Annotated in this window: 51 protein-coding genes, 1 tRNA gene and 2 pseudogenes (2 of these 54 running past the window's edge); 26 read left to right on the forward strand and 28 right to left on the reverse strand. The window is 55.1% G+C overall.

Annotated elements, in window-relative coordinates; translation table 11 throughout:
- Window positions 1–981: the 5' portion of an AbgT family transporter gene (locus AC0V6O_RS04660; protein ID WP_486141955.1), read on the reverse strand. It extends 660 nt beyond the left edge of the window; 981 of the gene's 1641 nt are visible here — the first part of the coding sequence; the start codon lies at window positions 979–981; its stop codon lies off the left edge, out of view.
- A 162-nt stretch (window positions 982–1143) separates the two neighbouring features.
- Here AC0V6O_RS04660 and AC0V6O_RS04665 point away from each other — a divergent pair, with 162 nt between their 5' ends.
- Both AC0V6O_RS04665 and AC0V6O_RS04670 read left to right on the forward strand, forming a co-directional pair.
- A complete protein-coding gene (locus AC0V6O_RS04665; protein WP_486141957.1) occupies window positions 1144–1722 on the forward strand; it encodes a thymidine kinase in 579 nt (192 codons plus the stop codon).
- A gap of 24 nt (window positions 1723–1746) precedes the next feature.
- Window positions 1747–2430 carry a site-2 protease family protein gene (locus tag AC0V6O_RS04670; protein ID WP_486141959.1) on the forward strand — a complete coding sequence of 228 codons (684 nt, stop codon included), beginning with the start codon at window positions 1747–1749 and terminating at the stop codon, window positions 2428–2430.
- A 1-nt stretch (window position 2431) separates the two neighbouring features.
- Here AC0V6O_RS04670 and galK read toward each other — a convergent pair whose 3' ends face one another.
- The 4 genes and pseudogenes from galK to AC0V6O_RS04690 all read right to left on the reverse strand — a co-directional run bounded on the left by galK (window position 2432) and on the right by AC0V6O_RS04690 (window position 8375).
- Window positions 2432–3472 (reverse strand): galactokinase, encoded by a 1041-nt coding sequence (galK, locus tag AC0V6O_RS04675; RefSeq protein ID WP_486141961.1) that lies wholly within the window; start codon window positions 3470–3472, stop codon window positions 2432–2434.
- Window positions 3465–4556 (reverse strand): galactose-1-phosphate uridylyltransferase, encoded by a 1092-nt coding sequence (locus AC0V6O_RS04680; RefSeq protein WP_486141963.1) that lies wholly within the window; start codon window positions 4554–4556, stop codon window positions 3465–3467. Before AC0V6O_RS04680 ends, galK begins: the two co-directional genes overlap by 8 nt.
- A pseudogene (glpD, locus tag AC0V6O_RS04685) lies at window positions 4553–6089 on the reverse strand (glycerol-3-phosphate dehydrogenase). The gene AC0V6O_RS04680 and the pseudogene glpD overlap by 4 nt, the downstream one beginning before the upstream one ends.
- Window positions 6090–6092: 3 nt before the next feature.
- Entirely contained in the window at window positions 6093–8375 is a 2283-nt protein-coding gene (locus AC0V6O_RS04690; RefSeq protein ID WP_486141965.1) for an alpha-galactosidase, read from the reverse strand.
- Between the two features lie 150 nt (window positions 8376–8525).
- Here AC0V6O_RS04690 and AC0V6O_RS04695 point away from each other — a divergent pair, with 150 nt between their 5' ends.
- The 10 genes from AC0V6O_RS04695 to AC0V6O_RS04740 all read left to right on the forward strand — a co-directional run bounded on the left by AC0V6O_RS04695 (window position 8526) and on the right by AC0V6O_RS04740 (window position 21516).
- A complete protein-coding gene (locus AC0V6O_RS04695) occupies window positions 8526–9344 on the forward strand; it encodes a helix-turn-helix domain-containing protein (RefSeq protein ID WP_472638190.1) in 819 nt (272 codons plus the stop codon).
- A 456-nt stretch (window positions 9345–9800) separates the two neighbouring features.
- Complete coding sequence (locus tag AC0V6O_RS04700; protein WP_486141967.1) at window positions 9801–9974, forward strand: hypothetical protein; 174 nt, start codon at window positions 9801–9803, stop codon at window positions 9972–9974.
- The gene (locus AC0V6O_RS04705) at window positions 9925–12738 is read left to right on the forward strand and encodes a TonB-dependent receptor (RefSeq protein ID WP_486141969.1); all 2814 of its coding nucleotides are present in this window, start codon (window positions 9925–9927) and stop codon (window positions 12736–12738) included. Before AC0V6O_RS04700 ends, AC0V6O_RS04705 begins: the two co-directional genes overlap by 50 nt.
- A 204-nt stretch (window positions 12739–12942) precedes the next feature.
- The gene (locus AC0V6O_RS04710; protein WP_486141971.1) at window positions 12943–14406 is read left to right on the forward strand and encodes an SLC5 family protein; all 1464 of its coding nucleotides are present in this window, start codon (window positions 12943–12945) and stop codon (window positions 14404–14406) included.
- A gap of 31 nt (window positions 14407–14437) precedes the next feature.
- Window positions 14438–15451 (forward strand): tRNA pseudouridine(55) synthase TruB, encoded by a 1014-nt coding sequence (gene truB, locus AC0V6O_RS04715; RefSeq protein WP_486141973.1) that lies wholly within the window; start codon window positions 14438–14440, stop codon window positions 15449–15451.
- 11 nt (window positions 15452–15462) lie between these two features.
- Window positions 15463–15732 (forward strand): 30S ribosomal protein S15, encoded by a 270-nt coding sequence (gene rpsO, locus AC0V6O_RS04720; protein WP_298468140.1) that lies wholly within the window; start codon window positions 15463–15465, stop codon window positions 15730–15732.
- A gap of 212 nt (window positions 15733–15944) precedes the next feature.
- Window positions 15945–18230 (forward strand): polyribonucleotide nucleotidyltransferase, encoded by a 2286-nt coding sequence (gene pnp / locus AC0V6O_RS04725; protein ID WP_486141975.1) that lies wholly within the window; start codon window positions 15945–15947, stop codon window positions 18228–18230.
- Window positions 18231–18401: 171 nt separating this feature from the next.
- Window positions 18402–19460 carry a class I SAM-dependent methyltransferase gene (locus AC0V6O_RS04730; RefSeq protein ID WP_486141977.1) on the forward strand — a complete coding sequence of 353 codons (1059 nt, stop codon included), beginning with the start codon at window positions 18402–18404 and terminating at the stop codon, window positions 19458–19460.
- Between the two features lie 63 nt (window positions 19461–19523).
- A complete protein-coding gene (locus tag AC0V6O_RS04735) occupies window positions 19524–20201 on the forward strand; it encodes a spermidine synthase (RefSeq protein ID WP_486141979.1) in 678 nt (225 codons plus the stop codon).
- Window positions 20202–20265: 64 nt separating this feature from the next.
- A complete protein-coding gene (locus tag AC0V6O_RS04740; protein WP_486141981.1) occupies window positions 20266–21516 on the forward strand; it encodes a WD40 repeat domain-containing protein in 1251 nt (416 codons plus the stop codon).
- A 67-nt stretch (window positions 21517–21583) separates the two neighbouring features.
- Here AC0V6O_RS04740 and AC0V6O_RS04745 read toward each other — a convergent pair whose 3' ends face one another.
- From AC0V6O_RS04745 to AC0V6O_RS04760, 4 genes are all read right to left on the reverse strand, one after another.
- Window positions 21584–22525, reverse strand: coding sequence for a DUF481 domain-containing protein (locus tag AC0V6O_RS04745; RefSeq protein WP_486141983.1), 942 nt, complete (start codon window positions 22523–22525; stop codon window positions 21584–21586).
- 126 nt (window positions 22526–22651) lie between these two features.
- Window positions 22652–23179 carry a DUF1993 domain-containing protein gene (locus AC0V6O_RS04750; RefSeq protein ID WP_486141985.1) on the reverse strand — a complete coding sequence of 176 codons (528 nt, stop codon included), beginning with the start codon at window positions 23177–23179 and terminating at the stop codon, window positions 22652–22654.
- A gap of 535 nt (window positions 23180–23714) precedes the next feature.
- Entirely contained in the window at window positions 23715–24413 is a 699-nt protein-coding gene (locus AC0V6O_RS04755; RefSeq protein WP_486141987.1) for a GcrA family cell cycle regulator, read from the reverse strand.
- Window positions 24397–24531: a hypothetical protein gene (locus tag AC0V6O_RS04760; RefSeq protein WP_486141989.1), complete on the reverse strand. Its 135-nt coding sequence runs from the start codon at window positions 24529–24531 to the stop codon at window positions 24397–24399. The genes AC0V6O_RS04755 and AC0V6O_RS04760 overlap by 17 nt, the downstream gene beginning before the upstream one ends.
- 31 nt (window positions 24532–24562) lie before the next feature.
- On the opposite strand from AC0V6O_RS04760, the gene AC0V6O_RS04765 reads away from it, so the two are divergent.
- Complete coding sequence (locus AC0V6O_RS04765; RefSeq protein ID WP_486141991.1) at window positions 24563–25465, forward strand: ABC transporter permease; 903 nt, start codon at window positions 24563–24565, stop codon at window positions 25463–25465.
- A 16-nt stretch (window positions 25466–25481) separates the two neighbouring features.
- Here AC0V6O_RS04765 and hspQ read toward each other — a convergent pair whose 3' ends face one another.
- Entirely contained in the window at window positions 25482–25862 is a 381-nt protein-coding gene (gene hspQ / locus AC0V6O_RS04770) for a heat shock protein HspQ (RefSeq protein WP_472640881.1), read from the reverse strand.
- A gap of 236 nt (window positions 25863–26098) precedes the next feature.
- On the opposite strand from hspQ, the gene AC0V6O_RS04775 reads away from it, so the two are divergent.
- Window positions 26099–26187 (forward strand) — tRNA-Ser (locus AC0V6O_RS04775).
- A gap of 336 nt (window positions 26188–26523) precedes the next feature.
- On the opposite strand, the gene AC0V6O_RS04780 is transcribed toward AC0V6O_RS04775, so the two are convergent.
- The 3 genes from AC0V6O_RS04780 to AC0V6O_RS04790 form a co-directional block, all read right to left on the reverse strand.
- On the reverse strand, window positions 26524–26814 hold the full coding sequence (locus AC0V6O_RS04780) for a DUF5681 domain-containing protein (RefSeq protein WP_486141993.1): 291 nt from the start codon (window positions 26812–26814) through the stop codon (window positions 26524–26526).
- Window positions 26807–28123 (reverse strand): site-specific DNA-methyltransferase, encoded by a 1317-nt coding sequence (locus tag AC0V6O_RS04785; RefSeq protein ID WP_486141995.1) that lies wholly within the window; start codon window positions 28121–28123, stop codon window positions 26807–26809. The genes AC0V6O_RS04780 and AC0V6O_RS04785 overlap by 8 nt, the downstream gene beginning before the upstream one ends.
- Window positions 28124–28473: 350 nt before the next feature.
- The gene (locus AC0V6O_RS04790; RefSeq protein ID WP_486141997.1) at window positions 28474–28944 is read right to left on the reverse strand and encodes a hypothetical protein; all 471 of its coding nucleotides are present in this window, start codon (window positions 28942–28944) and stop codon (window positions 28474–28476) included.
- 89 nt (window positions 28945–29033) lie between these two features.
- On the opposite strand from AC0V6O_RS04790, the gene AC0V6O_RS04795 reads away from it, so the two are divergent.
- The 4 genes from AC0V6O_RS04795 to AC0V6O_RS04810 all read left to right on the forward strand — a co-directional run bounded on the left by AC0V6O_RS04795 (window position 29034) and on the right by AC0V6O_RS04810 (window position 31148).
- On the forward strand, window positions 29034–29240 hold the full coding sequence (locus AC0V6O_RS04795) for a helix-turn-helix domain-containing protein (RefSeq protein ID WP_486141999.1): 207 nt from the start codon (window positions 29034–29036) through the stop codon (window positions 29238–29240).
- Between the two features lie 49 nt (window positions 29241–29289).
- A complete protein-coding gene (locus tag AC0V6O_RS04800) occupies window positions 29290–29484 on the forward strand; it encodes a hypothetical protein (protein ID WP_486142001.1) in 195 nt (64 codons plus the stop codon).
- Window positions 29485–29685: 201 nt separating this feature from the next.
- Complete coding sequence (locus tag AC0V6O_RS04805; protein ID WP_486142002.1) at window positions 29686–30423, forward strand: hypothetical protein; 738 nt, start codon at window positions 29686–29688, stop codon at window positions 30421–30423.
- Between the two features lie 92 nt (window positions 30424–30515).
- Window positions 30516–31148: a tyrosine-type recombinase/integrase gene (locus AC0V6O_RS04810; protein WP_486142004.1), complete on the forward strand. Its 633-nt coding sequence runs from the start codon at window positions 30516–30518 to the stop codon at window positions 31146–31148.
- 293 nt (window positions 31149–31441) lie between these two features.
- Here the strand turns inward: AC0V6O_RS04810 and AC0V6O_RS04815 are convergent, their stop codons facing one another.
- The 5 genes from AC0V6O_RS04815 to AC0V6O_RS04835 all read right to left on the reverse strand — a co-directional run bounded on the left by AC0V6O_RS04815 (window position 31442) and on the right by AC0V6O_RS04835 (window position 38883).
- Window positions 31442–33586, reverse strand: coding sequence for a TonB-dependent receptor (locus tag AC0V6O_RS04815; RefSeq protein WP_486142006.1), 2145 nt, complete (start codon window positions 33584–33586; stop codon window positions 31442–31444).
- Between the two features lie 46 nt (window positions 33587–33632).
- Window positions 33633–34733 carry an S-methyl thiohydantoin desulfurase family protein gene (locus AC0V6O_RS04820; protein WP_486142008.1) on the reverse strand — a complete coding sequence of 367 codons (1101 nt, stop codon included), beginning with the start codon at window positions 34731–34733 and terminating at the stop codon, window positions 33633–33635.
- Window positions 34726–35163: a hypothetical protein gene (locus AC0V6O_RS04825; protein WP_486142010.1), complete on the reverse strand. Its 438-nt coding sequence runs from the start codon at window positions 35161–35163 to the stop codon at window positions 34726–34728. The genes AC0V6O_RS04820 and AC0V6O_RS04825 overlap by 8 nt, the downstream gene beginning before the upstream one ends.
- 8 nt (window positions 35164–35171) lie before the next feature.
- Window positions 35172–36290 carry a hydantoinase/oxoprolinase N-terminal domain-containing protein gene (locus AC0V6O_RS04830; protein ID WP_486142012.1) on the reverse strand — a complete coding sequence of 373 codons (1119 nt, stop codon included), beginning with the start codon at window positions 36288–36290 and terminating at the stop codon, window positions 35172–35174.
- A 145-nt stretch (window positions 36291–36435) separates the two neighbouring features.
- Window positions 36436–38883 (reverse strand): helix-turn-helix transcriptional regulator, encoded by a 2448-nt coding sequence (locus AC0V6O_RS04835; protein WP_486142014.1) that lies wholly within the window; start codon window positions 38881–38883, stop codon window positions 36436–36438.
- Between the two features lie 497 nt (window positions 38884–39380).
- Here AC0V6O_RS04835 and AC0V6O_RS04840 point away from each other — a divergent pair, with 497 nt between their 5' ends.
- Window positions 39381–39878 carry a hypothetical protein gene (locus tag AC0V6O_RS04840; protein ID WP_486142016.1) on the forward strand — a complete coding sequence of 166 codons (498 nt, stop codon included), beginning with the start codon at window positions 39381–39383 and terminating at the stop codon, window positions 39876–39878.
- Window positions 39879–39958: 80 nt separating this feature from the next.
- Here the strand turns inward: AC0V6O_RS04840 and AC0V6O_RS04845 are convergent, their stop codons facing one another.
- The 3 genes from AC0V6O_RS04845 to AC0V6O_RS04855 form a co-directional block, all read right to left on the reverse strand.
- The gene (locus AC0V6O_RS04845) at window positions 39959–40651 is read right to left on the reverse strand and encodes a LamG domain-containing protein (protein ID WP_486142018.1); all 693 of its coding nucleotides are present in this window, start codon (window positions 40649–40651) and stop codon (window positions 39959–39961) included.
- 23 nt (window positions 40652–40674) lie between these two features.
- Window positions 40675–42855, reverse strand: a complete 2181-nt coding sequence (locus AC0V6O_RS04850) for an MAC/perforin domain-containing protein (RefSeq protein ID WP_486142020.1) — start codon at window positions 42853–42855, stop codon at window positions 40675–40677.
- A gap of 350 nt (window positions 42856–43205) precedes the next feature.
- Window positions 43206–43673, reverse strand: coding sequence for a hypothetical protein (locus tag AC0V6O_RS04855; RefSeq protein ID WP_486142022.1), 468 nt, complete (start codon window positions 43671–43673; stop codon window positions 43206–43208).
- A 214-nt stretch (window positions 43674–43887) separates the two neighbouring features.
- On the opposite strand from AC0V6O_RS04855, the pseudogene AC0V6O_RS04860 reads away from it, so the two are divergent.
- Window positions 43888–44373 (forward strand): annotated as a pseudogene (locus AC0V6O_RS04860) (IS6 family transposase); the annotation flags it as partial.
- Window positions 44374–44420: 47 nt separating this feature from the next.
- Window positions 44421–45137: an IS6 family transposase gene (locus AC0V6O_RS04865; protein WP_486142024.1), complete on the forward strand. Its 717-nt coding sequence runs from the start codon at window positions 44421–44423 to the stop codon at window positions 45135–45137.
- Window positions 45138–45544: 407 nt separating this feature from the next.
- Here AC0V6O_RS04865 and AC0V6O_RS04870 read toward each other — a convergent pair whose 3' ends face one another.
- From AC0V6O_RS04870 to AC0V6O_RS04890, 5 genes are all read right to left on the reverse strand, one after another.
- A complete protein-coding gene (locus tag AC0V6O_RS04870; protein WP_486142026.1) occupies window positions 45545–46459 on the reverse strand; it encodes a metal-dependent hydrolase in 915 nt (304 codons plus the stop codon).
- A gap of 117 nt (window positions 46460–46576) precedes the next feature.
- Window positions 46577–49357, reverse strand: coding sequence for a winged helix-turn-helix domain-containing protein (locus AC0V6O_RS04875; RefSeq protein WP_486142028.1), 2781 nt, complete (start codon window positions 49355–49357; stop codon window positions 46577–46579).
- A gap of 52 nt (window positions 49358–49409) precedes the next feature.
- Complete coding sequence (locus AC0V6O_RS04880; protein ID WP_486142030.1) at window positions 49410–49895, reverse strand: styrene oxide isomerase; 486 nt, start codon at window positions 49893–49895, stop codon at window positions 49410–49412.
- Between the two features lie 23 nt (window positions 49896–49918).
- A complete protein-coding gene (locus AC0V6O_RS04885; RefSeq protein ID WP_486145505.1) occupies window positions 49919–50251 on the reverse strand; it encodes a 2Fe-2S iron-sulfur cluster-binding protein in 333 nt (110 codons plus the stop codon).
- Between the two features lie 25 nt (window positions 50252–50276).
- Complete coding sequence (locus AC0V6O_RS04890; RefSeq protein ID WP_486142032.1) at window positions 50277–50927, reverse strand: OmpW/AlkL family protein; 651 nt, start codon at window positions 50925–50927, stop codon at window positions 50277–50279.
- A gap of 278 nt (window positions 50928–51205) precedes the next feature.
- Here AC0V6O_RS04890 and AC0V6O_RS04895 point away from each other — a divergent pair, with 278 nt between their 5' ends.
- From AC0V6O_RS04895 to AC0V6O_RS04905, 3 genes are read left to right on the forward strand one after another with little or no spacing between them, the layout of a single operon-like run.
- Window positions 51206–52813, forward strand: a complete 1608-nt coding sequence (locus AC0V6O_RS04895; protein WP_486142034.1) for a class I adenylate-forming enzyme family protein — start codon at window positions 51206–51208, stop codon at window positions 52811–52813.
- Window positions 52813–53505 carry a glutathione binding-like protein gene (locus AC0V6O_RS04900; protein ID WP_486142036.1) on the forward strand — a complete coding sequence of 231 codons (693 nt, stop codon included), beginning with the start codon at window positions 52813–52815 and terminating at the stop codon, window positions 53503–53505. The genes AC0V6O_RS04895 and AC0V6O_RS04900 overlap by 1 nt, the downstream gene beginning before the upstream one ends.
- Window position 53506: 1 nt before the next feature.
- Window positions 53507–54118, forward strand: a complete 612-nt coding sequence (locus AC0V6O_RS04905) for a DsbA family protein (RefSeq protein WP_486145507.1) — start codon at window positions 53507–53509, stop codon at window positions 54116–54118.
- On the opposite strand, the gene AC0V6O_RS04910 is transcribed toward AC0V6O_RS04905, so the two are convergent.
- Window positions 54032–54340, reverse strand: a complete 309-nt coding sequence (locus AC0V6O_RS04910; RefSeq protein ID WP_486145509.1) for a hypothetical protein — start codon at window positions 54338–54340, stop codon at window positions 54032–54034. The genes AC0V6O_RS04905 and AC0V6O_RS04910 overlap by 87 nt on opposite strands.
- 29 nt (window positions 54341–54369) lie before the next feature.
- Window positions 54370–54531, reverse strand: coding sequence for a DDE-type integrase/transposase/recombinase (locus tag AC0V6O_RS04915; RefSeq protein ID WP_486142038.1), 162 nt, complete (start codon window positions 54529–54531; stop codon window positions 54370–54372).
- A gap of 697 nt (window positions 54532–55228) precedes the next feature.
- Here AC0V6O_RS04915 and AC0V6O_RS04920 point away from each other — a divergent pair.
- Window positions 55229–56242, forward strand: a complete 1014-nt coding sequence (locus AC0V6O_RS04920) for a DUF6923 family protein (RefSeq protein WP_486142040.1) — start codon at window positions 55229–55231, stop codon at window positions 56240–56242.
- On the forward strand, window positions 56239–56773 hold the 5' portion of the coding sequence (locus AC0V6O_RS04925) for an IS6 family transposase (RefSeq protein ID WP_486142042.1). Its footprint extends 188 nt past the window's final position; only the first 535 of its 723 coding nucleotides appear in the window; it begins with the start codon at window positions 56239–56241; the stop codon falls past the right edge of the window. The genes AC0V6O_RS04920 and AC0V6O_RS04925 overlap by 4 nt, the downstream gene beginning before the upstream one ends.

Here is a 56773-nt window from a genome sequence, read left to right on the forward strand (position 1 = left end):
GTGGATTGAGCAATCGGCGATGGCCGTGCCGGTTTCTGTGAGGCAGGCAGCCTCATTGATTAGCGGGGTTCCCGGCGCAAACACCATGAGCAGCCACAGGGCGATAACAAACAGCACGGCCAGCCCAGCATGGCGTAGGCCCTTTGCAGCAAGCTCTCCGTCCTGAGTAGACGGGTCCGGGCTCTGGCCATCCTCTAAACCGGCCTGCGCCCCGCCTGTCCACGCACCAAGGCGAGGCTCGATGATTTTGTCCGTCACATACCAAATGATTGGCAGAAACAAGAAGGTCATAACGCTGATGAAATACCAATTGCCCGCGATATTGGCCGTCCATGTTGGATCAAGCGCGCTGGCACCAACCGCTTCTTCCGTGATCCCAAATAGCAATGCGTCCAATTGACCAGGTGAGACATTCGCGGAAAATCCCCCTGATACACCGGCGAATGCTGCTGCGATGCCTGCCAGCGGGTGTCTTCCAGCGGCGGCGAAGAGTATGCCTGCCAGCGGAATAAGTACGACATAACCGGCGTCAGCGGCATGGTTGCCGATCATTGCGACCAGAGCAACGACTGGGGTCAAAAGTGCCTTTGGTGCGCCCTTAACTGCCTTCGCCATGCCCGCCGCAAAAAAGCCAGATCGCTCTGCAACACCAGCGCCCAGCATGACGACGAGCACATATCCGAGAGGATGGAAATGTGTGAAGGTCTTGGGCATTTCGACCCACAAACGCTGGATATTTTCTGGCGATAATAGGCTTATCGCTTCGATTCTCATCGCGCCGCCGCTTGCCTCATCGATTTCGGTCGGGTGCAAGGCGGAAACGCCAACAAGCGAAGAGATGATAGAAATGATCACCAATGCGAGGATCAGATAGAAGAATATGAACACCGGATCGGGCAGTTTATTGCCGCTGCGTTCAATCCAGCCCAGAAATCCGCCCATGCCTTGGCTTTGATCGGGTGTCGGCGCTGCGCTTGCCATAGGAGAATGCCCCTCAACTCATGCTGTGTATCTAGACCGGATGCTAACATTGCGTGCGGCCCCTGTCTGCCCTGTGAATGGCGCTGCGCACAAGTAAAGCCTGTGCATGGCTGCCTGTTCCTGGCTGGCTCAAATGCAAGCGCTGGCTTAGGCTGCGCCGCCATGGCCAAGCTCTATTTCTATTTTGCGAGCATGAATGCAGGCAAGAGCACTACGCTGCTGCAAACCGCGTTCAACTACCGCGAGCAGGGGATGCGGGTGTGTCTGTGGACGGCGGCGATTGATGATCGGCCCGGATTTGGCGCGATCAGCAGCCGGATTGGCCTATCCAGCGATGCTCGGCGATTTGATCCCGCGACGGACATAGAACGATTTGTGCTTGATGATCATGCAGAGGCGCCGATTGATTGCGTGCTGCTGGATGAGGCGCAATTCCTGACCAAGGATCAGGTGTGGCAGCTGGCGCGGTTGGCCGATGTGCACGGCATTCCGGTGCTGTGTTACGGGCTGCGAACGGATTTTCAGGGAGAGCTGTTTCCCGGGTCGGCGGCGCTGCTGGGCATTGCCGATGCGCTGATCGAGCAAAAGGCGGTATGCCATTGCGGGCGCAAGGCGACGATGAACCTGCGGGTCGATGAAAGCGGCGCTGCGGTGAAGGAAGGCGCGCAAACCGAGATCGGAGGGAATGATCGCTATCTCGCGCTGTGCCGGAAGCATTTCAGCGAAGCTCTGGCGGGTTAGGGCGTACGCGCCTACCTATCCGACATGTCCGAGACAATTTCCCTTGCCCTCATCCTGATCCCGTGCCTGATCGTCGCGATCGTGTTTCACGAGGTTGCGCATGGCTATGCTGCGAAATTGCTCGGTGATCCTACCGCGCAAGAGCAAAAGCGGCTGAGTCTCAACCCGATCCGCCATGTCGATCCGGTGGGCACTTTGCTGGTGCCCGGAGCGCTGGCTCTGGCGGGCGCGCCAGTGTTTGGGTGGGCAAAGCCGGTTCCGGTTCAGCCATGGCGGCTCAACAATCCGCGCTATGGAATGATGGCTGTGGCGGCGGCGGGGCCGGGCACGAATTTTGTGCTCGCTCTGCTCGGCGCCATTGCGTTGGGCATTATCGCGGGCAATTTGGACCTGTCCGCAAACTCCGATGATCCCAGCATGCTGGTGCAGGGGTTGGGATATTTCATATTGATCAATGTGTTTCTGGGCGTGTTCAACCTGCTCCCGATCCCGCCATTTGACGGCTCGCATATCGTCGAAGGATTGCTGCCGCGAAGTATGGTCAAATATTATGCGAAGCTGCGGCCGTTTGGGATGCTGCTGTTCTTTGGCCTGGTCGCGCTCACATGGTTCGCTCCGCAATGGGGCGTGCTGGAAAACACCATCGGCCCGGCGGTCGGCTGGGTGATGGATCAGTATCGCTCGATTGCGGTGGCTGTCGCGGGCTGAGCTAAGCCCCGACCGCGTCGATAAAGCGGGCCTGCGGATGGCGATCAAGCAATTGCTCTAGCCACGCCTCGCGGGTGTCCTTTGCAACGCAGGCGACGATGCAGCCTCCGAATCCGCCGCCAGTCAATCGCGCACCGGCCGCGCCGAGTTCTTGCGCGCTCGCAACCAGAGCATCGATTTCCGGTAGGGACATTTCAAACATGTCGCGCATGGAAACATGGCTGTCGTTCATTGCCTGGCCCAGCGCGGCGATGTCACTTGCCTTCAGCGCATCAATCGCGGCCCAGACGCGCGCCTGCTCTGTTGCACAGTGTAGAGTGCGGCGTTTGGCGACCGGGTCTAGTTCTGCCTGCTCGATTTGCTCCACCGGTAACAGGCACAGATCATTGGTGTCGAAATGGGCCTTGGCGGTGTCGCATTCGACTTTGCGCGCGGCGTAGCGGCCATCGGTCAGCTTACGCGTTAGGCCGGAGTGGATGACCACCATCTCGTGGCTGTCGGGCAGCGTGACGAGGTCATACTCCAAATGCTTAGTGTCCAGCGCCATGGCGGTGCCGGGGGTGGCGAGCGCCACGGCCATCTGATCCATGATACCGCAGGGCACGCCCATATATTCGTTCTCGACCCGGCGCGCAGCGACGGCCAGTTCGACGTCGCTTTGCGTCCCGGTACCGGCGGCGCGTGCTGCCTTCAGGATCGCGACGATCAATGCTGCACTGGAGGACAGGCCGGAGCCCTCTGGAATAGTCGATTGCACCGACAAAGTTGCGCCGCCGCTTAGCAACCCCAGATCATTGGCGATCCGGACCGCGCCTACGCATGGGTCAGACCATTCGCCCACCGCATCGTCGGACAGGTTGCGGATTTCCGGCGCGCTATAGTCGCCAGAGCTGGCCGCGACGGTTTGATCCTCGCGCGGGGCCAGCGTTACCTCCAGGCCTATCGAGAGCGCGGCGGGCAGCACCATGCCGCCATTGTAATCGGTGTGCTCCCCGATCAGATTGACCCGGCCGGGTGCGGCGGCGGTGAAAGTATCAGTCATTGCGGCCCACTTTTCTAAGCGCTTCCACTGCGCTTTCGGGCATCACATCGACGGTGAATGTCCCGGTGTGTTGTTCAACCGAGGCGAGATATTTGACCCGCCCTTTGGCGCGCAGCAGCGGGTAGAATTGCACAGTGAAGTGATAGCCTTCGCCGCCAGATTTGGGCGCAGCGTGGAACGCCATCATGGTCGCCGCAGGCCCATCAAACAACACGTCATAGCGGCGGGTTAACTCGCCCAGCCAGTATGCCAAGGCGTCTAGCTCCACGTCGCTGCATTCCCATGGGGCAGCGCGGCGCGCGGTGGGCGCGATCCATGCCTCATAGGGGAAGCGGGCAAAGCGCGGCACGAATGCGGCGATCCCGTCCTTCTCGCCAAGCCCGTAGTCTGGCATTGCGGCCTGTATCTCGGCGGCGAGGTCATAGCCGCCCGCAAAGGCGTCTATTGCGCGCTGCTGTATCTCCGGCACGCGCTCAAATCCGTAAATCTGCCCGTGCGGGTGGTGCAAAGTCACGCCGACTTCATCGCCGCGGTTTTCAAACGGCAGCACATATTCACAGCCTGCATCAAACATCGCCTGATAGCGGTCGAGCAGAGCGGCGATCAGGACGCGCCGGCGTTCTTGACCGATGGTGTGCAGGCTGCCGCTGGCCTCTGGTGAATAGACCACCACTTCGCATGCGCCCTTGGCCGGTTCGGCGGCAATGCCATCCAGCGCACTTACATCAGAGGCGCTGGGGTGGAAGGCGGCAAATTTGTTCTCAAACACCGCGAGTTCAAAATCCTCAAACGGGATTTCTGTTTCTGGCCCGCTTGCGTGGGTTGGCGCCAAGGGATCATCGGAGGCGGCAGGCTTGAACGTGCGGTCTTGCCGGTGCGCGGCATAGACATTCCATTCGTCCCGCAGAGGATGATGGCGGATCTCGCCACCTTGCGCAATTGGGTCCGCGTTTTCAGATTGCAGCGCCAGATCGTGCGGCGCGTGGCCGTACAATTGCAGCATCCGCCCATCGGCCTTGCGATGCTCGCGGCGATAGACAGTCTTGCCACCAATAGCGCGGTCTAGCGGCATGTTCTCGCTCATAGGGCAGCGGCTTTCGCGGCCGCTTGCTCGCCTGCGAACCAATCATGCACGCGTGCGCGCTCTTCTTCGGTCAGGTGCAGGGCCAGCTTGCTACGCCGCCACAGAGCGTCATCGGCGCTGCGAACGAATTCTTGCTCGATCAGATATTCGAGCTCTCGGGCGAACAGATCGCCGCCCAAATGCGTTCCCATATCGTTCAGGCCCTGCGCCCCGCCGATCAGTGCCTCGACCCGTGTGCCGTAAGCGCGGGCAAGCCGCAGCGCGGCACCGTTGGGCAGCCATGGATAGCGCAGCTCAAGGTCATTGACGAACGCGTCAAAGCGCATCGGATCAATCTCGCCGCCGGGCAGGTGGGCATCAATCGTCCAGCTGGTGTCGCCTTGACCCAGGCGTTTCAGCGCATGTTCGGCCAGCTTGCGATAGGTTGTGATCTTGCCTCCAAAGATCGACAGGATTGGCGCGGCCTTCGCGCCGTTTTCGTCGGTGTCTTCCAACTCAAACACATAGTCGCGCGTTACCGTGGAATTGCTGGCGGCTTTGTCATCGTAGAGAGGCCGCACGCCAGCATAGCTGGAGACCGCCTGATCCGGTGAGATATCCGTGCGCAGATATTCATTGGCCGCATCGCAGATATAGGTCGCCTCTTCTGGCGAGATATCGATGCCCGATGGGTCGCCTTCAAACCCTTGGTCGGTGGTGCCAACCAGTGTGAAGTCCCGCTCATAGGGAATCGCAAAGATGATCCGGTCATCCTTGTTTTGAAAGATGTAGCAGTGTGTCCCGTCAAACAGCTTGGGGAAGATCAGGTGACTGCCTTTGACTAGCCGCAGGTTCTCATGGCTTTCGCGCGGGATCGCGCGGCCCAGGACTTTGTCGACCCATGGTCCAGCGGCGTTAACGACTTGGCGGGCCTGCACATGAGCCTCGCCATCGGGACCGTTCAGTACTGCGTTCCAGTGCTGGCCATTACGGGATAGGCTGGTGCATTCGGTCCGCGTGCGAATGTCCGCGCCGCGTTCCTTCGCATCCATGCAATTGAGCGCAACCAGGCGCGAGATCCTCGACCCAGCAGTCTGAATATTCAAACCCTTTGACCAGCCGGTCTTCGAGGAAGCCTCCATGCGGAGCCTCGCGCAGGTTCACCGTGCGGGTCGGGGGCAGCAGTTTGCGCCCGCCCAGATGATCATACATGAACAGGCCAAGCCGCAGCAGCCAGCTGGGCCGCAAACCCTTGTCATGCGGCAGCACAAATCTCAGCGGCCACACGATGTGCGGTGCAATTTTGAGCAGGCGCTCTCGCTCAATCAGGCTTTCGCGCACCAAGCGGAATTCCAAATGCTCCAGATAACGCAGGCCGCCGTGGACAAGCTTGGTTGAAGCGCTGGAGGTGTGACTGGCGAGATCATCTTTCTCCACCAAGCACACTTTAAGGCCGCGTCCGGCCGCATCGCGGGCAATCCCGGCGCCATTGATGCCGCCGCCAATCACCAAGAGATCAAACATCTCTTCGCTGTGCTGTGCATTCTGGCTCATGGGTTAGTCGGTCGCTTCCAAATGATAGATCAGGCAGGTGTCGGGGAATGTCAGCGGCGGCTGGATCCCGTGGCCCATTAACGCGGCGCCTGAGAATGTCGTTCCGCCTTCAAGCAGCTTGGCCGCCTCAATGATAGAGGGCGTGCTGAGCGAAGGGTTCGCCAATGGCCAGACCATTTGCACCCGGTAGTGGCGTGCTGGATCGAGTCCGCCGAACATGATCCGGTCGGGCAGGGTGTTAAGTTCACTTTCGAGCTTGGCGTAGGAAAACAGCCCCTCGCTTTGATCGCGCGCGGTGCAGCCAATCATATTGGTGGTCGCGGTTGATTTAAGGCGCAGGAAACGTCCGCCATGGATCAGACTGCGGTGCTTCTTATGCAAAGCGATCCCAGCTTTGAGCGTTTCTAGATCCGCCTCGCTCTCATCGCGCAGGTCCAGCTCCATGCCCATATGGCCGAATATCGCGCTGGCGACGCGGAAATGCATGCTGAATTGGCGGCCAGTGATGTGGCATTTCTTCGGCCCGACATGATTGCCCAGCACCCGCAACGGCAGGAAGTGGCTGCCGCCGCGCATAATGTGTTGACGCGTGCGCGCGTCATTGTTGTCCGAGGTCCAAATCCGGTCGGAATAGCGCAAGATGCCAAAGTCGGCGCGCCCGCCGCCGGATGAGCAACTCTCTATTTCCAGATCAGGATGGGCAGCGCGCAGGCTCTCCATCAGCTTATAGACCGCCTGCGTTTGTGCATGCATCGCCCCGCGCCCGCCGCTGCCCGGATAATTTGTGTCGCGGTTCATGTCCCACTTGATGTAGGCGATGCCATATTCGGTCACCAGATTGGTGATCTTGTCGAACAGATAATCGAACACCTCGCGGCGCGTCAGATCGAGCGTGAATTGCCCGCGGAATGGAACTGCATCAACGCCGTCTGCGCCCAGCACCCAGTCGGGATGCGCGCGGAACAGGTCACTGTCCGGATTGACCATTTCTGGCTCAAACCAAAGGCCGAACTCCATGCCGAGTTCTTTGACCCGGTTGACGATGGCGTGAAGCCCGCCGGGATAGACCGCGTCTGAGACCCACCAATCACCGAGGCCAGCGTCCTCGTGGCGGCGTCCGCCGAACCAGCCATCGTCGAGCACATAGCGTTCTGCGCCCACAGCGGCGGCGTGTTCAGCGAGCGCGATCAGCGTCGCCTCGTCGTGGTCGAAATAGACCGCTTCCCAGGTGTTGTAATGCACCGGGCGCGGCTTTGCGAAGCTGCGCTTGTCGAGCACTTCATCGCAGAGGTGGTCGTGCAGACGCTGTGATACGTCGTTGAAGCCTTGCTGCGACCACGCAGCGATCAGATCGGGCGTGCGATAGGTTTCATCGCGGCCCAGGCTGATCTCGCCGGGGAAGGACATTTCACCGATTTGAATGAGGGACCGGCCATCGTTGTGACGGTCGACGCGCAAGCGGCTGTTCCCGCTCCAGGCGAGGTGAAAGCCCGCAGCCAGACCGCTGTCCTCAGATGTTGCATGCGTGCCGGCGAATGCTCCGGGATAGACATCGTGGCTGGTCCGCCCAGCCTTGTTTTCGCGCACGATGCTGCCTTGGAAAGGGGCGATCTCTTCTATCGCAAACTCGCCCGACCAGCGGCCAGTGAAGCTGAAAATGCGCTCCAACCTTTGGTCAAGCGGTAGGCATAGCGCCGCCGCCCAATCCAGTCCGAGCTCGCTATCCGCGCGGTTCTCGATCTCGGTGCTGCTCGTGAGTACACCAGTGCCGGGATCGAGTGTTAGCGTGTGGCATACGGCGACCGCGGTATTGGTGTCTTCGCAGCACAGGGTGACTTCATGCTCACCGCGTTGCTCAATCATGACGAGGCGCAAATCAATCGCCCAATCTTGTCCGCCGCGATGCGCGATCAGGCCGGATGGCCCGGAAATCCCGGTGCCCACCTCGTTGATCATAGAGCCGCGTAGCGGAACCGCCGCGGTGCCCGGTGCGTGCTGACGCACCGCGAGCGTGGCCAGTTCAGATGGCTCAACACCCGGCATATCGGGACCGGCATAAAGGATGATTGGGCGGGCGCCTTTGGTCGCCTCAATCGCGACAAACGTGCCGCCACCGCGAAGCGCAATAAATTGGTGCTCGCCCTCTGCCTCATCAACTGGATCGCCAGCAGGCGCAGGGCCATGATGATGCACGGCAAGTTCGCTGCTCACGGCGCTATCTCCGCCATGTTCAAAATCGAACCCTTGGTTCGGCAATGCGTCTTCTGATGTGGCATTATTTGCCATCCAACCTATCCATCCTCTCTCGCAATACGTTTACGCAACGTAATGCCCCGGCGAACCTTCACGCTAGATACGCACATTTGTGAAGTGGGTTTTTGGACAAGCATGAATTTTTTGGTATCCGAACAGGGAAACGAAGTCTGAGGAAAAGTGATGTGGGAAGAAAAGGTATATAAACAGAACCTGCATCTGTCGCCTATTGGTGGGATAAAGCTGGCCTGTTTCCTCAATAAAGGTGTGGGTGTTTTGACCGCCCGGCGCACCTTGCCTCATTTTACCTTGGTTTATGTGACCCGGGGTGAAGGTTCTTACCGCGATGAGAACGGGCTCAACCTGCCCGTGCGCGCAGGCGATGCCATCCTGATCTTTCCAGGGGTCGAGCATTGGTACGGGCCGAAGCGCGGTGAGACCTGGGACGAATTCTATCTCGTGTTTGAAGGGCCAGTGTTCGACATGTGGCGCGAGGGTGGATGTTTCGACCGCGATCGCCCGGTCATCCCTCTGCGTCCGATGGATTTTTGGCGTGATCGGATACTATCGATAATCAACCAGTCTGATGCGCACACAGAGAACGAGTTGCTGCGCGAGTCCATCCGTTTGCAGGAACTGCTTGCGGACATCACCCAGGCCGGTGAAGAGGATTTGGGCGGCGATATTGCCTGGCTCGAACGGGCCAAGGCAGCGATTGCAGCAACGATGGATGTGCGCCAGGCGGCGCAGCAAGTGGATCAGTCCTATGAGGCGTTTCGCAAGCGGTTTCGCAAGCTTTCCGGGCGTTCTCCTGGGCGCTATCGCACTGGTCTCTTAATGGAGCGAGCTTGCCAAATGCTCAGCGAACCAGGCGTATTGCTGCGCGATATTTCTGATGAGCTAGGCTTTTGTGACGAATATCACTTTAGCCGCCAATTCAGCAAAACGGTTGGGTGGTCGCCATCTGAATATCGTTCCCGAATTGGCCGTGATCCTATGTGATTTGATGATTTGGGATCGCGATTTGACTAACAGGTTAGTTTGCTAAGGGCGTGCCGTAGCCTTGCGTTGCAAATTTATGACACTTGGGAAAGCACGCGCAAATTGACTGTGTGAAACTCCCAAAAAGTTCATGCCAGTCCAATCTGCCTATGGCTTTCGTTGGTCTGTGCGCCATTTTCACGTCTACGTCAGATTAACGCAACAACGCGTTAGCTGCCGCAACCGAAACGCCTCAGGTCGCAGATGCTATCATGTCAATTGGGTGTTCGGTGGGAAGAGGAGGATGCCACTCGCGTGACGAGAAAGGTTTGCACGTGTGCCCTTGGGGGCCTGAATGCTCTGCGCATGATCTGCGAACCTCTTGCATTTTCAAACAGTTTTTCGACGAATTGTGTCGTTCGATTGTTCGCATTCCCTATGCGTCCGTCGGCGGGGCAGGGCTAAGGGAGATAAGCCATGAGAATTTCGAAGCGGGCCGTGTTGGCTCAATCAGCTGCATTCGCAGCAATTGCCATTTCGGCACCAGCCTATGCGCAGGATGAAGCTGCGCCAGCGACGGCGGAAGCGGAAGGTGAAGGCAATGCCATCATCGTTACCGGTTTTCGTAAGAGTTTGCAGGATCTCGATTGATCTGAAGCGCGACAGCTCTGTTGTCGTTGATGCAATCTCTGCCGAAGACGTTGGCAAGTTCCCCGATCAAAACGTTGCTGAGGCGCTCCAACGCATCACCGGTGTGGCGATTGACCGGTCTGGCGGCGAAGGCCAGTCCATCACTGTTCGCGGCCTTGGCCCAGAATTTAACGCCGTTCTTTTGAATGGTCGGACGTTAGCGACGGATAATCCGGGGCGTCAGTTTTCTTTTGACGTATTGTCTGCGGACATCATTCAAACAGCCGAAGTTTATAAGTCGTCGCAACCGGGAATTCAGTCGGGCGGTATTGGCGCTGTTGTTAACATTGCGACTGCAAAACCATTGGATAGGCCTGGTTTCAACGTTTCGCTGTCTGCTGCCGCGATTTATGAAAATTTGAGTGAGGATCTCGGCGCTGACGTTTCTGGCGTCATATCGTGGTCAAACGATACATTTGGCGTGCTCCTGGGTGGCTCATACCAACGTCGTAACTCGCAGTTTGACCGAAGTCTCACCAATGGGTTTACGCTGCGTGATAACCCAGATGGCAATCCGGACGATCCCGACGTGGTCGTTCTTGCTCCTGAAAACTCAACTGGACTGACGGATGCATCTTTCGGCTTCCTTCCAGACGGATCGCGCGTCCAGCAGCAGGTGATTTTTAGCCGTGACGAACAAGATCGTGAACGCATAACTTTAAACGGAGCTGTGCAATTCGCGCCGTCGGATCGTTTTACAGCTACGTTCGATGGTCTCTATTCGCGGCTGGATATCGAGTCATTCGATCAGCAATTCTCAGGCTTTTTCAGTCCTCCATTCATCGATCCGCAGGTTGACGCCAATGGCACAGTGACATCGTTCAGCCGTCCAAGCATCGATTTTGGCGTGCGGAACCCTGACATTGCGGATGCCGTTGGCCTCTCGCAAAACGATAACGTGCTCACCTCCAACAATCGTTTGGCTGAGACATTTGCATTTGGCGGTAACTTCGAATTTGAAGCCACCGATAGTCTGACGTTTGTAGCTGACGTGGCATGGTCACGGGCGACACGTGATGGTACGAACCCATTCGTGGTTCTGGGGGCGCTAGCGCCGACATCACCGTTGATCGAATCCACAAGTACAAGCGGGATTTCGACCATTACTAACATCGAAACCGCTGATTTCGTCAACCGCGACATTCAACGGCTCCACTTTGTGAACGTAAACCGCACACGGATTGAAGACGAAGTCTTCGAAGCGCGTTTTGACGGCGAGTGGGACGTCGATGCCGGGCCGCTTAGTAAGGTTATATTTGGCGGTATCTACACCGACCGTGAGAAAAATCAGGACCTGTTTGACAACTTTACCGCTCCGGGTTTCGGTTCATTGGGTGCTGGAGATATCTTCTGCGCTTTCTGTGGCTACAACGTCGCATTCGACACTGGCATTTTGAGTGATTTCTCGTTTGATGGCTTTCTAAGCGGTGTTGAAGGCGCAGACACGGTGCCTACCAATATTCTCACTTCAACATTCGCGCAGGCATTCGCCGTACTCAACGATCCAACGAACCTAAGTGATCCTAATCGCAACGATGATGTTGGTACACCAGACGACACCACGGCAGATTTGCTTGCTTATCTCAATTCACCTGGAATTGATCCGTTGTTTGGAATTTACACACCAACGTTCAATCCAGGCGGCAGCTTTGCGGTTGAAGAGCAAATCTATTCTGCATATTTTGGCACTGAATGGGGCGGTGATTTGGGAGGTGAGCTGCCATGGTCTGCAAGTATTGGCTTCCGTATCGCGTTCACGGATGTTGTTTCGAGTGGTATTGATCGGCCGGTGATCGAATTCCGCGAGACACCGGGAGACACCCAGCTTGATGTGACATTTGCCGACGCCGCGAGCACTTCCGTTCCAAACGATTATGTCAACTTTCTGCCTTCGGTGAGTTTCAAGTTTGAACCGACCGCTGATACTGTTTTGCGCCTTGGCTACGCTCGGACGGTGACGCGTCCAACTTTGACTGCACTTGGCGTTGCGAATACCTTCGGTGGTCGCTCTGATGCTCCGCTCAGCGGCGGTGGTAACCCGTTGCTCGAGGCCTTCGAGGCAGATAATTTCGATGTTTCATTTGAATGGTACTTCGAATCGCTAAGTTACTTTAGCGTTGCTGGATTCCATAAGGAGCTGGGCGGTTTCCTCGAGGAATCAACTCTTCCCGTCCCAGGTGTTGTGATTGTGCCAGCTGGCAATGCACTCGCGGGTGGAATTGCAGCCGTCGACACACCAATTGATGTGACCTTCCAAGACACCCGTGAGCGCAATGGCCTTTCCGGCAGCATTAGCGGGGCGGAAATTGCTTTCCAAAAGACGTTCGACAACGGCTTTGGCGGTATCATCAACTACACTTATGTGAACTCAAGCCAGGACAATGCGCCGATCGGCGATCTCGGCTTTAACGGGTTCACACCGCACACCGTCAACCTCACTGGTTTTTATGAGAGCGGCCCATTCTCGGCGCGCGTTTCGTACAACTATCGTGACGGCTTCCTGGTGCAAGAAAACGCTGATCAGAGTGAACCACGTCAACGTGAGAGCTTTGGCCAAGTCGACTTCTCGGCCAGCTATGAGATCACTGATCAGTTCCAGGTCTTTATCGAGGGCCTCAACGTCCTCAATGAGGATACACGCGACTTCTCACGTTTCCGTAACCGGATCCTGACCTATGAGCGTACTGGCGCACGTTACACCGCAGGTGTTCGGGCGAAGTTCTAAGCGTGTGAGGGTCGCACTTCATCGTGTCACGCGATGAGCGGGGAGGGCGGGTGTTCCGGATGACGGAATACCCGCCTTCGCTGTATTTGAAGACAGTTTATTCGGGCAAGAGAGCAAACGCAGGCTTGCCGGTGGCGCAGGAACTTGTGACAGTGAGGCATAAGGCGAGGCACCGGTGAAGTGCTCGCAGGGAGAGAGTTTTCGATGAGTACTATCCAAATTGCGGTTTTTGTGACCATCACCGCATTGATCGCCTTTGCTACCTACATGCATTGCCGCGGCAAGCTGGGTGAAGGTCACCAAAGCGAGAAGGACTACTTCCTCGCCAGCGGGGGCCTCAAGTGGTATTTCATCGCTGGCTCGATCACGCTGACGAACCTCTCCACTGATCAGTTGATCGGAATGAATGGCAACCAGATGGCACTGCTGGCGTGGTGGGAATTTGCCGCGGTAGCGGGCCTGCTGATCCTGACGTTTGTGTTCCTGCCGGTCTATTACAAAAACAATTGCACCACGACGACCGAGCTGCTGCAGAAGAAGTACAACGATAAGCACATTCGCGCGCTGATCAGCGTGTTGTTCCTGTTCGGAAATTTGTTCATTTTCCTCCCCGCGATCCTCTATGGCGGGTCGCTGTTCCTGCTCTCGATGGTGGGGCTGGATACGGGACTTGAGAACATCCTGATCGTCGCGGTTGTCTTGGCGGTTGTGGGCGCGTGCTATGCGATTTTCGGCGGATTGCGCGCGGTTGCTGTGTCCGACACCTATTCCGGCGTGTTGATCCTGGGGCTTGCGCTGCTGGTCGTTTATCTCGCGCTGCAAGCGATCGACTTTGATCTCACAGGCATTCCGGCGGACCGGCTCACTTTGATTGGTAGCAATGATAGCCCGATCCCGTGGCACACGCTGCTGACGGGGATGATCTTTATTCAGACCTTTTACTGGTCGACCAATCAGACGATCACTCAGCGCGCGATGGCTGCGCCCAATATCAAAGAAGCGCAAAAGGGTGTGATGACGGCGGCGGGTATTCGCCTGCTGATCGTGCCAGCGATTGTCGTGATCCCGGGCATCGTGTCCTACAAGCTCTACGGCGATGTGGGCGATGCGGCTTACGGGCGGATTGTTGGCGACGTTCTGCCGTTGTGGCTGTCCGGCGCTTTTGCTGCGGCTCTGGCGGCGGCGGTGCTCACCACCTTTAACTCCATCCTCAACGCGTCGGCGGCGCTCTATGTCTGCGACATTCACGAGGCCTATGTTGACCGGCCAACCTCGGTCGCGAAGCTGAGCGCGATTGTGTCGATCGCAATGTCGGTGCTGGCGCTGCTCTTGGTGCCATTTTTTGCCAGTCGGGAAAGCCTGATCAACACGGTGCAGGAGCTTTACGGATTGCTATCCATGCCAATCCTCAGCGCCTTCGTGGTGTGCCTATTGTTCAAGAATGTGAAGGCAGGCGCGGCGATGATCGGCGTGGTCACCGGCGTTGCGTTCTATGGCTTCTGGAGCATGGTGTGGGAGCCGGCGCATTACATTCACGGCATGGCGGTCACATTGCTGCTGTCGATCGTGACGGCACTGGTGATGAACAAGCTGGTCTATGGCGAAACACCAGAGTTTTCGCTTGGTGGCGCAGATCCGGAAGAACCGATGAAGCAGACATTTGCTTGAGGTAGCACGCATGTCGCTCTAGCGGGGCGGCATGAGCAATCGTCCCGCCCCGATCCATCCGGTCCCGCACGGCTGGATAATCCTTGATAAGCCGCGCGGGCTTGGCTCGACGCAGGCTGTCGGCGCGGTGAAGCGCGTGTTGCGCGAAGGCGGCTATGCCAAGACCAAGGTTGGGCATGGCGGCACGCTCGACCCGCTGGCCGAGGGAGTGTTGCCGATTGCGCTAGGCGAGGCGACGAAGCTGGCGGGGCGGATGTTGGATGCCAGCAAGATCTACGATTTCACGATCCTCTTTGGCGAGGAGACGGACACGCTCGATACTGAGGGCGAGGTGATTGAGCGCAGCGATGTCATGCCGACCTTGGATGAGGTCATGACCGTGCTGCCTGATTTCACCGGAGCGATTGAGCAGGTGCCGCCGGCCTATTCCGCGCTGAAAGTGGACGGCAAGCGCGCCTATGATCTGGCGCGGGCGGGCGAGCAGGTGGAGCTGAAGAGACGGGCGGTGACGATCCACGCTCTCACGCCGCGTCATGCTGAACTTGTTTCAGCATCCACCGCCAGCTCAGACTTTGAGGAGCATTCTGAGGGATGGACCCTGAACCAAGTTCAGGGTGACGAGAGGCTAACGAAAATCACCCTCTCAGCCCATGTTTCCAAAGGCACCTACATCCGCTCGCTTGCCCGCGATATCGCCCACGCGCTGGGGACTTGCGGTCATGTTACCTATCTCAGGCGCACAAAGGCGGGGCCATTCACTGAAAACCAGTCGATTTCGCTGGACAAACTCAATGAAATCGCTAGTGGCGCGCCATTGAAAGACCTACTCCTGCCGCTTGAGGCGGGGCTGGACGACATCCCGGCCTTAATCCTCGATCAGACTAGCGCGCAGGCGGTCCGCCAGGGCCGGGTCCTGTCTGAACTGCCCCAAAGCGATGGGCTCTATTGCGCGATGCTGGACAATGTTCCGGTGGCGTTGGTTGAGTTGATCGAAGGTACGAGCAAAATCGTGCGGGGCTTTAACCTTCCCGATGTCGCTGAGTAAGAGAGAATATTATGTCGGTAACCGCCGAAGAAAAAGCCAAGATCATCAAGGACAACGCCCAAGGTAAGGGTGACACCGGAAGTCCTGAGGTGCAGGTCGCGATCCTGACCCAGCGTATCCGCAACCTGACCGATCACTTTAAAGGCAACCACAAAGACAACCATTCGCGCCGCGGCCTTCTGATGATGGTCAACAAGCGCCGTAACCTGCTCGCCTATCTCAAAAAGAAAGATGTTGAGCGGTACAACGCCCTGATCCAGAAACTGGGTCTGCGGAAATAAGAGTTTTGCAGGCGGCTCCCACAACGGGGGCCGTTTTGCTTTGGGCTGTAGGGCGATGATGCGCTACAGCTGACAAATCGGCACTGGCTGCAATTCGGCGGCAGAGCCTTTGGGGGATAGAAAAAGCCCCCGCACCGGACCGGGACGGTATCCCCGGCACATGTAGGCCCCGCCGCGCAATAAGGCGCCATGCGGGTTCAAAAGGAAAATCAATGTTCGACACGAAAACCGTATCGCTGGAGTGGGGCGGGAAAACCCTCACTCTGGAAACCGGCCGTATTGCCCGTCAAGCCGACGGCGCTGTTCTGGCCACCTATGGCGAAACCGTGGTGCTGTGCGCAGTCACCGCCGCCAAATCTGTGAAGGAAGGCCAGGATTTCTTCCCGCTGACCGTTCACTATCAAGAAAAATTCTCTGCCGCTGGACGGATCCCAGGCGGCTTCTTTAAGCGCGAAGGCCGCGCGACCGAAAAGGAAACGCTGACCAGCCGTCTGATCGACCGCCCATGTCGTCCGCTATTCCCAGAAGGTTTCTACAACGAGATCAACGTAATCTGTCAGGTCCTGTCATATGACGGCGAAACTGAGCCAGATATTCTTGCGATGATCGCAGCCTCCGCTGCTCTGACGATTTCCGGTCTGCCATTCATGGGCCCAATCGGCGCGGCGCGCGTTGGCTTCAACAATGAAGGGGAATACGTCCTCAACCCAACCATCACCGATGCGCTGGGCGAAGAAGGCAATCTCGACCTCGTGGTCGCTGCGACGCAAGATGCGGTGATGATGGTCGAATCCGAAGCGAAAGAACTGACCGAAGAGCAAATGCTCGGTGCGGTGATGTTCGCACACGAGGAAAGCCGCAAGGTTATTGGCGCGATCATCGATCTGGCTGAACAAGCTGCGAAAGATCCGTGGGAACTCGCTCCGGTTGAAGACAAATCGGCCGCACTTGAGCAGCTGCGCGGCGCCATCGGCGACGACATGGCGGCGGCTTACAAACTGACCGAGAAGAGCGCCCGTCAGGACGCCGTCAACGCAGCCCGTGCCAAAGCGCGCGAGCACTTTGCCGATCTCGAAGAGAGCGATCCAGCACAATACATGGGCATCCTGAAGCTCGTGAAGAAGCTGGAAAGCGACATCGTTCGCAAGGCGATCCTCAAGGATGGCCAGCGCATCGATGGCCGTAAGACCGACGAAGTTCGCCCGATTGAGGCGATGGTCGGCCTGCTGCCGCGTACCCACGGTTCGGCGCTGTTCACCCGCGGTGAAACGCAGGCGATCTGCACCACCACTCTGGGCACCAAAGATGCTGAGCAAATGATCGACGGGCTGGAAGGCCTCTCTTACAGCAACTTCATGCTGCACTATAACTTCCCGCCCTATTCAGTCGGCGAAGTGGGCCGCTTCGGCTTTACCAGCCGCCGCGAAACCGGCCACGGCAAGCTCGCATTCCGCGCGCTGCACCCGGTTCTGCCAAGTGTTGAGGATTTCCCTTATACGATCCGCGTTCTGTCAGACATCACCGAGTCCAACGGCTCGTCTTCGATGGCGACCGTTTGTGGCGGCTCGCTTTCGATGATGGACGCAGGCGTTCCATTGAAGCGTCCGGTTTCCGGGATTGCGATGGGCCTGATCCTTGAGGGCGAAGACTTCACCGTTCTGTCCGACATTCTGGGTGATGAAGATCACCTGGGCGACATGGACTTTAAGGTCGCCGGCTCGGAAGAAGGCATCACCAGCCTTCAGATGGACATCAAGGTCGCCGGCATCACGCAGGAAATCATGACCCAAGCGCTGGAGCAGGCAAAAGCTGGCCGCGCGCACATCCTGGGCAAGATGACCGAAGCACTCGGCGCATCACGCGGCGAAGTTTCCAAGCACGCACCGCGCATCGAAACCATGCAGATCGACAAGTCGAAGATCCGCGACATCATCGGCACGGGCGGCAAGGTCATCCGTGAGATCGTCGCTGAAACCGGTGCGAAGGTCGACATTGACGATGAAGGCACGATCAAAATCAGCTCTTCAAACGCTGATGAGATCGCTGCTGCTAAGGCATGGATCGAAGGCATCGTTGAAGAGGCCGAAGTTGGCAAAATCTACAACGGCAAGGTCGTCAACATCGTTGATTTCGGCGCATTCGTGAACTTCATGGGCGGCAAGGACGGTCTCGTCCACGTGTCAGAAATGAAGAACGAGCGGGTTGAGAAAGTCACCGACGTTGTTTCCGAAGGCCAAGAAGTGAAGGTCAAAGTTCTCGAGATCGATCAGCGCGGCAAGGTCCGCCTGTCGATGCGCGTTGTTGACCAGGAGACCGGTGAAGAGCTGGAAGACACCCGCCCACCACGCGAAAACAAGCCGCGCGGTGACCGCGGTGGCCGCGGTGGCGGTGATCGTCGTCCACGCGGCGGCGGTGGTCGAGGCCCACGTGGCGGCGGCGGCGACAAAGGTGGGGACAGCGATGGCCCAGCCGCAATGCCGGACTTCCTGAAAGACTAAGTCTTTCAATTAGCCAGTAAAAGGGCCGCTTGGAGTTGATCCAGGCGGCCTTTTTTGTGCCCATGAGGGAATGCCGCAGATTTCGTGGTACCATTGCGTCATCTGGCGAGTCGTTTCGCCAAGCAAAAAACTGACCGGGTCGCACGTTTTAACCGCATAGGAGAACGTGGGATGAGTGACGTAGATTTGGAAAAGCTGGAAGCGCTGGCCGGTAAGACTATCGGTGATGTGGCCGGGGCGCTCAGCCTCTACATGGCGTATCTCGGCGATCAATCGGGGCTATTCGATGCCTTGGACGGTCAAGGTCGCCTAACTCTTGATCAATTCGCAGAGCGGACGGGGCACAACCCCAAATATCTGCGTGAATGGCTCGGGTCGGTATGCGCCGCTGGCTATGTCACACATCATGCTGAGGATAACAGTTTCTCACTTACTGAAGAACAAGCGTTGGTGTTCGGCCGGGAAGGACAACCGGCATGCTTGCAAGGCTTTATTCAAGCCGTCGTCTCGCAATATGAAGGGCATGAAAAAGCCACCAAGATTTTTCGTAGCGGAGAAGGCCGCCCATGGGGCGATCACACACAATGCTTGTTCTGCGGTACGGATCGCTTTTTCCGACCAGGCTATGCCGCACACTTGATTGAAAACTGGATACCGGCGCTGTCGGGCGTTGAGGATAAACTGAAAAGCGGGGCAAAAGTCGCCGATGTTGGCTGTGGGCACGGATCCTCAACCATTCTGATGGCGCAGGCTTATCCCAACTCGCATTTCGTTGGCATTGATTATCATGCGCCCTCGATTGAGGAGGCGCAGCGAAAAGCCGATGAAGCGGGTGTGAGTAATATCGAGTTCGCTGTGGCAACCGCGCAGGATTATCCCGGGAACGGCTTTGACTTCGCCTGCATCTTTGATGCTCTGCACGATATGGGTGACCCCGTTGGCGCTGCAAAGCATGTGCGCGAAAGCCTTAAGGACGATGGCACTTTCATGTTGGTCGAACCGATGGCCGGTGACAGCATGGCGGAAAATATGAACCCGCTGGGGCAAATTTTCTACGCCTTTTCGACCACGGTTTGCACGCCCAATTCGCTATCGCAGGATGTGGCTCTGGGCCTTGGCGCGCAGGCCGGTCAGAAGCGGCTGGCTGAGGTTCTGGGCCAAGCCGGCTTCGGAAATGTGAAACGCGCTGCTGAAACACCCACGAACATGGTCTTGGAAGCAACTGTGTGAGCGGAGGGCATGGCTAAGGCGCGCAGGCTGGTGTTGTGCACGCCACAAGACTAAAGCGCCACCATGCTAAAACGTGAACTGATCGACACCGTTGAAATTCCCGATGGGGAAGTGCTTGAGCTGTACAGCCACGGGCGCGATTTCATGATCGTGCTGGGCTATAATGAGCTGATGAGCACGCGCATGCGCTTCTCAGAGGAGCGGCTGGCCGAGCTTACGTTTGACCGGATGGAGAAGGAAAACCCGCGCATTCTGATCGGCGGATATGGGATGGGCTTCACCTACCGTGCGGCGCTTGCGCGGATGGGGGACAAGGGAGAGGCGGTGGTCGCCGAAATCTCCGACAAGATCATCGAATGGGCAAAGGGCCCAATGGCAGAGCTGACCGGCGATGCGCTGGACGATCCGCGCCTGGACCTCAAGATTTGCGATGTCGCCGCGCTGATCGATGATGCGAATGATGGCACCTGCGAGAAGTTCGATGCGATCCTGCTCGACGTCGACAATGGACCAGATGGCATGGTGCGGGCGGATAACAACCGCATTTATTCGCGCACCGGCCTGGCCAAAGCGCGCGATGCTCTCACCCCTGACGGCGTGCTGGCGGTATGGTCCGCCGCGCCCGACCATGGCTTTAGACGCCGCCTGCAAGATGCCCGCTTGGACGTAGAAGAACGACGCGTGCGCTCCCGCCCGAACAACAAAGGCGCACACCACGTGATCTGGTTTGCGCGGAAGTAAGCTAGCCGCAGACGAACGTGAGCGCATCTGCGCTCTTAATAACAGCAATAGGAACACTCATAAAATGAATTGGAGGTTGGCGACCGGCATTGTGCTTTTGTCACTCATATTGGGCGCCTCCTTTATTTCTGTCTTGAACGCGAATGTGTCCGAAGCATTGGCAAAGCAAGCGTCAGAAAACAAAGCAGTTTCCGCACCGAATTCGCTTCCAGAAGTCTCGAAAGCGGATAATGATCTGCCCACCGCAATAACTCTCAATAACGATCAAGCCGCAGTTGGCGCGAGCCTCAGTCCAGACGGCTTAAAGGTCGCGACAGCTGATAGTGACGCAAAGATCCGAATTTGGGATGCATTGTCCGGTGAGCATTTAGCGACCTTGGCAGGCCACGCGACTGGCACGAACGAAGCCTTCGAAACAATCAATACTGTGGAGTTCAGCCCCGACAATTCTAAGATCGTAACCGCAAGTCAGGATGGGACAGCGCGCATTTGGGATGTGAGTACGGGCAGAAGGTTAGCAACACTGTCTGGTCATTCCGATTGGGTTTACTCGGCATCCTTTAGCACAGATGGTTCGCGAGTTGTCACAGCTAGTCTGGATAGTACCGCGCGAGTGTGGGCTGTTTCTACAGGCGAACATCTCACCACATTGGTTGGACATGCCTATGGTGTAAGCGCTGCCCATTTTGGCATGGATGGAACCAGCATCTTGACGGTTGGCGGCGATAACACCGCGCGTGTCTGGAGCGGGTCGACTGGTGAACCTCTAAGAACTATGAAGGTTCATGATAAAGGTGTCGGCTATGTAAGTTTCGCACGCTTTAGCCCCACTGCCACTCGATTAGTAACCTCTGGTGGCGATGAATCAGCACGTGTTTGGGACGTGCGGTCTGGCAATCTCTTGACGACACTGTCGGGCCATTCTGGGACTGTCCTAGATCAACACTTTAGTCCGGATGGGAAATTGATCGCGACAGCAGCCACTGATGGAACTGCGCGTATCTGGGATGCGATAACGGGTGAACATCTGTCTACGCTATCGGGACATGATCATTGGATAGTCGATTTAAGCTTCAGCCGAGATGGTCAGAGCATTCTGACGGCAAGCTATGACGAGACAGCGCGTCTATGGGATGTCGACAATGGCGAACATCTGGCAACCCTTTCTGCCAACAAAGGCATCCTTCAAAGTGCGCAGTTTAGCCAGTCCGGCTGCCGGGTGATGACCGCAAGCTTTGATGGGGTGGTCCAGATCTGGGATGTCTCAAAGATTGTCAGTCAATCGCGCTGCGATTCATCAACGGGAGGGAGGTGACAATACGATCGGATTTGCTGCTCATGGCTCGCAAACCGACCCTCCGCCCTAGCTCCTAAGCCCTGCTTCAAAAATCGTAGATCAGCGTAATCCGGCTCAGCGTGTCGGTTTGCACCGCGCCGAGCGGCGGGTTCGTGTCATGCTCCACCGCATAGGAAATGCGCGCGGACAGATTGTCGCTGAGCGACGCCTGCAGGCCGGTTGTGCTGGTGTAGGTGCTGTTGCCCGATTGGATAAAGGCGCTCGCATCCTGAGTGAGTTTTAGGGATTCTGCGATCTCCCAATCGAAATCGAGCGCGGCGAGCCCGGCGATATCGCGTGACACATCACCAGTGGTGCTGCGCGTAACGCGGTATGCGGGGCCAGCCTGTACGGTCAGTGTCGGGTTCTCAGTCAGCACACGGTAGCCAAGGCCGCCCGAGGCTGAGACGCGCGCTGAAAAGCCCTGAAACCGGTCACGTTCCCATTGACCAAGGCCATAAGCGAACAGGCGGTCGCTGATGTCGACATCGGCCTGATAGGCGGCGAGGAATTGCTCGCGCGTGGTCACGCCATTGCTGCGCTGGAAATCGGCGAGGAATTTAAAATTCTGTTGCCAGCCCAATTCTTGGCGGCCCAGCTCAATCCCGGCGGTTACCCCGGTGTTGGATGAATTACCGGTGGACCGGAACGCGCCAAATTCGCCCTTGCCAGACCAGTTTTGAAAGATGCCAGCATTGCGGATGGCTTCCTTTTCGGCCTCTGCCTCAGCCGCCTGTGCGGCCGCGGTTTTTACGGCGACACGCTCTTTAAAGCTCGCCATTATCGTGTTCAGTTCGTCGGCATTGCCCGGAAATGTCTCATCCGCGAGGTCGATCAAAACCTGCATCGCCTCCACATCATCGCTTTCCTCAGCCTTTTCGATCATCGCGCGCACGGACGCGGGAATTTCTGCTTGCGCGGCGCTGGGCAAAGCCAGTGTGGTACCAGCGAGGAGGAGGGAGGCGGTGAGTTTTGAAAGGGTCATCATTGGGGCTCCAAGTGGCGGTGCGTGCATTGTCGCCGCCTGCTTACCAAGCTAGCGGCGCGTGGAGGCGTAAACACTCGTAAAATCATGAAGCTGCGGAGAACCCTCGCTGGTCGCCGCTGGCCGACATTATGATGGCATTTTGATCCGGACAGCGCCGGTAAAGTCGCGCTTGCCAACCTCAACTCCGAGCATCCGCAAAATGTCATAGGCGGTTGCCGCGTGAAAATAGAAATTGGGTTGAGCAAAGCTGAGGAGGAAGTTCTCCGCAGTGAAATCCATCGCCATATCTTTGAATTCAAATCGCATTGGCTGACCAATCCAGCTTTCCATTTGCTCCTCGGTCAGGGCGCCCAACGCTGCCTCTGCGCCGTCGAGCTTTGCATGCAGATCTGCAAAGGTACTCGGAGGTGGGTTCAGGTCAGGGCTGTAAACGCCAACTTGAATGGCGGCGAGTGAGCCTGCGGTGTGCTCTGCAATGCATTTCACCTGATAGGTGAAGGGCAACATATCCTCGATAATCCGCGCGCCAAGAACGTCACTATGGTCTTTGCCCTGCGCATCGCACCATGCCTCACCCTTTTTGAGCAGATGGCGTCCGGTGCCGATCATTTGGAGCCCGCTGGGGACGAAGGCGGCGTGAAGTGAAATGGGCATGGGGTTCTCCGTTCTGTCGGCATGACTAGGCGTGTTTTACAGGCCGTGTTGCCGGGCGAGCGGTGAGAACACAAGGCATGGGCGGCGTCCTATGGACAGGTGCGTTGGGGCGTGGGGGCTGGTGTCTGGGCGAGCGGAGGGGAGGGCGCGCAAAGGGCGGAGCGCAAAACACTTTCCTACTGCCGGTTTGCACGGGCAGGGTTGGGGAATGATCCTTTGGCGAATCCTTTTGCGTATTTTGCGGTTGTGTTGGTGCCTGTCCGGGCGGTTAAGCTGGCAGGCTGTTTGGCGCTTAAGCGGGATCGGTCCGGAAGGCTTTGACAGATGGGCTGATTTTCGGACGCGTGTGATCGCTTTTTCCGATCAATTGCGACGGCTTCAATCGATTGGATTTTTGACCCTGTACTGTGTTCCAGTCGTTCCAAGCGTGCCTGATGCACGACAAGGCGAGCCGCGCAGTATGGCAGCTCGCTTGTTGCATCAGGGGCGTGGGCGCACCGCGAAGGATGCGCGGCCAATGCTGGTAGTGCGCGCCTTAGCGGACCCGTGGGCCACCAAACGGCAAGGGTGGTGGGGGTCGGCGGGCACCGCGCGGCAATTGCGCCTGATAGGCCCGGCCGCAATGCTCGACGCAATACGGAAAGCCTGGGTTCACGGCCTCTCCGCAAAAGTGGAAGTCCGCTTCGCCAGGATGCCCCATGGGCCAGCGGCACACCTTCTCAGACAGGTCGAGCAGGCTTGTCTTGTCCGCAATCTCGGGGCTTGGCTTGGCCGGCACCAGACGGCGCGGCGGCGCAGGCGGGATCGGCGGTTGCTGATCACCGGGACCTTGCCTCAGGAAGCCGCCGGGGCCAACCGAGACGATCTTGGGCAGATCAGGGCGCGGGTCGGGCAGAGGCTGCGACGGGATACCGTTCGCCGCGGGGCCGCTTGGCGCAGCAGTAGGCGCGCCAGCGCTTGGCCTCGCCGCAGGCTTTGCCGCAGCAGCGGGAGCCTTTGCGGCGGTCTTTGGCGGCGCTCTCTTGGCGGCTGGTTTGGCCGCAGCCTTCTTGGCCGCCTTCTTCTTCTCATTGGCCTTCACAGGGGAAGGGCGGGACTTCAGGCCCAGCCGGTGCGCCTTGCCGATCACTGCATTGCGGCTGACACCGCCCAGTTCCTCAGCAATCTGGCTGGCGGTCGAGCCGCCTTCCCACATCTTCTTGAGCGTACCAATTCGCTCATCGGTCCAAGCCATTGAAACTCCATTCCATCTCTATCGCGCCAAATGCGCGCACGGCCCGCGCAGTGGTGCGAAGGTCGCTATCAATCTCATCCCCAGTCATACCGGCCCGGCGAACCCGCCGCACTTGCATGCCATTCCCCTTCGCCCTAACCGCACCTTCTATGGCCGATCAAGCACAATCCAGCGCAAACCAAGACGCTGTCCTAAATGAAGTGTCGCCTAGCAGTGCAGGCGCGCCAAGCACCGTTCAGTTTCCGCCGCGTGGAACCCCGCTCATCACCGGGATCAACCGCGTTGGGTTATGGAGCCTCTATATTAAGGAGGTTCGACGGTTTCTCAAGGTGCAGACGCAGACTGTCTGGGCCCCGGCGGTCACAACTCTGCTGTTTCTGGTGATATTCACGGTCGCATTGGGTCGTGGGGGGCGCGAGGTTCTGGGTGTGCCATTCGCCAGCTTCGTCGCGCCTGGCTTGATTGTGATGGGCATGATGCAAAATGCCTTTGCCAATTCGTCCTTCTCGCTGCTGTCGGGCAAGATTCAGGGGACGATCATCGACCTCTTGATGCCGCCATTGTCTCCGGGAGAGCTGATGAGCGGGATCGTTATGGCTGCGGTGACGCGTGGGATCGCAGTGGGCGGCGCGGTGTCGCTCGCGATGCTGCTGTGGCCAGGTGTGTCCTTGGCGCCTCAGCATTGGTGGGCGGTGATCTGGTTCGCTCTAATGGGGACGGTGATGTTGGCGCTGCTCGGCCTTGCGACCTCAATCTGGGCGGAGAAGTTCGACCACAACGCCGCGATCAGCAACTTCGTGATTGCACCGCTATCGCTGCTATCCGGCACGTTCTACGTGATCGACAATTTGGCGGAGATGTTCCAGGCGATCAGCCGTTTCAATCCGTTCTTCTATGTGATTTCAGGCTTCCGCTATGGCTTCCTCGGCCGCAGCGATATCGGCTCTGACGGTGCAGTTATGGGCGCAGCGGTTGGCTTGCTGGTGCTCAATCTGGTGATGGCAGGTGCAGTCTATGCAGTGCTGAAATCAGGATGGAAGCTGAAGAGTTAGGAGACTGTTGTAGCGCTTAGTGCGTTAAGGAACGGCGCATCTGATACCGGCCGTCCTTAAAGCCATCAAACAATTGCGGAACGGTTGGATGGTCGACCGGCCCGCCTGTCGCATCATCCAGCAGGTTTTGCTGGCTGACATAGGCAACATAGCTCGCATCGTCATTTTCGGCGAGCAGATGGTAGAAAGGTTGATCACGGCGAGGGCGGATGTCCTCCGGGATCGACTCGTACCATTCCTCGCTATTGGCGAAGACCGGGTCGATATCGAACACGACGCCGCGAAAATCGAACAGACGGTGGCAGACCACGTCGCCAATACCGAAACGAGCCTTAAGCTGGCGTGGCGCAATCAACTTACGGCCCGCTTGGCTGGAGAAGAACTCTGCACTTTCCATATTCACAAATATGGACCTTCGCAGGTGCAAAACAAGCGTAGGCACGGATCACTCCCCAGTTTTGGTCAGCTTTCGACGCGAATTGCGGCCTTGTGTGGCCCAAATGCGAAGGTACGGGGCACATTCTACCCTTGGCAAGCCATGGGGCCTGCGCTAACGGCGCTCCCGACCGGAATGCGGCGCGTACGCCTGCCCATTCAATGCAGCGCTTTTCAACAAATGCGCGCACCCAATACGGAGAGGTGCCGGAGTGGTCGAACGGGGCAGTCTCGAAAACTGTTGTGCCTTCTGGGTACCGTGGGTTCGAATCCCACCCTCTCCGCCACCTAGTCCTGCCTGTGTGAGGTTCTCCAGAAACACCGCCCGAATGCCCCACGTTCCGCGGGCTTTGCGCTAGCACTCAGCACCTCGGAGACTCCGAATTCCTGTCTCAAAACGAAGAATTCTGCGATAGTCTCAGAACGAAATTTGGCGGGTGCTGAGAGGCCATTAACAGGGAATTTTGCAAATTTTCATCGCCCTTGTCGGTCTATGTGCCATTAAAGTCCCGCAAACACGACAGAATTTACCGATAGTCAGGCTTCAAAACAGGGAATTCACTTTTGGATATCAGGGAATTTATCCCTGCAAAACAGGGTAATTCGCTCGCAAAACAGGGAATTCAAATTCCCTGTTCGAGAAGGAGCTTTTCTTGGGCTTTCAGTAATTTACGGGTGGATGTGGTCTTTGCAGCCTCCTCAGTCTTCTTGCGCAGCCCAACTTCCAGGGCTGACATTTCCTGCACCTTGCCGTTGGATCGCACCATGACCGGTTTGGTCAGGATCGAGCTTGGATCGTACCCGGTATTGCCTTTGGGCTTCGGTGGTCGTCCAGCCGGATTACCGCTCTTGCCCTTGGAAAACTGATGCTCCTTGGGCGGTTTGCAATAGCCGGTTTCATAGCCGTCAGACATGAGCCATCTCCTTTTCAGAGCGGGCCTCTGCGATTTGGTCAAAGGTGGCATCCGAGCCAGCAAGTATGGCCATGAGCCCCGTCTCGGCTTCCAGCCGCTTGATGATGACATCGCAATAGGCAGGATCGAGCTCAAGACCGTATCCAATGCGGCCAGTGCGATGCGCGGCGATCAGGGTCGTGCCGCTGCCAGCGAATGTATCGAGGGTTATGCCGCCACGCTTCGAACAATCGAGGATCGCATCCTCGACCAGTTTGACCGGCTTGACGGTAGGATGCGTTGCTAGATCCTCATCGCGGCTTTCGCCAAAGCTGTTGATGCCCGCATATTCCCAGATATTGGTCCGATAGCGACCATGCTTCCCGAGTTTCACATTGTTGATGTGCGGCTTTGTGCCGTGCTTGAACACAAACACCAGCTCGTGCTGCGAGCGATAGAGAGAACCCATACCGCCATTGGTCTTGGCCCAGACACAGAGGTTCTTGAGCTCATCATAGGCAGTTTCGCCGGCGGCCAGCACCTCAGCCATATGGCGCCAGTCCATGCAGATATAGTGAATTGCACCATCGACTGAGTTTGATGCGAGGTTCTCGAACACCGATCGAAGGAACTCCTCGAACTGCTCATTGGTCATCTCACCGGCTGCCATTTCGAACTCGCGATGCTGCACTACTCCAAGGCCGCAGACATGTCCTGAGATTGGAACGTTGTACGGTGGATCCGTGAAGACCATCTGCGCAGGCTTCGAGCCATCGAACAGGGCCTTATAGGACTCAGGCTTGGTGGCATCGCCGCAATAGAGACGGTGCTTGCCGATGAGCCATAGATCGCCGGGCTGCGTGACGGCAGGGTCGGTAGACGCTGCCGGTATGTCGTCCGCCTTTTCCTCTGGATCAATGACCAGAAAGCCATCGATCTCCGCCATTTCGAAGCCTGTGATGGTAAGGTCGAAGTCCAGATCAAGACTATCGAGATACTGGAACTCGAGTGATAGCAGCTCGTCGTCCCAGCCTGCGTTCTCGGCCAGCTTGTTGTCGGCGATGATGTAGGCCTGAACCTGAGCCTCGCTTAGATGGTCGAGGCAAAGGGTAGGGACAGTTTCGAGGCCTAGCTGCTTAGCGGCCTCAACGCGGCCATGACCGGCTATAAGCCGTCTGTCAGCGTCAATCAGAACAGGGTTGGTAAAACCGAACTGCTCAATGCTTGCAGCGATTTGCTTGATCTGCTCGGGCGAATGCGTCCTTGCATTGCGCTTGGCGGGCTTGAGGTCAGCGACCTTCCTTGTTGTCACGTCCAGTTTCGTATTCATGGCAAAGATCCTAATTGAATAAGGGTATGCGATGCCCGCCCGCACAGATGCAGGCGAACGGTTTGCTGCAGTGAAGCGCATCACGCGCGGCACATGCTTGTGTTTCAGGTTTTCGATGCTTCTGACGCCAGCCACAGAAAGGCATCAGTTGTTCAGCCACAGGAAGAACAATGCATAGGACTGATTGTGATCAGATCAGGCCTCCATTGGCCGAGATCTCAATCAGATGTGCTATGAATAGTAAGCAAGAATAACCTACGCAAACATTTTGACTTTACATCTGTGTCACTCTGTTCTTAACATGTTGTACAAGAAAGATTATTTGTTCCAATCCCGACTGGGATAGCCAGCTATTGAGCCTTAGTTTCAGGGCGCCCACTTTGAGCCGGCTTTGAAGCGCACATTGTCGACCACACTTTTCGAAACTGCGCTGGCTTCAGATCGCTCTGGATGATCACCAGATTGGAGGCAACGAAAGCCCTCCGGCCGGACATACCGCCAAAGCCATTCCGTGAATTGACATATCCGCACACGGTGGCCGATTGACCATCTTCTGCCCAAAAGACCCTCATATCTGAGAACTCAGCTGAATCTGGATCGCGCAATCGCTCTTTGACCACAGTCTCAGCATAGATCTTCATGCTGATGTCGTCTGTGAAACGCGCTTCTGACTTGGGCTCAGGCGTCTGCTTGACCTGCTCGCCTTGCGGCTTCTGGGGAGCAAGCGCCGCCCCAATAATGGCCAGGAAAACAACAACTCCAGTGATCGGTCCGCAGCCCAACCTGTTCGTACTTTCTTGCTCTTCTTTGTCTTTGCCCACGATATTTCCCTTACGCTCAAATCGCATTCAACATATTATAGTTGATAAACAGACTTGCCGTGCTTCGCCAATGGTTTCTGGCGATGGATATGCGGAAACTTGTTGGCGAGAACTGTGCTCGCATCCGTAGGGAGAAGGGGCTGACCCAAGAAGGGTTGTCAGAGCTTTGTGGGCTGTCGCAGCAATATCTGAGCGGTCTTGAGCGAGGGAAGCGCAATCCAACGATCGTCACGATCTATGAGATCGCGCAAGCGCTTGAAGTGAGCCACGTCGATCTGATCACTCCCGCTGAATAGTCGCAGGATGCCGGTGGACTTGTGAACCACGCCATGGCTTCGTGGAGCCATGGACGACGACCAGTCACACAACCTCGGATCGATCTACACTCAGATCGGGATGATCATGGAAGATTCTGCGGTCGTTGCGCTCAAGTTGGGCGGTGCGAGCACCGAAGTTGATCCAGCGAAAGTTGAAGAGCTCGAAAACGCGGTGCTTGAGATCGTTGACTTGATGGAAGCGGCTCAGTCTATCGCGGAATGACTGCAATGCGCCCTAGAACAAGACATAGCCATCCGAATATTCAGTGCCTGAAAGCAGACATTCACAACTACATATGCGTTCGTCCGAATGAGTTGATGTAGAAGCCACTGAAACCTAAAAAGCGACATGGATTGGAACTTATTCGCACAACTCTTGGTCACTGTCTTGGTTGCTATTGCCGGAGGTTGGCTGGGCCATCGTATGGCGGCCCGCCGCGATTTATTGAACGAGCGACGCAAGATGCGAGTGGCATACCTGCTTGAGGCCTATCGCAAGCTCGAAGGTGCTGGTCATCGGGGCGACCCGGAAACAGTTTGGCCTCTGCTCGAAAGTGCCATCGCTGACATTCAACTGCTTGGCTCACCCCAGCAAGCGGACTTAGCAAGACAGTTCGCTGTTGATATGGCGCAAAATCATACGGCGCCTTTGGATCCGCTGGTGAATGATCTTCGCAACTCTCTTCGGGAGGAACTAGAACTTAGCGCGGTGCGCGAGAGTGTTACTTATCTGCGTTTCGGCGGAAGTGAGCCGGTAACTTTTGATGAAACATTGCAAGCGACCATTCAAAGCGTGAGCCAAACAAGAATAACGCAGGCGGCATTGGCATCCCCGAGCGCACGGCTTGAGCTAGAGCGCGAAGCGAATGAGAATGGCCATGCCGCCGAGATCATAGAAGCGTGGCGAGATATTGAAGTACTAGTCCAAGGCAAGCTCAGGCGATCGGGCCAGAACGATGTCACAAAATTGGGAGCAGCAATTCTCTTGGAGACGGCACTCAATGTCGGCGCGCTAACTGTAGACCAGCATCGATCTTTGCGAGGCCTAAACACTATGCGAAACCTTGCGGTCCACGGCCCAATATCTGAGCTGGACGACAAACGCGTTTCCGAGTTTCTCGAACTGGCGGGCGCAATGAAGGTCGTTCTTGAAATCACTTAGTTGTATCGTAGGCAGGTGCTTGAATTGAAGGCGAACTACTTAACGTTCGCATCCGACTTTTCCTTTGGCCATTCCGGCCAAGGAGAAAGCAAATGACATACTCACAATTTGACCCAGCTGCTCAGCATCGAGTGCCTTGGAACTTTGGAGCGAAGATCGGTCCCAAGCGACCCTTCAATCAAAAGCAGATCTGGGCGATCCGGTTCTTCCTCGATCGTGAGCAACGCGTTCGTGATCGAGCGCTCTTCGATCTGGCGATCGATAGCAAGCTAAGAGGTTGTGATCTCGTTGAGCTCAAGATCGGTGACTTGGTAAGCGGACCAGAGATCAGAACGCGCGCGACGATCACGCAACGAAAGACTGGACGACCTGTTCAATTCGAGATCGCAAAAGACGCGAGAGATAGCCTGTTTGCTTGGCTAAAGCTCAGGGGCGGAGCGGTTGAGGACTTTGTCTTCCCGAGCCGAGTTGACGTCACGCGCCATCTGAGCACGCGCCAATACGCTCGGCTAGTTGATGAGTGGGTCGAAGCGATTGGACTGCGGGCGGAGGAGTATGGAACGCATTCGCTTCGCCGAACTAAGGCTTCGATCATCTACAAGGCCACAGGCAACATTCGGGCAATCCAGATCTTGCTTGGCCATTCGAAGATCGAGAACACCGTGCGCTATCTAGGCGTCGACATTGAAGACGCTTTAACGCTTGCTGAGAAGACCGAAATCTGACTGGAGTTGGACGCTGGCCTCGAAAGACCCGGCGTCCGCTTCTGGAGATTATTCTGTTGAAAAACTCCGCGAGCCATTTTGGTGCGCAATTTTTGAACGCCGTCGGGTGCGGGCTGGCAAAGATAGTTCGCAAACGCAACTCGCCTTGAATCAATGTTGCTGAGATCTCAGCCGCAAGTAACCCGTGGCGAGTTTTTCAACAGAATAGGAGGTGAAAGCGGACAATCAGCTCAAATGCATCCTATGTAACACGTGGGCGCGCGAGGGTTGGATGCGCGCCCACCGCGTGCGTGCTAGAACTTGGCTGTCGCCTCAATTGACCAGGTCGAAGGCTGCGCGCGAAATCCGATATCCTCGGTTAATCCAGCAAAATTGCCGGGATTGTAGTCAGCGTAATATGCTTCACCGAGAATGTTGTTTGCGCTGAAGAATAGACCGAACCGGTCATTCTCGATCCCGACACGGAAGCTAACCAGATCTATAGCTTCTTGAACATCAACATTGTCCACCTGCCAAAATTTATCTCCGCGCAATTCCCAATCGCCGCGAATCAGCAAGTCAAGATCGTCTGTTAAAGCCGCATTGTATTGGAAGCCAAGATTACCATTGAAATCGGTCGTCTTGGGCGTCTTATTCCCGACCGTGCTTGGGTCAAGCGCGTTCGCTTTGATCTCGGTGTCGGTAGTGCCAATACCAGCGAAGATCTGAAGCCCATCGGCGACCAAAGCTTGGGCCTCCAGCTCAATACCAAAGATGTCCACTTCGTCTATGTTACCAATGATTTGTGATGCTGTTGTGGCATCCACAAAGAAGAACTGAAAGTCATCACTCTTGGAGAAGTAGATCGCTCCATTGATGATAAGACGGTTGCCCAAAGAGCTCGTCTTAAACCCGGCTTCGAAATTTTGAAGGTATTCATCATCGAATGCTGGAATAGCAGTACCAGGAGCGTTGAAGCCGCCTGAGCGGAAGCCCGTGCTGTAAGTACCGTATATGAGTGCGTCGTCGGTAAAACGGTATGTCAGCGTGATCTTGGGTTGAACAGCATCAAAGCTGTCAGAGACAGTACCCCCATTGATCAAATCGGTTTGCTCACGTTCATCGCGGTCATAGCGCAAGGCACCCTGCAAGATTAGGCTGTCTGTAAGGTCGTATTCAAAGTTCGCGTATACCGCGTAGGCATCATTGCTATCGCTTGCATTGTTGTTGATGATGACCAGTGCGGGATTATCGATTTGATCGCGTGAACCGACCCCGCCGGTGGTGGTTCCCTCCAGATCAATAAAACCACGTGTCTGAAGATCGCGGTTGGTGTGCAGATAATACGCCCCCAATATCCATCGGAAGGGAAGGCTATCATCGGACACATAGCGCAGCTCTTGGCTTAGCAATTCGACGCCGAGATCTTGACCTTGGCCCAGCTGAAGGTTCAGCCCCGCAAAACCATCAGGATCATCCACTGCGTTCGAGAAATCGAGGTCGCCGCGATAGTCTTCGGTCAGATCGGTGTATCCGCTGATCGATGAGAGTGTGCCTCCTCCTAGCGCGAAATCCCATTTCATTGTGGCTTCAAAGATGTTGCCAAACGTTAGGCCTTCGATGTTCACCGAAGGGCCTACGATTTCGTTGGCATTACCAGAAGCTACTTGAGCGTCGTAGATACCGCCAGCTTGAAAATCCCGATAGGAAGCGCGCAAATCGACCTCGACTGAGGGACTCAGCTCGGCGACAAATCGTCCACGCAATTCCCAATCGTGATCAACGAAATCAACGTTTTCCCCAGTGAAACTATTTTCAATTCTTCCATTGTCGGTGACATAGTTACCCGAGACACGGAGTCCCGCAGAATTACCAATTGGTGCCGAAACTGCAGCGCTCAAGTTCACAAAATCGCCGCGACCATAGATCGCCCGCGCCATGCCAGAAAAATCATCACCTGGACGCTTGGTTACGATGTTGATTGCCCCACCGATAGCATTGCGTCCGTACAAGCCGCCTTGCGGTCCCTTGAGAACCTCGATCCTCTCAAGATCGAACAGATTGAGCTTCAACTGCTTTTGATTGTTCTGCGGCACTCCATCAACGATGACGGCCACGGGGGAATCGGCATTGTTGATCTGCGTAACACCGCGCACCACAACGAAACTGTTAAGGTAGGTAAAACTGTCATCGAATGAGACGTTCGGGACGAGATCGATGAAGTCTTGTGTAGAGATGATTCCAGCATCTTCGATCTGGTCTTCGCCAAAGGCGGCAACCTGGATTGGTACATCCTGCAGTTCTTGTTCGCGTGTTTGTGCAGTGACAACGATCGTGTTGAGACCCTGCGTTTCCGCATCAGCCTCTTCTTGTGCGATCGCTGGGCTAGCCCATGCCATCGCGATGGCACTTGCGATGCTGCCCATCGCAGCCAGTTTCTGTTGTGAAGCCTTTTTCATAATGGTCCTCCCATCCTTTCGATCTTTTGTCACCGATCGTCCCCAATCAGCTGTTTCTTAACTCGCTGATCGGTCGATATTTCTCTGCAATTTGAAATGCAGCCGGCCCCATCACCTCAAGAGCAGCAGCCGTGGTCAATGCTGGCGGAGCACCGCACGCGATCACGGAAACACGTTGGCCATATGCCAGGCGCTCTGTCGGGATTGCGTGCCCGGTCTCAGTGTCGACGATCGTGATAAGGTCGGGGACGAGCGCACGAAGCTGGCCGTTGACATAGGCCGTTAGATTTTCGTTCTGGAATGCAATTGAGGCCTTGCCAGTCGCACCTACAGCTTCAATTGTGCATTCTCCGAATACCCAACCATCGCGGGTATTGCGTTCCACGCCGGTGATCTTGCCAGAATGGATGCAGCTCGGATCATCATAATATCGGTGCGCATCGAGTGCGCTCAGCAGTCGATCAACTGGCGACATGTTGCCATAGCGCTCACCGCTAACAGCCTCGCCTATTTCGATAGCCGCGCTGAGCGTGTAGTTGACGCAAGCCGTTCGCGCCTCAGCCCCTGTCATCGGATAGCATGACATGCATCCAGCGGCGCCCATTACCGCCACGACCGGCCGGGCGAAATCTTCAGCCTTTTCGCCGCTCTCCGTCTCGAACAGCACAGTATTCCCGTGTTCGTCAGCAAGGGTCATCGGCGCGCAGGCAACACCGGCTACGTTGAAGCTAGTCATCTGCAATTGAGGAAAGGCTCGCCCCATACCGTCTGCATCGAGAATGGGGAGCTGGCGCATGGCCGCATAGGCGACCGGCATCATCGAATTGCAGCCACCGATTTCCGCAGAGGTGATGACACTCGCTTGCCTGTCGAGGTGCCGTTCAAGAGCGCGCACCGCCCTGTCCTGATCTTCGAGAGAGAAGAGCTTTTCGATCATCACAGTGGGCGCGCCCATCGCAGCTGCGACAAACACATTGTCGCTATCCGAAAGCGCAGTGGGATCGGCCAGCGAAACCGGACCGAACTGCGCCAAGGCTTCACGGCAAAGGAGCGAGCCGAGGTAGGGATCTCCTCCGCCACCAGTGCCAAGAAAGGCTGAACCGATTGCGAGGTGTTCAATGTTGTCTAGCGAGATCGCATCAATCATACTCCAGCTCCTTGCTTTCAAGATTGCCGACCGCGCGGCACACGATACGAGTTGCGCCTCCGGGCAAGTATTGAAGTGGGAAAGTCTCCAGATCGGTGATTTCGACTGACGTTTCTGATGCGCCCGCCTCTACTGCCTTATCGATTGCTTCGCCGCGGGCTTGCTCAAGCGCCTTTTCCCGATCTTCCTCAGTTTCGATGGTGAATATCCGGTCGATTTCACCGCTAACTTGGCCGATTGCAGCTCCAATTGCGTTGGCAACTCCGGCATGATCAGGCCGCAGCATCTCGGAGACGCCCGCAGGCTTTTCATTGACGAGAACACTACCGCCACCGACGAGGATCATCGGAACTGGATCAGGGTTCGTTTTGACCTTGTCGATCGCAGTGGCGATGATCTGCTGAATGCCCTCTGCGCCACCTGAAACCACTTGCGGATCTAGGTCAGCGAGAAGGGAAGGATCGCCAAATTCAACCCACCCCCAGCAACCGCAAGGTCGCTGGTTGTGAGCTGGTCTCCACCAAAAATGAGCGCTTCATCGGTAAGAGCGAAACCAACAGAGTCCGGGCCTATCGTGATCTTGCCGTCGGTGAGGTGCACTCGCGACCCACCCCCTAGACCAACCGAGAGGACGTCAGGCATCCGAAAATTGGTGCGAACGCCGCCGACGTCCACATGAATGCTCGATTGGCGAGGAAAATTGCTAACCAGCACTCCGACATCGGAAGTCGTACCTCCGATATCTACTACGATCCCGTCCTTGATGCCCGTAAGCCAAGCGGCGCCGCGTAAGCTGTTGGTTGGTCCCGCGGCAAACGTAAGCACCGGATAGTGCCGCATCTGCTTGGCATCCATTAGGGTGCCATCATTCTGGCTAACGTAATAAGGGCAAGTAAGCCCGAGCGTCGAAAGGGCATCTGCGAACGCATTGGCCACCTTCTTTGCCAATGGCCGTAGACTTGCATTCATGATCGCGGCGTTCTCTCGCTCTATGAGCCCCGTGCGCCCAAGTTCGGAAGAAAGAGAAACCTCAAGCTGTGGTTCTGCATCTCGAATGATCTCCGCCGCCCGCCTTTCTTGCGCATCATTGAGTTGGCTAAAGATCCCAGAAACCGCGATTTGCGTGATGCCGTCGTGCGCTGCCGATCTCGCGATCCGGCCAACCTCTGCTTCGTCTAGTGGGGCAATCAGTCGTCCATCAAATTCGTAACCGCCACGAACAAGCTCGCCGCCAGCGAAGACTGATTGACGCACATCATCAGGCCATCCCGAAAACGGAGGTATTCCACGCGATGCTGGCAGTCCGAGCCGGATGCAGCACACCTTGGCCAGCTCGCGCCGTTGAATGAAAGCGTTCGTGAAATGCGTCGTGCCAATCATCACCGCGGAGATATCTTCCGGTGACGAAGCCTGTTGTGATAGTAGTGAACGGATTGCATCAACGATGCCGCTACCGACGTCGCTGCTTGTGCGCACTTTGATCGATGCGACGACCCCCGACGGGTCAACAAGAACCGCGTCGGTGTTCGTACCCCCTACATCTACGCCAATGCGCAATCCTCATCTCCCACCTTTGCTGCTGGGAGAATGCGGCATGCAGAGAGAAACACAACCAACGTAGTAGGGAGTAGGCTCAGCCTACTTAGTAGTCATGCTCTGAGCCTGTATATGCAGGACTACTCAAATTGGTAGCTCAAGCGATCTATATCCACCCCTTTTGCTTCGCAGAAAGCACCGCCGCAAGGCGGTCATGCACCCCGAGTTTTCGGAAAATATTTTTCAGGTGATAGCGGACACCGTGATCACTAATGCCAAGGTGTCGAGCGATTTCTTTGTCTGAATCACCTTCAGAAAGCGCTGTAACGATATCCATTTCACGCTTACTAAGTTTGCCATTGGGTGAGCGAATGTCTTTCCGTTCGGTTCCGATCTCGGTCAAAATCTTGAGCTGGCTCTTGTTCAGTGTGCCTGTAGCAATTGATTCTTCGCTGTATTCAGGAATGATGGGGCCGACCACATCTTGCGCAACCAGCCGCATTCCAGTGTTGCTCGCCAATACAAGTATGCTCTCCAGGTGGGTCAATGCATCTCTCCGCTGATTGCAGCGATGGCAGAGGAGGAAAAGCGTCAACGAATAACGGAAATGCGAATGAGTGAGTGACTGCTCGATCGCTGCTTTGCTGGCCGAATGAAGGAGGGCAATCGCTTCTTCCGAACGACCCGACATATGGTGGCTATATGCTGTCGCAAGATTGTAGGTTTCGCGTTCCTGCCAGCTCCAGACATCTTCATTTACCAAGAAGCTATTGTCCATACTCTCGGCAAATTGATGGCCAAGAAGGCGCGCTTCACCTTCGAGACAAGCCCCAAGCCCCTTCAATAGGCGACCCACTCGGCCTAATCCTCGTGCATCGAGTTTTGCCTTTTCCGTTTCGAGGAATTCGATAGCCTTTGACAGACCTTGTTCGCGCAAGAGAATACGCGCCATCGGCTCATACGCCGCGTAGTAGATGTCGAACCACGCTTCTCCATCAGGCAATCGATTGCCTGATTTTCGCAGTGAATTGCGCGCACTTGTTAGGCGGCCAGTTTCAAATTCAACCTTTGAACTGAGCGCTGCGATCACTGTTTCTACGCCAAAGTCGGACGCAAACTCTTCGCGCCATATCTTGCGGGCGGCGGAGATGGCAGAGCGAGCCTGCACCATAGCGCCTTGCGCAATTTGGATGCCTGCCTCGTGGAGAAAGAGGAACATTATGTTGTACCGCGATCCAGCCCTCTCTGCCTCCCGCCTTGCTTCAATCAGGCTGGCGTTGGCGGTCTTGAACCTCGCTCGTTGTGAGTTCAGAATACAGCTAAGGGTTGCGAGAAATGATTGCCAAGCCGGTTCGGTAGATTGTTGAGCGAGCAAATCAGCCAGTAACTCAATGTCATGCTGGCGAGCAAGCGAACAACCATACACCAAAAGCGTCACACGAATGATTTCGATTTCCGTCCTCATCGTGTCCGCAACGCTCGGGTCTGATGCAAGCTGTTGAAGCTCCACTTCCGCACGACCAATCTGTCCAAGTTTGAGGTCGACTATGCACCGCATCATTCTCAGGGCTGGAGACCTTGAAATCACGTCGGTGCCGGCGTTTTCAACCAAGGATTGTAGATCTGAAAAGCCGCAGTGCACCCAAATAAGCAAGGCTCCGTGCTGCTCCGCAATTTGTGCAATCCTGTCTGGCTGGCCCGCGGCTGCTGCCAGTCTCGCTGCATCGCTCAAATTTCCATGTATTGAGCAACAGTCTACCAGCTCGATCATTGTGCGAACCTGGGCTTGTGGATCTTCCAGCTGTGCGTTCTCACGAACGAACAACTTCAGCGCCGGACTCAGCCAAATCACGTCATCCGATTGTCCAACCAATCCGCCGAGCTTGATCGCCAGGTTCGTTATTACTCGGTCATGGCATTCTGCGTTCCTCAACAAAATCTGGCTCGGTTGGGACAACAATGCAGTGCGACCCAGCGCTTCACGCTCTCTCTCGCTGAGAAGCGCCCAGATCTGAGTTTTAATGAACTCAAATAGGCCTGTTTCATACAGAATTTCGTGGTCTTGAAAGCTGCGCGCCAATTCACTTGACCGAAGAGCCCAGTCGATCAACATTTCAGCGGCAATCGGCCAATGACCTACAATCTCAGTGAGCCGATTGCGATCCATAACGCCACTAATTTTTGTAAACAGCTCCCTCCGCTCTAGATCGGTGAGCGCTAAGAAGTCAGATCCAAACCATTCCACATGACCGGCAGTGCGCAATCTTCCTAAATCTAAAATCGAGGGCTCGTCCATTGCGATAAAGAGTCGCTGACTGGATTTCGTTCGAACCAGCCGGTCCAGAGCTAGGCTAAAGTACTCTTTGTCAGCATCCGCAACATCGCTGACAAAGATAGCGGGTATTTCAGATCGCTCAATGATCGAATTCGCAGCTGCTCGGGGATCGTTGATATGATTGAGACGGTCGAAGAACAGCGAACTTCCGTCAGCCTGAGCTTCATTCCACAGCGCACCAAGCAATTTCCGTTTCCCGAATCCAGGGGGCGCGCAGAAGACGATGATCGGACGATCATTGTCAATTCGACCTCTGGTGCGATCAACTGTTTTAAGCATCAGAAACCCCTCAAATCTCGAGCTACTACTAAGTAGTATTTTAACCTCAAAAAGTCCACGCGGACATCGGTTGTCAGCAGTTTGGCCCATCAATTTCTCGCCGTGACAGGCCTGAGCGGTTTTGTGACCGATTTTGGGTCGTTAGTTGACGGTCCGCTTTAGAATGACAGCCCGCAATCAGCTTGGAACGCCAGCTCATCGGCGGACAAACTTGCAAAAATTTGACTGCTCTGGGGTCCTAGCCAAGAGGCACATCCTCATGGCTTGATAGGAGGAAGGGATAGGGTGCTCTATATCTTGCGGAGAGGAGTTCCCCTCCAAGTGACAGCGCCATCGTAACAGCTCGGCGAAGCTCCATTGTTCATTTTTTAGGCGCTAAACATGAACTTCGCCTTTGCATTGGGTAAGCGTTCGGTACATGTTGACCCAGTTAAATGCAGATTCGGTCGCACGAACAAAGAAGCCAATGTGCTTCATTTTATGATAGGGGTAGGATCATGGCTAAGATTGCGACGATGATAACTGCAGCAACGATTTCAGGCGCATTGGCGATAAGTTTCGTACCAGTAGCTGCCGAAGCGCAGGGCAAGGGCGCGAAGACAACGGCGTCGAGCGCAAGCATGACTCGTCCAGGCGCGAGCAAGTATTCCAAAAAAACCACTAAGCGCGCTCCGGCCCGCACCGCCGCATCTGTGCTCAATCAGCGAGCTCGCAATGAAGGTGCACGTAACATTGTGGCCTATAAGAGCGCGAAGCGTAGCATCAGCAAGACATCTGCAACTCGGCAGATGGGTAAAGGAAAGCCTGCCAAGGCTATCAATAATGTCTCGAAGCCAGGCATTCTGACTCGGATCGGCAATTGGTTCAGCAGCCTGTTTTCGGGAAAGCCCAAAGCAGCGCCGCGCAAGGTCACTTTCCGTGATCAGCAGCGCCCAAGTGCAGAGCTTCAGCGGCTAGTCCGTCTCCCCAATGGGAAAGTTGGGCAACGCCCCTAATAGGTCCTATTGGACGTAGAAAAAGGGCCTCGCAGTTCACACTGCGGGGGCCGTTTCTTTGGTGTGATGTAAGTGGGAGCTTAGTGATCTACCACAACGATATCCTGATCAACAAAATTGCTGATCATTGTAAGGTATTCGAGATCAGGGTGCGGGTCGCTGGTATCGAGCACGTCCTTGAGCCGATACTTCATCAAATCGTCCGCCGTGACGGCAACATCCCAAATCCGTATGCCACCGATTGCGCCAACAAACCCGTCCTCCTCGCCGTAGGCTGAACCAATGTAAAACCCTTCGCTAGGAAGGGCCTGGAGCGTTAGATCAAGCTCACCTGCCAGCTCGCCATCAACCAGCACCACCGCGGGGCCGCCCAGATCGATCAGTGCCACATGGTGGGCCTCTCCATCACTGAAATCGAATGGTACGACGTCAGTTTGCTCGCCTGATGTGACCGCCAGCCCATCGCGCTCACGTTGTATTGCGACGAGATAAGATGCGCCTTCTTCGCCAGCATTGGACAGCACGACTGGATCAAAGTCAGGTGCGTCTTGCCAGCCAGGCTTAACCCAGAATTCAATGGTCGATTGCTCAGCAGGAGCAAGCCGGTCATCCGGTTCGAACGCCAGCGTTTCCGTGCCATCGAGCGTTAACATGTCGAGTGCATAACCTTCTGCGGCAACGGTCTCACTTTCGACTCCGCCGCTGCATGCGGGCAGAATAACGAGCGCCAGGCACATCACCGCACCAGTCATCATCCTTCTTCGAATTTGCATATGTCTACCCCCAATAGCTTTTGTCAGCGGACCCGTTTTACTTCGGCGATCAGATGGAGTTCCGGTAGGTTTGCGGAGCGCTTCCTGATCACTTTGGTGACATCTTGGGTTCCGCCAACCTTGAAGATTGGCGGAACCGAGAAACCCCAGCTTGTCTTGTTTGCATAGGCACGGTTGTTCCGTATCAGCGTGACCCGTTCCGTTTTGAGGTTCACGTGCCAATTCAGTGTTGCTTGGCTAATTTCCTCATAAGTGCCGGTCAGTCTGATAGGTTGAAGATCGAGAGACTTGCTGCGGGGTTCGCCGTACCAGCAATTGATCTTCATATCGCTCCATGTGCGAGTGCCGCTGTTCTTGGTGCCAAAGATCTGCGTGCCATTGCCAAGTTCTAGCCTTACCGATCCATCGATCAGGTGCTGAGGATTTGTCTCCAAACCCTTGGGCAGTCCGTTGGCGCCATTGCGGCAATATATGCGCAGCGGCTTGATCTCATATGTCATTTCTACGCGTGGACGTTTGTCGCTCAGGTCCTGTCCAAACTGCGCCAGATATTCTGCTGTGGCCACTCGCAACTCTTCGCGAACCTTAGTGTAAATCTCGGGTTCGCCCGGAAAGTTAAGCGGGTTCAGCAGTTGGTAGAGCGGGCGAATGTCGGCCAAAATTGGGTAAGGCGTACCGCTACCAAATCCATCTTGATTCCAGCTTCCTGTCCCGCCAACCGCTAGGAAATCTTTGTATTCTGTCGACTCCAACAAGGAATCCGCTTCCCGATTTTCCTCAAACCGACCCGCGGATATTGACGCCCCAAAGCCGCCTATCGCAAGACCTGCATTACCATTGATATCCTCCGACTTTGATTGCCATTCATTGAGCTGACTTTCTTCAAACTCAGCATACATCTTGGCAGCGGAGCCATAAGTTACGGCATAGGGATAGTGAGTGCCAAAGCGCTCGATCAGCTCGTCATAGCGACCATACCGCCTCGCATCTTCGATCGCGTCCACAAACTCATCTGACAGCCGGGCAAAAGGTTGGTCGAGCACGAGCGCATAGATCTTGTGCCTGCCATAGCCATTGGTGATAGACCGCGCGTTTGCTTCACGCATGCCCTCGGTCTTGCTGTCAGTGTAATTGGCACCAATGCCGCCTGCAGCAGATTCTCCTTCGAATCCGACATTCATGCCCAGGCTGACAGTGACTGTGCGTTGATATTCGCGCTCAGTCCGAATCAATTCTGAGCTCATTACTGAGCCCTGCGCGCCCTCGGAAACAAGTTTGAAGCCCAAGGGCACCGTGCGTTTTTCGGTAACGGTATATTTGTCGGGGTCGGCGGCCTCGAACACGCGGCCCTTGCTGTTCGTATTCAGCTGAAACAGATCCTGTGAATACGCGTCATACCCCTTCAGACTGGCATCGAGATTGTCGAGATTGCGCTCAATCATCCAAGCGTTGGTCGATGCCGTTTCCTTGTCGCCAAACGCGTCGGTTGTCGGACGATAGTAGTTCGTGCCTTCGATCCGGAGGCGGACGCGGCCTGTGCGTGTGACATCGACGTCGATCCGTCGCATTGAACTGGTATTCACCACATCTGAGCTTAGGTTTTTGTTGAGAAGATAAGTTTTGCGCGTGCCGTTAGCAGTGAAAACATCCGAGAGAGGTGTTTCGTCTTCCTGGCGGGCCGTGACCACATTTTGCGGGTCGGTTGCGTCTCTGATCGTAAGCAAAGACGCGTCCTCTTCTGCCTCAATCATCAACACCCGCGGTGTAACGAATGTGCTGTGAAGCAGCGACGGATCAAGCGAACCGCCAGACATGCTTGAGAACCCGTCAACTTCAAACGAGGTGTCGAGCGCAAGAGGTAGATCTTCGGTCCAAATGCCATCGAGCCGAAAACGGCAATCGCCCGCTTCGATCGCGGCCGCAACATCCATGCCTTCGTCAACATCTTGAGAGGCCGTGACACGTGCACGGGTTACGCTAGCGCTGACCACGCCAGACTTGGCGGTCGTATCGTCGTTGGCATTAGTGAGACCGCAATCCGTGCTGATCGCTTCGGTCACGAGTTCGGAAGGTTCCGCGAGTTGGATCGGCTCGTTTCCGTTCCCGCTGTTGTTTGATGGATTAAGTAATCCGCTGCCAGCATAGACCCCCACACCTGCGATTGCCGTTGCTCCAAGAGCCAGTGCCACGCGTTTCCAATTCATCGCTTACCCCCATCTGCAAGTACGTAGAATTTCAGTAATCAATTTCCCGACTCTGACCTGTGCATCACATGCTCTACGATAGTGCGTTCACATAAAGCGCTTTTAGTATGAATGTCCTCTGTATTGCGAACCTGATTTGCCTTCCACGCGTCATCAAGCCTCAATTCGATGCAGATGTCCACTTTTGGGTCATGAGCAAAATGTCGGCATTTAGCGGATCAGCGAGAGATGCCGACAATCGCCTTACAGGTCGCAGCGGTTGAGCAAGCCTGGGCAGCTTATGGGGGTGAAAGGACGGCTTGCTTTAGGCTCCGTGGTCACCGAAACGGAAGGATCACTATCGAACTAAGTCATCGTTCGAAGGAATATGGCACGCAATTAGTGATCTCTTTGAACTTCGGTTCCTTTGACAGAATGAGGTTATAAGTCTCCGCATCGGTCCAAGGAATGGCAGGTTCTGTTTCGGTTTCACCCTCGATATCTGAAAAGACCCCGAGACTGTGAGAATCATCGTAGAAGTTATATTCGCAAAGGAATCCACGCGGAATCGGTTCATTAAAACCGTGAGAAATGAACGGCCGCAGATCCCCTGCGGCAATATTGATCCGAGCTTGGCTTTCGATACTTCGAAAACTATCAAAATTGCCGTTTCCAAAGCCGTTGGGATTAAGAGGAGTTGCCTCCTCCTGATTGCGCTCAGCGCCAAATGCATGTTCGATGAACCAGCCACGCCACCACATCACCGCTATCATAAGAGCTGCAACGCCAAACCCGAGCCAAACCAGTCTATTCCGAACTATGAGGTCAAACCTTTCCATGCACTATCTCCATGTTTTCAAAAATTTGCATCAAGTTATTCACTCTTCCAAATACTCGACTAGGTCGATGCTCGTGACCTTGCGGTGAGATAGTTACCGCTCTTAATACGTATCATGTAGGGCGCCTAAACGTCTATGGCAGCGCCCACTTTATGGGTGTTGTCAGACTAACTGAACCCATTGCGGAATGAGGCGGCGAGGGTAGGGCGGTTTGATGCCCAGACGCCGCAAACCAGACAGTCCGTTCAAACGCTTCAACTCATCACCCGAGGTCATTCGGCTTGTGGTGATGATGTACGTGCGATTTCCACTGAGCTTGCGGAACGTCGAGGACCTGCTGTTCGAGCGTGGGATCGATATTTGCCACGAGACGGTGCGTTTCTGGTGGAACCGGTTTGGTCCGATGTTTGCAGCCGACATCAAACGCCAGAAGATCAGCCGGATGCGCGGTTTCAGTCATTGGCGCTGGCACCTTGATGAGATGTTCGTGAAGATAAATGGTGAGACGCACTATCTTTGGCGGGCGGTGGATCATGAAGGCGAAGTTCTCGAGAGCTAAGTCACCAAGAAACAGGATAAGAAGGCTGCGCTTAAGTTCATGAAGAAGGCGCTGAGGCGGCACGGATCAGCAGAGGCCATCACAACAGATGGCCTACCGTCCTACAAAGCCGCCATGGATGAGCTGGGCGGTCTTGTCAGACTAACTGTACCCGTTGCGGAATGAGGCGGCGAGGGTAGGGCGATTGGATGCCCAGACGCCGCAAACCAGACAGCCCATTCAAGCGCTTTAACTCATCACCCGAGGTCATCCGGCTTGTGGTTATGATGTATGTCCGCTTTCCACTGAGTCTGCGGAACGTCGAGGATTTGCTTTCCGAGCGGGGGATCGACATTTGCCATGAGACGGTGCGGCATTGGTGGAACAGGTTTGGCCCGATGTTCGCCGCTGACATAAAACGCCAGCGGATCAGCCGGATGCGAGGTTTCCGCCATTGGCGCTGGCACCTCGATGAAATGTTCGTGAAGATTAACGGCGAGACACACTACCTCTGGCGGGCGGTGGATCAAGAAGGCGAAGTTCTCGAGAGCTACGTCACCAAAAAGCGCGACAAGAAAGCTGCGCTTCGCTTCATGAAGAAGGCACTTAAGAACCACGGAAGTCCGGCTGAAGTCGTCACCGATGGGCTTCGATCTTACCCGGCCGCCTTCGACAATCTCGGCATTGAGGATCGTAGGGAAATGGGCAAGTGGTTAAACAATCGAGTTGAGAATTCGCACTTACCATTGCGACGAAGAGAACGTGTCATGCAGCGATTTCGGAGGATGAAGAGCTTACAGAAATTCGCCTCAGTTCACGCCAACGTCCACAACCACTTTAATACCGACCGCCACCTCACCGATAGACAGACTTACAAGACCAACCGCACAGCCGCACTGGCTGAGTGGCAAAATCTCATGGCCTGACCGATGGCGAGGGTAGGGCGCTCTGCGTCTAGCGGAGACGAGTTCGCGTTAGACTGACAGCACCTTGCGATGCATAACCGGCCCGATCATTGTAATATCGCGCGCTGGAACTGTTGTAGCTGCGGACAAGCGAGAGCCCGTTCGGAAATGCACCTTCACCAATCTGAAGATCGACGGTTTCCATTGTGTAGGCCCCCTATCCCATATCCACATCTCCAGGGCTTCTGCTCTCAATGCTGGGGGGGATCGAGTTGAGCTACAATCTGCTGACCTTGAGCAAAAACAGGCGAAACAGAAGCCAGACAAACAGGAACCGCCAGACTGGCTACACCCAGCTTTAGTGGCGGGGGGAAACACATTAAGAGATTTCGGTGCGGTCAGACTAAACGAACTCGTCTAGATCTATGTCAGGCGAAGCCTGTGATTTTGCGCATTTTCTCACGATCAATCTTCAACGGATCGCCGCCTGCCCGCGTGAATCGACGCCACGCCATGGCGATCTTGTTCTGCTTCGTCGTTGCAAGTGGATGCTGACGTGGGTGATATTTCGATGAGAATGTCGGAAGCGAGTATCGCACCATTTTTGCAAAGGTCGAAAACAGAAACCACATCGTCTTGGTTGCACGCCAAGGATTGCGCATCATACCCTCAGCGAGGCACATTACCGTATAGGCCAGCAGGACCTCTTTGGCGATGTGCAGCAGCGCCTTGAGGATCATCCACTTGCGATACCACTCATGCTCACCGAACATATGTTTGTAGACTTCGAAAGCCACTGCGCCATGCTCGACTTCCTCGACCTGATGCCAAACCCACATCGCCTTTACAACCGGATCGGAATCGCTCATCCATTTTTCGTAGTTGGCCAGAACGATCATTCCAGCCAGGAACGTGAAGGTCTCGTATCCAGCGGTGAAGCCAACCAATTCCTTTAGGGAATGGCTTTTTGCCATCGCCATGAATTCACGCTTGTTGCGCTGTTCAATCTCGCCGATCTTTGGGTAACGCTCCGCCATCAGCCGATTGAACTCGATGAAATTGCGCGCGTGATGGGCCTCTTGTCCGGTTATCGCCTTCATGTCTTCGACCAGATCAAGGTTGGAAACATGCTTGCGCGAGGTGTTCATCGTTTTGACAAGATAGCGCTCAAAATAGGGCACATGGACGCTGAACGCATTCAGAAAGACGCCGAATTCCGGGCAAGAGCGGCTCCACATTATTGACTCGGCGGACAATTCATCTGCACCGAAATCAAGACTGCGGATTGGAATATTATCCATAGGGTGTTCGAATTCGTGTTCAGTCACTGCCGCTGTTGCCATGGTGGCTCTCCTCTCAGGCATCGCCGACTCATCTGAATAGGCACGCCTTTCTCAGAACTCTCCTTATACATCAAATTTCCATATTCGTCGCTAGACTAAAGTATGGGACGTGGGGAGTCAGGGGTGGATGATCTTGTTCTGCCTGGCTCTGGCTATCGCGGCCGATCGGTTTTTGACGCCCAGTTTGCCGTATATGTTGCTGAGATGCCATTTGACTGTGGGTAGCGACAACAGCAGCATGTCGGCGAGCTCGCTATTGCTCTTTCCTTCCGCAAGCAGGTTTACAAGCTCCAGTTCGCGCGGTGTTAGCTCTTGGATAGCAGTCGGATCGGTGCCCGTTGAACTTGACGTTATTTCGATTGCTGTTTCTCCGCGCAGCATTGCCAAAACATGCCTCTCGAAACCAATCTGTTGAGACAGGAATTGGCTGTCGCTTTCACCTCTTCGGTCAGTCACGGCCTTGATCAATTCGTCGATCTGCGGCGACATTTCGAAGAACGGGGCCGCCATGCCGCTCGGCGCGGCGATTGCTGTAACATCCGAGAACGTGCGCATGGCCTCGGTCTGGCGCCCGGCGTGCCACATTGCGATCGCACGTAATAGGCCCGGTTCGATTGCCGCCCGACCCGAATTTGGTTGGCGGTTACCCGCCGTCAATTCCATCAGTATCCCAAGTGCATTGGACCATTCGCCCCTTGCAATGGCAAGACGACATCCAGCCATCTGACGATGGCGGGCAAGGATCGGATCAGTCAGATCGATGCCAAAAAGGTTTTCGGGCTCGCTGAACCCCCAGCGCCGGGCGAGCGCTTCATACTCCTCTTCTCGGCCCTCCGTGATCAGAAGTCGAAGCTCTTCCACCGCCAATGCAACGGCAACGCGCGGGACAGTTCGGGCGAGTGCTTCTTCCTGACCGTTCCTGAGGCACACAATTGCATCCCCCACTTTTCCCAAAGCGGCAAGTGCACGCGCTTCGGTCGTGTGCAGTACCCGAACAGGTTCCATCGTGGCGATTCCGGGCAATTGTTCGGACCCCCAGTTGAGGAATTCTATTGCTTTGCCGAATTCACAGTGTTCATAGGCAATGACCGCGTCAAGCACAGCAATCAGCGAACCCGAAAATGACTCCTCGCCAATGTCACTAGCAATGTCATCTTGTGCCCGGTCGCGGTGTCCCTCCGCCTCTTCCAGGCGGCCCTGCTCAAGGCACAACATTGCGCTGATCCAGCACGCCCACACTTTCACATATTCAGAACGGGCTCGGGTTCCCTGGATGTTCGCCTTCGCTGCCGCTTCCAGCCCGCTTTCCGGATCTTGTCCTGGGATGCAGGAATAGGCAATCACGTTGTAAAGCGCACCCAGGTGAATATCGGTCGCATCAGGCCAGCGATCGAGTGCAACCAACGCGTAGTCGCGCGCTTTTTCTGTGCGATCTCCACTGGCCAGTGAAATGGCGATTATGACATCGGCCAAGCACAGTGCCTCGTCTCTTTCATCTTCGAGCAGGTCCCAGCCCGCCATATCCTCGTTGGCAAGCCGTGCCTTCACCTTCTCAGCGATAGCCATACCTGCATCCGATGAACGCGCGAAGGTTAGCGACCATGCGTGGTTGAGCATAATCAACGGGTGGTGCGCGTGATAACGTTCCGGTAAGCGCCGCATCCAGTCAAGGACAGCACGATGATCCCCTAGCCGTTGAGCGACATGGGTAGAATATTGAGCGATCAGGTCAGCAGCATCCTCAAACCGCTGTGCCATGAGTTGGTACTGGATCGCTTCGGTGAGTAAATTTTTGCTCTGGAACCATTCGCTTGCGCGGGCACAAATATGGCCAAAGGTGTCTGGCCCAGATTTGTGAAGTTGTGAGGTGAGGAAATCGGCAAACAAGTGATGAAAACGGAACCATTGGCCGTTTTCGTCGAGCGTTACGAGAAAGAGATTTTCGCGATCAACCCGTTTAATAAGTGCATCGACATCGCTCAATCCAGAGACATGCGCGCAAAGATCTGCATTCATGCGTTTGAGCGGACCGGTTAAGAGCAGGAATTTCTGCAGTTCGGGATCAAGTGCCTGGAAGACACCTTCCATGAGATAGGTCGCAAGTTCCAAATTCGCACCAGAGAAACGATCAACCAGATCAGCAGCATGATCGGGCTGTTTGGCGATGGCAAGGGCTGCGAGTTGCAAACCTGCGACCCATCCTTCCGTGCTGTCCAAGAGTTTCCTGTTCGTTTCCGGACGCAAGGTTAGCTGAAATGATTTGGCGAGCATTGTCGCTGTTTCATCGTGGTCAAAATTTAGCGCCTGCTGATCCAAACGCAGCAACCTGCCTTCCAACGCTAAACGGCTGAGGTGCAGGTCGGGATGGGTTCGGCTCGCAATCGCCAGGCGCACATTGGATGGTAGGGCAGTTATTAATCGTTGTATTCCGCTTAGAATTGCGGGGTCGGAAATATGCTGGAAGTCGTCGAGAAAGATGAACGCGTCCTTCGCGATTGTGCTGATGCCTTCGCACAGTATCTGGAACATCGCATCGGGCCGCGCGCTTTGCGGGCCGGTCAGGCCACCTCGCATTTTTATAGCCACTGCTGGCTCAATAACTTCGAGCGCTGCGGCCAGATAGGTCAGGAATGCAGCGGGATCATCGTCTTCTGCCTCGATCGTAAGCCAGCAGCATTTGCTGCCTTTTTCAACCGCGCGGACGAATAACTGTCCCATCAGGAGCGACTTGCCTGAGCCAGCTGCACCGACGATTTCGATCACTTGAGCAGGATCGGTCTTTGCAAAGACCTGCTCGATCAAGCGCCCTCGATCAATGCAGCGCGTGGGCGGAACAAGCGGGCTGAGCTTGGTCTCTATCAGACCTTCCATGCTGTGCCAGACGCGCTCTTTCGGCATTGATCGTGACTACCTCTCAGCGTCTTGGTGCAGTTACCTCGGTTTCTATGTTTTAGTCATCTCGGCCGACGACACCTCTAAATATCACAATTACGATTACCATGAGCACGAAAGCAAAAACGAAAGCCGGACCGAAAGCCACAACGCCCGCCCAATTGCCTTCACCAACCGGGTTGTCGCTCAGCGAAAGTCCGCGGTTGGGCGCGAGAATACCAAAGATGTAGAACGCTGCGTTACCCCAAACTGTCGCAATCGTGCCGTAGCAGATGAACTTGCGCGCCTTGTTGGTCAGTTCAAGCTTTACCATCAGTAGCGCAAACAAGATCGCCATCAGTCCATTCATAATGTTCCCGACATGCACCGCGCGCCATTGCGCCGGTGTGCCCGGTATCTGATAATCAATCATAATCGGGACGGGCGATAGTGAGATAACGCCGAGCACGCTGAACAGCAGACCGAAGCCGCCAATCAGCCCTAGCAGGCAGACGACGAGGCCGTTCTTGATCATGAGGGCCTGATACCGCGTTAACATATCCATTTCTCCCGATTTGCCTGATTGGTTCAGCCTTCGATGACGACCGCCTTTAGCCCATGCAATGCAGATGCAAGTCTGATCTGGCACGACAATCGAGCGCACTCAATATTGGGGGCTGCCACAAAACCCAGCATATCCTGCTCCACCTCATCGATAGGTGGAATCCTGTCACACCATTCCCGATCAACGGATATCTGGCAGGTGCCGCACGATGCCTCGCCGCCGCAAAGTCCCTGAACACCCTCGACGCCTGCATCTTTGGCAAGGTCTTTAAGGGTTTGCCCCTCCTCACCGACGAGTTCGTGTACCTGCCCGTCTATGCCGATCAGCGTGATCTCTACGGTTGCTCGCTCGGAAATTTTCTCTCTCCGCCGGTTTGTCTGTTTAGAACTTCTTGCCGACCGTCACCGCAAATATGAACGGATTGATTTTGACATTGTTGATCGGGATATCGCCAATATTGGTGGTACTGACTGTTACATCTGTATCTGCGTCTACATACCATGCAGAGGCATTGAGCAGCCAACCATCAGCAACCTCGATATCAGCGCCGACCTGCAACGCTATGCCAATGGAATCGTCAACATTTACAGTCGATGGGCCGGCCGCACTTGCATTGAGGGCATCACTGGCTTCCCCGTCGAAAAACAAGGTGTAGTTCAAGCCCACCCCTACATAGGGTTGAAACTTCGATTCTGGCTTTAGTGGGAAATACTGGACCGAAACGATCTCCGGCAGATATTTGCTCGAGCCGATTTCGGGACTTCCTGTCGCCAATGGGACGCCGCCCTCCAGCTCGGCATTCACGGTGAAGGGCAGTGCAAGGATCGCTTCGATGCCAATATGATCCGCCACCATATAGGTGAAGGTGACGCCCGGCTGAGTGTCGCTTGACAGGGAGCTAACGCGTGAATCCGGCAGTGGAGGCGCCGCGACCACAATCGGATCACTGGTTTCGCTACTCGGTTCGACATGCGCCACGCCGACGCGCACGATCAGATCGCCAGCTTCATGGGCAGACACCGAGACAGGCATAGCCAAACAGGTGCCGACAACCGCAAATATTGCAAAGTTCCACATAGTCTTCCCCTCCGGTTTTGGCGCAACCGTTCTCGGCACGCTCTTTAGTTGGCTCTTTCATTGTGCTGTTTTCGAACTGTGCGCCCCATCCCAAAGTATGGGTCGAGTTCTCGTCCTGCCAAACACGGTCTCGCAGTTTTTCGATCGCGACTGCGCGCTATTACAGAACAGCACTGGTCAATACGATGTCTCTTGACTAGCACACTTGTCCGGACAAATTTCAGGAGCGCACAATGACGCAAAAGCTTCGACATATCGCGGAACTTGTATCCGATCGACTTGCCGATAATCCGGACTTTCCGGTACTCACGTTTATCGACATCGGCGCGAACGGCGATTTAATCGATGAAACTCTCGACTTTAAGACGCTTTATGACAACGCCTCGCGTCTGGCCGCGTGGATACAAAAAAGCGGCATCCAACCCGGGCAACGGATCACATTCATGCTCCAGAATCATCCGGAATTCGTCGAAGCTATGGTGGCGGCGGCTCTCACCGGAACGATCTTTGTCCCTCTCGACCCACGCAGCAGGGGCGAGAAACTCGCCTACATGATCAATTCGGTCGAGAGCCCGCTCATCATTGCTGGCGAATACGCTCTTGATGCGCTGGCACAAGTGTCTGGAGCGCTTGATCTTCGGCCTGATATTCTGGTGATTGACGCAAGTATCCAAGAATGCACCAAGCTGGGCGACCGCCACGGACTTGCAATCCAATCATATGCCGAATGCTTGGCAGAGATCGATCCTGCCGCCGTGCGTTCCGCGGTCATAGACCCTGACGCGGCCATGTTCATGATGTTCACATCGGGCACGACTGGCCTGCCAAAGGCGGTTCAAAGAAGCCATTCGTCTTATATGCGCGGATATCGCGGGCTCGAGGCACTGGGAGTACAGCCACAAGATACGATCTACACGGGTCTGCCCCTTTGCCATATCAACGCGCAAGCCACGCTGATGATGGCCTTGTCGATGCCGCAGCGAGGGGTCTTCAGTCGTCGGTTCACTAAAAGCCGCCTATGGGACGTATGCCGCAAATATGATTGCAACGTCTTCACTTTGCTGGGTGGGATGATCCCGGAAACCTTTTCCGTTCCAGCCAGCAGCAATGATGCGGACAACCCTGTCAGGCTGGTGATCACATCAGGTATGCCGGCGGAATTATGGAACAAGTTTCGTACCCGCTTCAACGTGGAGATCAGCGAAGTCTATGGCAGCACCGAAGGCGGCGGCACGCTCATTAACGCCATGGGGGCTGGGCCGATTGGCTCGATTGGCCAAACCTTTCCCGGTCAGGTTGCCGCAGTACTCGATGAAAATGACGTTGAATGTCCGCCTGGTAAACCGGGAGAAATCTGCTTTCGGCCAGAGCATGGCGCCCCGGAAGCCGTCACGTATTTTCGAAACAGCGACGCCAGCCACAAGAAGGTTCATAGCGGCTGGTACCGCAGCGGCGATATCGGACACATGGACAAAGATGGATGGTTTTACTTCCACTACCGTAGCGGTGGAGGCATTCGCAGGAATGGTGATTTTGTAAACCCGGCGTCAGTCGAGGGAGTTCTCGTCCAGCATCCCCACGTTCTCGATGCTTATGTGTATGGATTTGCGAGCGAGGACACGGTGGCAGGAGAAAAGAAAGTTGTCGCCGCGCTCGTTATGGATGATGCGGGAACACTTGAGAATGTGCAGCGCTGGTGCCTTGAGCGGCTCCAGAAAAATGAAGTGCCTGAAATTTGGCAACCCCTTCCCACTATCCCAAAAACAGTTTCGGAAAAGCCGATTGAGAGAGAGTGTATTCGCCTGTTGCAGGAAGCCAGTAATATTGAGGAGATTGCTTGATGATTGACCTCTATTTCGCACCAACCCCAAATGGTTGGAAAATCTCTGTCATGTTGGAGGAATGCGGGCTGCCTTATTCGGTTCGCGGTGTGCATATCGGGAAAGGAGAACAGTTCTCCGAAGAATTCCTGGCGATCAGTCCGAACAACAAGATTCCCGCCATTGTCGATACTGATCCATCCGATAGCGGTGAGCTGGTTTCAGTGTTCGAGACGGGGGCTATCTTGGTCTATCTGGCGGAGAAGACGGGGCAGTTTTTGCCAACATCTACGCTAGAACGAAAATCGGCGCTTGAATGGCTTTTCTGGCAAGTGAGCGGATTAGGGCCTTCGATGGGTCAGCACGGACATTTCAAGCTCTACGCGCCTGATCCGATCGACTATGCGATCTCTCGTTATCGGCGAGAGGTCGAGCGCCTGTTTGGCGTGCTGGACAGGCGTCTAGCGGATCACGAGTTTCTTGCCGGTCAGCACTATTCTATTGCCGATATGGCCTGTTTCCCATGGGTTCAGACCTATAAGGCACAAGGCATCGATTTGCCGGGTTATGAAAATACCTTTCGCTGGTATGAAACACTAAAGCAACGCCCTGCGCTGAGGCGCGGAATGGCCGTGGGCCGCGAACAGATCAATCGCCGACCCCAGGACGACCCGGATGCGAATAAGATCCTTTTTGGCAATGAAAGGGCGTAAAATGGCTGTTAGGATCGAATTCTTCTACGACCTTTCTTCGCCATGGACGCGCTTGGCGTTTCACAACATGCAGGCGATGCTGGATCAGACGGGCGCGTCGATAAAGTGGCGCCCATTTCTTGTTGGCGGCGTCTTCAACGCGGTCAATGATGCAGTCTACAAGGGCCGAAACAATCCTGACGATCCCAAGGTGCGCCATGTCTATCAATGGCTCAAACAATGGGCGGATCTAGCAGGTGTGCCGATGAATTTTCCGTCGGAACACCATCCGATCAAGTCAGTGCTGGCAATGCGGGTTTGCTGTGCGCTGGAAGACGATCAGGAAAAGCTTGCCAGCTTCAGCGAGAGTGCATTCGATGCTTATTTCCGCGAACAGAAGAATATTGATGACCCTGCCATTCTAGAGCAAATCGCCGATGAGTGCGGGATTGATGGAGGCGAGCTGTTGACGCAGGCTACAGAGCAGCGAACAAAGGATCGTCTGCGCAGCAACACCGAGGAAGCAATAAAACGCGGTGCGTTCGGTTCACCAACTATCTTCGTGGATACTAAATACCTCTATTTTGGCAACGACCAACTGCCGTTGGTTCGACAGAGGCTTTTGGGCAGTTAGCCCTTTGGGGGTCTTGTAAGTCTGTCTGTCGATAAGGTGGCGTTCGGTGTTGGAATGGCTGTGGACGTTGGCGTGAATGGAAGCAAACTTCTGCAGTGTCCAGGTTTGCCTAGAACGCTGCCTCACCCGTTCTCTCCGTCGAAACGGTAAGTGTGAGTTTCCCGTCCCGTTGTTCTTCCAGCTCCCAATCTCGCGGCGTTCGAGATGGCTCAGTCCGTGCATCGCTGATGGATAGGACTTGAGACTATCGGTCACGATCGTTTCAGCTTCTCCTTATCGTCCAATACCTTCTTTTTGAAATGCAAAGCTGCTGTTTTGTTGCGCTTCTTAATAACATAGCTTTCGAGCACTTCGCCTTCATACTCGACCGCTCGCCACAGATAATGCGTCTCACCGCTTATCCTCACGAACATCTCATCGAGTTTGCAGCCCCAATGACAGAAGCCTCGCATGCGATTGATCTGCTGACGCTTAGCGTCGCCAGAAAACAGTGGGCCGAAGCGGCTCTACCCTAGCCTCACGGTCTCAACCGCCGATCAGGTGGTTTTACTTTAACGATCCCTGTCCACTCTCATCACTTCGATCCGTATAGAGTATGGTCAGCTCAACAAGATAACCTCTATCCCGGTTACAATACTGATTTCGATTTTACATAATTTAACAATTTCGAAATTTTATCTTAACACACAATACAATAGAACCTTCAATTCATTTTGGGGGGATTTATTGTGATCGCCAAAATCACACGTCGTGGGCAGGTCCATTATTACCATCTTAGATCGACCCTGAACTTTTACTTTTCAGAAACATCTGCATTTCCACTTAATGCACACAAGATGCTGGAATCGTGAAATTTATATATATCTTCATGCAGGACTATCCGAGTAAATTATTCTGATTCTCACACTAACTAATAATTCTCTTCATTATCAATTTTAGGGGGGTCAACAAAGGTCAGTGTTCAGATTATATTTATAATTCATATTTAGTTGAATAGTGAATTTTTATATTTTTCTTCTAATGTAGAAGTTTAAAAATAAATTGCCTCACAAGATTTTTAAATTTTAGATGTAGAGTAAAATTTAATTAATTTAGGATTGGTTGCTAACAATGAAAAAGCTAAAGCAAAAAATCATTCGCCGAAAATTATTGATTAAAAATCTAGTTTTCGCCGCTTCTGCCATTGGCTGTGCCAATTCTGCGCATGCGCAATCCACACTTCCAACATTCGCATGTGATAATTCACTTTATGAAGTGATATCGGGGCAATTGGCTGTCTACAACTTTCCCGCACGCGATTATACTTTTATCGGGGCGGCATCCCCGGCCTATAACGGGTTGGGATACAACGCCAATGACAATTACCTTTATGGCTTTGTCCAAGAGGCCGGCCCATTGGAAGGGCATCTCATACGCGTCGGCAGCAATGGCGCTATCGAATCTGTGGCTGATGTAGGCATAACTGTGCCGCGTGGTACCTTTGACAGCACAAACCGGCTTTTCATTTCTGGTAATTCAACCAGATTGAATTTTATTGATGTGACGACCCAGACTACTGGCAATATCACATTTACGACCCCTCCGGGCGCAACGCCGGCGGCGGGAAACACATTAGACTATGCCTATCTGCGGTCTGCTGGTCAGGATCTGATCATTGGCGCCCGTGATGGCAGTCTATCTATATACAATCTCACAACTTCGGAGGCAGAGGCGGTCGCAGTTCCGGGTTTGCCGTTGGACGGTTTTGGGGCAGCTTGGGGGCTGGCGGATGGGCGGCTGTATATCAGTCAAAACTCCACCGGCGATCTCTATATAATTGATGATCCGACTGGCACGCCAAGCATTGCCGGGATTCTTGCGGCGACACGTTCTAGCCAACATGATGGTGCGGCTTGTTTCCTTTCAACTGACCCCAATTTTCTCACACCAGAGGCAGATCTCTCAATCACCAAAACCAACACACCGGGTGTCAATGGCAATATCGATCAAGCAGATGACCCTGTCATTACCGGTGCCAATACAACTTACACATTAACTGTGACTCATAATGGGATCGATCCTGCTTTTGGTCTTGTCAGACTAACGTGGCAGGCGAGGGTTGGGGCTGCTAACCAGTTGCGATGAAGCGTAAATCTAGAGCTAAACCACCAAGTCCATTTTATCGTTTCAACTCATCGCCCGAGGTTATTCGGCTGGTTGTGCTGATGTACGTACGTTTTCCGTTGAGTTTGCGGAATGTGGAAGATCTTCTGGTTCAGCACGGGATCGATATCTCTCATGAAACGGTGAGGTTTTGGTGGAACCGGTTTGGGCCGCTGTTTGCAGCGGACATTAAAAGGCAGCGGATCAACCGTATGCGAGGTTTCCGCCATTGGCGCTGGCATCTCGATGAAATGTTCGTCAAGATAAACGGCGAGACGCATTATCTGTGGCGAGCCGTGGATCATGAAGGCGAAGTTCTAGAGAGCTATGTCACTAAGAAACGAGATAAATCAGCCGCTTTGAAGTTCATCCACAAAGCGTTGAAGCGATACGGAAAAGCTGAAACTATCGTCACCGATGGTCTCAAATCCTACCCCGCAGCTATGCGTGAACTGGGCAATCTCGACCGCCGCGAGATGGGACGTTGGAAGAACAACAGAGCAGAAAACTCGC

The organism is Erythrobacter sp. JB2-19, assembly GCF_057365005.1.

Bases quoted from the DNA above. Each gene is read 5' to 3' on its own strand.
- AC0V6O_RS04875 (WP_486142028.1), bottom strand. From the start codon at position 49,357: ATGCCGAAAGAGCGCGTCTGGCACAGCATGGAAGGTCTGATAGAGACC.
- AC0V6O_RS04805 (WP_486142002.1), top strand. From the start codon at position 29,686: ATGGCGGCCCGCCGCGATTTATTGAACGAGCGACGCAAGATGCGAGTG.
- AC0V6O_RS04890 (WP_486142032.1), bottom strand. From the start codon at position 50,927: ATGCCTGTCTCGGTGTCTGCCCATGAAGCTGGCGATCTGATCGTGCGC.
- AC0V6O_RS04800 (WP_486142001.1), top strand. From the start codon at position 29,290: ATGGACGACGACCAGTCACACAACCTCGGATCGATCTACACTCAGATC.
- AC0V6O_RS04760 (WP_486141989.1), bottom strand. From the start codon at position 24,531: ATGCAAGTGCGGCGGGTTCGCCGGGCCGGTATGACTGGGGATGAGATT.
- hspQ (WP_472640881.1), bottom strand. From the start codon at position 25,862: ATGGAAAGTGCAGAGTTCTTCTCCAGCCAAGCGGGCCGTAAGTTGATT.
- AC0V6O_RS04755 (WP_486141987.1), bottom strand. From the start codon at position 24,413: ATGGCTTGGACCGATGAGCGAATTGGTACGCTCAAGAAGATGTGGGAA.
- AC0V6O_RS04750 (WP_486141985.1), bottom strand. From the start codon at position 23,179: ATGCCCATTTCACTTCACGCCGCCTTCGTCCCCAGCGGGCTCCAAATG.
- AC0V6O_RS04695 (WP_472638190.1), top strand. From the start codon at position 8,526: ATGTGGGAAGAAAAGGTATATAAACAGAACCTGCATCTGTCGCCTATT.
- AC0V6O_RS04895 (WP_486142034.1), top strand. From the start codon at position 51,206: ATGACGCAAAAGCTTCGACATATCGCGGAACTTGTATCCGATCGACTT.
- AC0V6O_RS04780 (WP_486141993.1), bottom strand. From the start codon at position 26,814: ATGTCTGACGGCTATGAAACCGGCTATTGCAAACCGCCCAAGGAGCAT.
- AC0V6O_RS04700 (WP_486141967.1), top strand. From the start codon at position 9,801: ATGAGAATTTCGAAGCGGGCCGTGTTGGCTCAATCAGCTGCATTCGCA.
- AC0V6O_RS04680 (WP_486141963.1), bottom strand. From the start codon at position 4,556: ATGAGCGAGAACATGCCGCTAGACCGCGCTATTGGTGGCAAGACTGTC.
- AC0V6O_RS04670 (WP_486141959.1), top strand. From the start codon at position 1,747: ATGTCCGAGACAATTTCCCTTGCCCTCATCCTGATCCCGTGCCTGATC.
- AC0V6O_RS04705 (WP_486141969.1), top strand. From the start codon at position 9,925: ATGCCATCATCGTTACCGGTTTTCGTAAGAGTTTGCAGGATCTCGATT.
- AC0V6O_RS04865 (WP_486142024.1), top strand. From the start codon at position 44,421: ATGCCCAGACGCCGCAAACCAGACAGCCCATTCAAGCGCTTTAACTCA.
- AC0V6O_RS04710 (WP_486141971.1), top strand. From the start codon at position 12,943: ATGAGTACTATCCAAATTGCGGTTTTTGTGACCATCACCGCATTGATC.
- AC0V6O_RS04810 (WP_486142004.1), top strand. From the start codon at position 30,516: ATGACATACTCACAATTTGACCCAGCTGCTCAGCATCGAGTGCCTTGG.
- AC0V6O_RS04880 (WP_486142030.1), bottom strand. From the start codon at position 49,895: ATGGATATGTTAACGCGGTATCAGGCCCTCATGATCAAGAACGGCCTC.
- AC0V6O_RS04795 (WP_486141999.1), top strand. From the start codon at position 29,034: ATGCGGAAACTTGTTGGCGAGAACTGTGCTCGCATCCGTAGGGAGAAG.
- AC0V6O_RS04815 (WP_486142006.1), bottom strand. From the start codon at position 33,586: ATGAAAAAGGCTTCACAACAGAAACTGGCTGCGATGGGCAGCATCGCA.
- AC0V6O_RS04845 (WP_486142018.1), bottom strand. From the start codon at position 40,651: ATGCAAATTCGAAGAAGGATGATGACTGGTGCGGTGATGTGCCTGGCG.
- pnp (WP_486141975.1), top strand. From the start codon at position 15,945: ATGTTCGACACGAAAACCGTATCGCTGGAGTGGGGCGGGAAAACCCTC.
- AC0V6O_RS04735 (WP_486141979.1), top strand. From the start codon at position 19,524: ATGCTAAAACGTGAACTGATCGACACCGTTGAAATTCCCGATGGGGAA.
- AC0V6O_RS04920 (WP_486142040.1), top strand. From the start codon at position 55,229: ATGAAAAAGCTAAAGCAAAAAATCATTCGCCGAAAATTATTGATTAAA.
- AC0V6O_RS04840 (WP_486142016.1), top strand. From the start codon at position 39,381: ATGGCTAAGATTGCGACGATGATAACTGCAGCAACGATTTCAGGCGCA.
- AC0V6O_RS04765 (WP_486141991.1), top strand. From the start codon at position 24,563: ATGGCCGATCAAGCACAATCCAGCGCAAACCAAGACGCTGTCCTAAAT.
- AC0V6O_RS04910 (WP_486145509.1), bottom strand. From the start codon at position 54,340: ATGCACGGACTGAGCCATCTCGAACGCCGCGAGATTGGGAGCTGGAAG.
- AC0V6O_RS04850 (WP_486142020.1), bottom strand. From the start codon at position 42,855: ATGAATTGGAAACGCGTGGCACTGGCTCTTGGAGCAACGGCAATCGCA.
- rpsO (WP_298468140.1), top strand. From the start codon at position 15,463: ATGTCGGTAACCGCCGAAGAAAAAGCCAAGATCATCAAGGACAACGCC.
- AC0V6O_RS04915 (WP_486142038.1), bottom strand. From the start codon at position 54,531: ATGTTCGTGAGGATAAGCGGTGAGACGCATTATCTGTGGCGAGCGGTC.
- AC0V6O_RS04740 (WP_486141981.1), top strand. From the start codon at position 20,266: ATGAATTGGAGGTTGGCGACCGGCATTGTGCTTTTGTCACTCATATTG.
- AC0V6O_RS04730 (WP_486141977.1), top strand. From the start codon at position 18,402: ATGAGTGACGTAGATTTGGAAAAGCTGGAAGCGCTGGCCGGTAAGACT.
- galK (WP_486141961.1), bottom strand. From the start codon at position 3,472: ATGACTGATACTTTCACCGCCGCCGCACCCGGCCGGGTCAATCTGATC.
- AC0V6O_RS04665 (WP_486141957.1), top strand. From the start codon at position 1,144: ATGGCCAAGCTCTATTTCTATTTTGCGAGCATGAATGCAGGCAAGAGC.
- AC0V6O_RS04870 (WP_486142026.1), bottom strand. From the start codon at position 46,459: ATGGCAACAGCGGCAGTGACTGAACACGAATTCGAACACCCTATGGAT.
- truB (WP_486141973.1), top strand. From the start codon at position 14,438: ATGAGCAATCGTCCCGCCCCGATCCATCCGGTCCCGCACGGCTGGATA.
- AC0V6O_RS04785 (WP_486141995.1), bottom strand. From the start codon at position 28,123: ATGAATACGAAACTGGACGTGACAACAAGGAAGGTCGCTGACCTCAAG.
- AC0V6O_RS04855 (WP_486142022.1), bottom strand. From the start codon at position 43,673: ATGGAAAGGTTTGACCTCATAGTTCGGAATAGACTGGTTTGGCTCGGG.
- AC0V6O_RS04835 (WP_486142014.1), bottom strand. From the start codon at position 38,883: ATGCTTAAAACAGTTGATCGCACCAGAGGTCGAATTGACAATGATCGT.
- AC0V6O_RS04745 (WP_486141983.1), bottom strand. From the start codon at position 22,525: ATGATGACCCTTTCAAAACTCACCGCCTCCCTCCTCCTCGCTGGTACC.
- AC0V6O_RS04900 (WP_486142036.1), top strand. From the start codon at position 52,813: ATGATTGACCTCTATTTCGCACCAACCCCAAATGGTTGGAAAATCTCT.
- AC0V6O_RS04820 (WP_486142008.1), bottom strand. From the start codon at position 34,733: ATGATTGATGCGATCTCGCTAGACAACATTGAACACCTCGCAATCGGT.
- AC0V6O_RS04905 (WP_486145507.1), top strand. From the start codon at position 53,507: ATGGCTGTTAGGATCGAATTCTTCTACGACCTTTCTTCGCCATGGACG.
- AC0V6O_RS04690 (WP_486141965.1), bottom strand. From the start codon at position 8,375: ATGGCAAATAATGCCACATCAGAAGACGCATTGCCGAACCAAGGGTTC.